The 57,671-nt window shown below is 52.2% G+C and carries 47 protein-coding genes (2 of these 47 only partly in view); 19 read left to right on the top strand and 28 right to left on the bottom strand.

What is annotated here, in order from left to right; translation table 11 throughout:
- Positions 1–1,042, top strand: partial view of an acyl--CoA ligase gene (locus tag HUU10_11530; protein ID NUQ82230.1) — the 3' portion only. Its footprint begins 587 nt before the window's first position; 1,042 of the gene's 1,629 nt are visible here — the last part of the coding sequence; its start codon lies off the left edge, out of view; it ends in the stop codon at positions 1,040–1,042.
- A 29-nt stretch (positions 1,043–1,071) separates the two neighbouring features.
- Here the strand turns inward: HUU10_11530 and HUU10_11525 are convergent, their stop codons facing one another.
- Positions 1,072–1,902: an enoyl-ACP reductase gene (locus HUU10_11525; protein ID NUQ82229.1), complete on the bottom strand. Its 831-nt coding sequence runs from the start codon at positions 1,900–1,902 to the stop codon at positions 1,072–1,074.
- 185 nt (positions 1,903–2,087) lie between these two features.
- Between HUU10_11525 and HUU10_11520 the strand changes: the two genes are divergently transcribed.
- From HUU10_11520 to HUU10_11495, 6 genes are all read left to right on the top strand, one after another.
- Positions 2,088–3,428 carry a TolC family protein gene (locus HUU10_11520; GenBank protein NUQ82228.1) on the top strand — a complete coding sequence of 447 codons (1,341 nt, stop codon included), beginning with the start codon at positions 2,088–2,090 and terminating at the stop codon, positions 3,426–3,428.
- 15 nt (positions 3,429–3,443) lie between these two features.
- Complete coding sequence (locus tag HUU10_11515) at positions 3,444–4,721, top strand: efflux RND transporter periplasmic adaptor subunit (protein NUQ82227.1); 1,278 nt, start codon at positions 3,444–3,446, stop codon at positions 4,719–4,721.
- Between the two features lies 1 nt (position 4,722).
- Positions 4,723–5,451, top strand: coding sequence for an ABC transporter ATP-binding protein (locus HUU10_11510; GenBank protein NUQ82226.1), 729 nt, complete (start codon positions 4,723–4,725; stop codon positions 5,449–5,451).
- Between the two features lie 4 nt (positions 5,452–5,455).
- Positions 5,456–6,685 (top strand): ABC transporter permease, encoded by a 1,230-nt coding sequence (locus tag HUU10_11505; GenBank protein ID NUQ82225.1) that lies wholly within the window; start codon positions 5,456–5,458, stop codon positions 6,683–6,685.
- Complete coding sequence (locus tag HUU10_11500) at positions 6,682–7,908, top strand: ABC transporter permease (GenBank protein NUQ82224.1); 1,227 nt, start codon at positions 6,682–6,684, stop codon at positions 7,906–7,908. Before HUU10_11505 ends, HUU10_11500 begins: the two co-directional genes overlap by 4 nt.
- Before the next feature lie 65 nt (positions 7,909–7,973).
- A complete protein-coding gene (locus HUU10_11495) occupies positions 7,974–8,474 on the top strand; it encodes a hypothetical protein (GenBank protein NUQ82223.1) in 501 nt (166 codons plus the stop codon).
- Positions 8,475–8,519: 45 nt separating this feature from the next.
- On the opposite strand, the gene HUU10_11490 is transcribed toward HUU10_11495, so the two are convergent.
- From HUU10_11490 to HUU10_11470, 5 genes are all read right to left on the bottom strand, one after another.
- Complete coding sequence (locus tag HUU10_11490; GenBank protein ID NUQ82222.1) at positions 8,520–9,722, bottom strand: sodium:proton antiporter; 1,203 nt, start codon at positions 9,720–9,722, stop codon at positions 8,520–8,522.
- Positions 9,723–9,824: 102 nt separating this feature from the next.
- Positions 9,825–10,769, bottom strand: coding sequence for a tetratricopeptide repeat protein (locus HUU10_11485; GenBank protein ID NUQ82221.1), 945 nt, complete (start codon positions 10,767–10,769; stop codon positions 9,825–9,827).
- On the bottom strand, positions 10,766–11,833 hold the full coding sequence (locus HUU10_11480) for an MCE family protein (GenBank protein NUQ82220.1): 1,068 nt from the start codon (positions 11,831–11,833) through the stop codon (positions 10,766–10,768). The genes HUU10_11485 and HUU10_11480 overlap by 4 nt, the downstream gene beginning before the upstream one ends.
- A 19-nt stretch (positions 11,834–11,852) precedes the next feature.
- Positions 11,853–12,620, bottom strand: a complete 768-nt coding sequence (locus tag HUU10_11475; protein ID NUQ82219.1) for an ATP-binding cassette domain-containing protein — start codon at positions 12,618–12,620, stop codon at positions 11,853–11,855.
- Positions 12,610–13,302, bottom strand: a complete 693-nt coding sequence (locus HUU10_11470) for an ABC transporter permease (GenBank protein NUQ82218.1) — start codon at positions 13,300–13,302, stop codon at positions 12,610–12,612. The genes HUU10_11475 and HUU10_11470 overlap by 11 nt, the downstream gene beginning before the upstream one ends.
- Before the next feature lie 315 nt (positions 13,303–13,617).
- Between HUU10_11470 and xth the strand changes: the two genes are divergently transcribed.
- The 3 genes from xth to HUU10_11455 all read left to right on the top strand — a co-directional run bounded on the left by xth (position 13,618) and on the right by HUU10_11455 (position 16,655).
- Positions 13,618–14,379, top strand: a complete 762-nt coding sequence (xth, locus tag HUU10_11465) for an exodeoxyribonuclease III (GenBank protein ID NUQ82217.1) — start codon at positions 13,618–13,620, stop codon at positions 14,377–14,379.
- A gap of 61 nt (positions 14,380–14,440) precedes the next feature.
- Positions 14,441–15,709: a T9SS type A sorting domain-containing protein gene (locus HUU10_11460; protein ID NUQ82216.1), complete on the top strand. Its 1,269-nt coding sequence runs from the start codon at positions 14,441–14,443 to the stop codon at positions 15,707–15,709.
- A 205-nt stretch (positions 15,710–15,914) separates the two neighbouring features.
- Positions 15,915–16,655 carry a class I SAM-dependent methyltransferase gene (locus HUU10_11455; GenBank protein NUQ82215.1) on the top strand — a complete coding sequence of 247 codons (741 nt, stop codon included), beginning with the start codon at positions 15,915–15,917 and terminating at the stop codon, positions 16,653–16,655.
- Between the two features lie 867 nt (positions 16,656–17,522).
- Here the strand turns inward: HUU10_11455 and HUU10_11450 are convergent.
- Positions 17,523–18,230 (bottom strand): arginine-tRNA-protein transferase, encoded by a 708-nt coding sequence (locus HUU10_11450; protein ID NUQ82214.1) that lies wholly within the window; start codon positions 18,228–18,230, stop codon positions 17,523–17,525.
- Positions 18,231–18,333: 103 nt separating this feature from the next.
- Between HUU10_11450 and HUU10_11445 the strand changes: the two genes are divergently transcribed.
- Positions 18,334–18,735 (top strand): SRPBCC domain-containing protein, encoded by a 402-nt coding sequence (locus tag HUU10_11445; protein ID NUQ82213.1) that lies wholly within the window; start codon positions 18,334–18,336, stop codon positions 18,733–18,735.
- A 78-nt stretch (positions 18,736–18,813) separates the two neighbouring features.
- Complete coding sequence (locus HUU10_11440; GenBank protein ID NUQ82212.1) at positions 18,814–19,557, top strand: SAM-dependent methyltransferase; 744 nt, start codon at positions 18,814–18,816, stop codon at positions 19,555–19,557.
- 53 nt (positions 19,558–19,610) lie between these two features.
- Here the strand turns inward: HUU10_11440 and HUU10_11435 are convergent, their stop codons facing one another.
- The 11 genes from HUU10_11435 to HUU10_11385 all read right to left on the bottom strand — a co-directional run bounded on the left by HUU10_11435 (position 19,611) and on the right by HUU10_11385 (position 38,067).
- Positions 19,611–20,879 carry a family 2 glycosyl transferase gene (locus HUU10_11435; GenBank protein ID NUQ82211.1) on the bottom strand — a complete coding sequence of 423 codons (1,269 nt, stop codon included), beginning with the start codon at positions 20,877–20,879 and terminating at the stop codon, positions 19,611–19,613.
- Positions 20,866–24,015, bottom strand: coding sequence for a PD40 domain-containing protein (locus tag HUU10_11430; GenBank protein NUQ82210.1), 3,150 nt, complete (start codon positions 24,013–24,015; stop codon positions 20,866–20,868). The genes HUU10_11435 and HUU10_11430 overlap by 14 nt, the downstream gene beginning before the upstream one ends.
- 26 nt (positions 24,016–24,041) lie before the next feature.
- Positions 24,042–26,153, bottom strand: a complete 2,112-nt coding sequence (gene rnr, locus HUU10_11425) for a ribonuclease R (protein ID NUQ82209.1) — start codon at positions 26,151–26,153, stop codon at positions 24,042–24,044.
- A complete protein-coding gene (locus HUU10_11420) occupies positions 26,104–30,684 on the bottom strand; it encodes a translocation/assembly module TamB domain-containing protein (protein NUQ82208.1) in 4,581 nt (1,526 codons plus the stop codon). The genes rnr and HUU10_11420 overlap by 50 nt, the downstream gene beginning before the upstream one ends.
- 1 nt (position 30,685) lies before the next feature.
- The gene (gene rfaE2, locus HUU10_11415) at positions 30,686–31,177 is read right to left on the bottom strand and encodes a D-glycero-beta-D-manno-heptose 1-phosphate adenylyltransferase (protein ID NUQ82207.1); all 492 of its coding nucleotides are present in this window, start codon (positions 31,175–31,177) and stop codon (positions 30,686–30,688) included.
- Complete coding sequence (rfaE1, locus tag HUU10_11410; GenBank protein NUQ82206.1) at positions 31,170–32,165, bottom strand: D-glycero-beta-D-manno-heptose-7-phosphate kinase; 996 nt, start codon at positions 32,163–32,165, stop codon at positions 31,170–31,172. Before rfaE1 ends, rfaE2 begins: the two co-directional genes overlap by 8 nt.
- A gap of 2 nt (positions 32,166–32,167) precedes the next feature.
- Positions 32,168–33,547: a family 10 glycosylhydrolase gene (locus HUU10_11405; protein ID NUQ82205.1), complete on the bottom strand. Its 1,380-nt coding sequence runs from the start codon at positions 33,545–33,547 to the stop codon at positions 32,168–32,170.
- Positions 33,525–34,631 carry a 3-dehydroquinate synthase gene (gene aroB / locus HUU10_11400; GenBank protein NUQ82204.1) on the bottom strand — a complete coding sequence of 369 codons (1,107 nt, stop codon included), beginning with the start codon at positions 34,629–34,631 and terminating at the stop codon, positions 33,525–33,527. Before aroB ends, HUU10_11405 begins: the two co-directional genes overlap by 23 nt.
- Positions 34,628–35,236 (bottom strand): shikimate kinase, encoded by a 609-nt coding sequence (locus HUU10_11395; GenBank protein ID NUQ82203.1) that lies wholly within the window; start codon positions 35,234–35,236, stop codon positions 34,628–34,630. The genes aroB and HUU10_11395 overlap by 4 nt, the downstream gene beginning before the upstream one ends.
- A gap of 2 nt (positions 35,237–35,238) precedes the next feature.
- On the bottom strand, positions 35,239–35,892 hold the full coding sequence (locus tag HUU10_11390; protein NUQ82202.1) for a methyltransferase domain-containing protein: 654 nt from the start codon (positions 35,890–35,892) through the stop codon (positions 35,239–35,241).
- 72 nt (positions 35,893–35,964) lie between these two features.
- Positions 35,965–38,067 carry a peptidyl-prolyl cis-trans isomerase gene (locus tag HUU10_11385; GenBank protein NUQ82201.1) on the bottom strand — a complete coding sequence of 701 codons (2,103 nt, stop codon included), beginning with the start codon at positions 38,065–38,067 and terminating at the stop codon, positions 35,965–35,967.
- Positions 38,068–38,281: 214 nt separating this feature from the next.
- Between HUU10_11385 and HUU10_11380 the strand changes: the two genes are divergently transcribed.
- Genes HUU10_11380 through HUU10_11370 form a run of 3 tightly spaced genes read left to right on the top strand, consistent with a single transcriptional unit; the run spans position 38,282 to position 40,907 of the window.
- On the top strand, positions 38,282–38,746 hold the full coding sequence (locus tag HUU10_11380; GenBank protein ID NUQ82200.1) for a transcriptional repressor: 465 nt from the start codon (positions 38,282–38,284) through the stop codon (positions 38,744–38,746).
- Complete coding sequence (locus HUU10_11375; protein ID NUQ82199.1) at positions 38,746–38,970, top strand: ferrous iron transport protein A; 225 nt, start codon at positions 38,746–38,748, stop codon at positions 38,968–38,970. Before HUU10_11380 ends, HUU10_11375 begins: the two co-directional genes overlap by 1 nt.
- Positions 38,955–40,907, top strand: coding sequence for a ferrous iron transporter B (locus HUU10_11370; protein NUQ82198.1), 1,953 nt, complete (start codon positions 38,955–38,957; stop codon positions 40,905–40,907). Before HUU10_11375 ends, HUU10_11370 begins: the two co-directional genes overlap by 16 nt.
- 239 nt (positions 40,908–41,146) lie before the next feature.
- Here HUU10_11370 and HUU10_11365 read toward each other — a convergent pair whose 3' ends face one another.
- Genes HUU10_11365 through HUU10_11350 form a run of 4 tightly spaced genes read right to left on the bottom strand, consistent with a single transcriptional unit; the run spans position 41,147 to position 45,849 of the window.
- Positions 41,147–42,763, bottom strand: coding sequence for a hypothetical protein (locus tag HUU10_11365; protein ID NUQ82197.1), 1,617 nt, complete (start codon positions 42,761–42,763; stop codon positions 41,147–41,149).
- Positions 42,747–43,994, bottom strand: coding sequence for an HlyC/CorC family transporter (locus HUU10_11360; GenBank protein ID NUQ82196.1), 1,248 nt, complete (start codon positions 43,992–43,994; stop codon positions 42,747–42,749). Before HUU10_11360 ends, HUU10_11365 begins: the two co-directional genes overlap by 17 nt.
- Complete coding sequence (locus HUU10_11355) at positions 43,991–44,770, bottom strand: enoyl-CoA hydratase/isomerase family protein (protein ID NUQ82195.1); 780 nt, start codon at positions 44,768–44,770, stop codon at positions 43,991–43,993. The genes HUU10_11360 and HUU10_11355 overlap by 4 nt, the downstream gene beginning before the upstream one ends.
- Positions 44,767–45,849, bottom strand: coding sequence for a PD40 domain-containing protein (locus tag HUU10_11350; protein NUQ82194.1), 1,083 nt, complete (start codon positions 45,847–45,849; stop codon positions 44,767–44,769). Before HUU10_11350 ends, HUU10_11355 begins: the two co-directional genes overlap by 4 nt.
- 64 nt (positions 45,850–45,913) lie before the next feature.
- Here HUU10_11350 and HUU10_11345 point away from each other — a divergent pair, with 64 nt between their 5' ends.
- On the top strand, positions 45,914–46,744 hold the full coding sequence (locus HUU10_11345) for a CHAD domain-containing protein (protein ID NUQ82193.1): 831 nt from the start codon (positions 45,914–45,916) through the stop codon (positions 46,742–46,744).
- 1 nt (position 46,745) lies between these two features.
- Here the strand turns inward: HUU10_11345 and dgt are convergent, their stop codons facing one another.
- The 6 genes from dgt to HUU10_11315 are packed head-to-tail and all read right to left on the bottom strand — an operon-like array spanning position 46,746 to position 55,582.
- Complete coding sequence (dgt, locus tag HUU10_11340) at positions 46,746–47,999, bottom strand: dNTP triphosphohydrolase (GenBank protein NUQ82192.1); 1,254 nt, start codon at positions 47,997–47,999, stop codon at positions 46,746–46,748.
- Positions 47,996–48,706 (bottom strand): hypothetical protein, encoded by a 711-nt coding sequence (locus HUU10_11335; protein ID NUQ82191.1) that lies wholly within the window; start codon positions 48,704–48,706, stop codon positions 47,996–47,998. The genes dgt and HUU10_11335 overlap by 4 nt, the downstream gene beginning before the upstream one ends.
- Positions 48,707–48,708: 2 nt before the next feature.
- Positions 48,709–49,629 carry an alpha/beta fold hydrolase gene (locus tag HUU10_11330; protein NUQ82190.1) on the bottom strand — a complete coding sequence of 307 codons (921 nt, stop codon included), beginning with the start codon at positions 49,627–49,629 and terminating at the stop codon, positions 48,709–48,711.
- A complete protein-coding gene (locus HUU10_11325) occupies positions 49,629–51,920 on the bottom strand; it encodes a PBP1A family penicillin-binding protein (protein NUQ82189.1) in 2,292 nt (763 codons plus the stop codon). The genes HUU10_11330 and HUU10_11325 overlap by 1 nt, the downstream gene beginning before the upstream one ends.
- Positions 51,921–51,938: 18 nt before the next feature.
- Positions 51,939–52,739 carry a UDP-2,3-diacylglucosamine diphosphatase gene (locus tag HUU10_11320; protein ID NUQ82188.1) on the bottom strand — a complete coding sequence of 267 codons (801 nt, stop codon included), beginning with the start codon at positions 52,737–52,739 and terminating at the stop codon, positions 51,939–51,941.
- Positions 52,736–55,582, bottom strand: a complete 2,847-nt coding sequence (locus tag HUU10_11315) for a hypothetical protein (GenBank protein NUQ82187.1) — start codon at positions 55,580–55,582, stop codon at positions 52,736–52,738. The genes HUU10_11320 and HUU10_11315 overlap by 4 nt, the downstream gene beginning before the upstream one ends.
- Positions 55,583–55,623: 41 nt before the next feature.
- Between HUU10_11315 and HUU10_11310 the strand changes: the two genes are divergently transcribed.
- The 3 genes from HUU10_11310 to HUU10_11300 form a co-directional block, all read left to right on the top strand.
- Positions 55,624–56,967 carry an MATE family efflux transporter gene (locus tag HUU10_11310; GenBank protein NUQ82186.1) on the top strand — a complete coding sequence of 448 codons (1,344 nt, stop codon included), beginning with the start codon at positions 55,624–55,626 and terminating at the stop codon, positions 56,965–56,967.
- A 74-nt stretch (positions 56,968–57,041) separates the two neighbouring features.
- Positions 57,042–57,644: an NAD(P)H-dependent oxidoreductase gene (locus HUU10_11305; GenBank protein NUQ82185.1), complete on the top strand. Its 603-nt coding sequence runs from the start codon at positions 57,042–57,044 to the stop codon at positions 57,642–57,644.
- On the top strand, positions 57,644–57,671 hold the 5' portion of the coding sequence (locus HUU10_11300) for a cation:proton antiporter (protein NUQ82184.1). Its footprint extends 1,847 nt past the window's final position; the window shows 28 of its 1,875 coding nt (coding positions 1–28); its start codon is at positions 57,644–57,646; the stop codon falls past the right edge of the window. The genes HUU10_11305 and HUU10_11300 overlap by 1 nt, the downstream gene beginning before the upstream one ends.

Raw genomic sequence — 57,671 nt, 5'->3', positions numbered from 1 at the left:
GAGTCAGTATCAGTTGCTGGTGGATTCGTTTGAGATTGCCCGGTGGCACCGGCTCTCCGAAAACGATCATCTGCTCTGTGTATTACCAGTCCACCACGTGAACGGCACGGTTGTAACCCATGTGACCCCGCTGGTGGCCGGTGCACGGATTTCCATGATGCAGAAATTTTCTCCCGATGGAATGGTGTCTGTCATCCGGTCGGCCGGCATCACGGTGACCTCGGTGGTTCCCACGCTTCTTCAATATTTATGCGAGGCCGCACCACCCGATTCCTTTGCGGGAACCGCACTGCGACATGTTATTTGCGGGGCGGGTCCGCTGACGGTGGATCTGGCCATGAAAACGGAAAATCGTTTTGGCATTCCGCTCATTCACGGATACGGCTTATCTGAGACCACCTGCTATTCCTGTTTCATTCCCATTGATACCGATCGGGAAACCCGTCACCACTGGCTGTCTGCACACGGATTCCCCAGTATCGGGGTTCCGCTGCCCTGCAACGATATGGATATACAGACCGATAGCGGAGAGCCGGTGGCCGATGGCATCCGAGGGGAAATTGTGATCAGAGGTCATAACGTGATGAACGGTTATGATCAGAATACCGAGGCCACCGATAAAGCGTTCACCCACGGCTGGTTCCGGTCGGGTGATGAGGGGTTCCGGTTAACCGATGGAGGGGGAAGGACCTGGTTTTTCATCACCGGCCGGTTTAAAGAACTGATCATCCGTGGCGGGGTCAATCTTTCACCGCTGGAAATTGATGAAGTGATCAATCAATGTCCTGGAGTCAAAGCCGGACTGGCCATCGGGTTCGATAACGACTGGTATGGCGAGGAAGTGGGTGCCATGGTCATCCGCTCGGCACCGGACCTGACGGAAGAAGCCGTGATTGCCTTCTGCCGGGCCCACTTACCGGCTTCAAAATGTCCCAAAGTGGTGGTATTTACCGACGAATTACCCGTAACATCGACAGGTAAGTATCAGCGCGGAAAGGTGAAAGACCGGTTTTCAGCGTGGAAAACCACTCAGTTCAGATAAAAAAAAAGGGGACCGGAGTCCCCTTTCATTCAGCTCTTCATGCCTTTTTCCAGCACTTCGAACAATTTGTCCGAAATGCCCATGCTGCTGAATCCACCATCGTGGAACAGATTCTGCATGGTCACCTTTTTTGTGAAGTCGGAAAGCAGAGATACCACGTAATCGGCACATTCCTCTGCGGTGGCGTTGCCAAGCGGAGACACCAACTGAGCAAATTCATACATGGCATCAAAGCCGGCAATACCGGTTCCGGCACTGGTCTTGGTTGGGGATTGAGAAACGGTGTTCACCCGGATGCCCCGACTTCCGAGATGGCTTCCAAAGTTACGGGCAATGGATTCGAGCAGGGCCTTGGCATCATTCATATCATTATACTTGGAGAAGATGCGCTGGGCACCAATGTAGCTGAGTCCCACCACGCTGGCTCCGTCATTGATGGCATCGGCATCGAGGGCATGCCGGATGACTTTGTGGAGAGAGATGGCGGAGACTTCCATGGCCTTGGAGTAAAAAGCATAGTTGGTCGATTCGTACGGAATGTTTTTCCGGATGTTCACACTCATCCCGATGGAATGGACGATAAAGTCGGCTTTTCCGATTTCAGCTTTCAGGTCCTTGTAAAGTTTTGCCAGATCCTCATCACTGGTTGCATCGGCGATGAGCAGGGGAGCATTGCCGCATTTCTCGGCCAAAGCGGCGGTGTTGCCAAGCTTCAGAGCAGTGGCCACGTTTGAAATGGCGAGTTTACCACCTTCGCGGTAGATGGCTTCCGCAATCTTCCAGCCGATGCTTTCTTCATTCAGCGGGCCAAAAACAATTCCCTTTTTACCTTTCAGCAGGCCATGACCGGTTGATGACATAGTGAAATCCTTACAATTGGTTAACGGTTACATTATCTTGTCTTTTCTGCGATGATAATAAAAATTTCACCCGAAAAGTACCCGATTTTCGGTTCGTGAACCCGGAATGGGTCTGAACAGCCGAAACAAAGCCAATGGTTTTTCGTTTAACGGGAACACAACAGAATTTAAAACCTGGAGAAAGTATGCGGTTTTTGCTCACCGTTCTGATTGCCAGCCTTGGACTCCTTTCGAGTGCACATGCCCAATCTGCCCGGAAACTGACCTTACAGCAGGCGGTTCAGCTTGCTATTGATAACAACCCCGATCTTCAGAAGATCCGGCAGAACGTGGGCCTGGCCAAAGCCGATTACCTTCGGGCCACCGGCGCGTTCCTCCCGTCGGTCAATGCCGGAATCGGTTGGACTTACAACAACGGATCACAATATGTCAGTCCGGTTTTTCCGATTCAGGAAATCGAGTCCCGTTCATATAACTGGGGTCTCTCGGCCAACTGGAATCTGTTCAACGGCCTTTCTGACTGGAAAGGGTATGAGCAGTCAGAGTACAATCTGGAAATTGCCACCAATACTTTTGCCCGCTCGGCACAAAGCACCATTCTGGATGTCACCTCGAACTTTCTGGTGGTGCTTCAGCGGATGGAACTGCTGAAGATTGCCCGTGAAAATCTGGTGTATCAGGAAGAACAGCTGAAGAAAATTTCCGAAATGACCCGGTTGGGGTCCCGCCCTCAGATTGACTTGTACAATCAGCAGTACCTGAAATCGAATGCTGAACTGGATGTCATTAATGCCGAGAAAAATGTGGCCATCGGTAAAAGCCAGCTGGTATCGATTCTGGCATTGGATCCGACTCAGGAGTATGACATTGTGGTACCCGATCTGGGCGCCGGGAAAGAAACGAATTACGACCTTCCATCCCTGATTGAAGCTGCATTTCGTCAGCGGCCCGATCTGGCAGCATCGAAACTGGCTATCAAATCGAGACAAAATGCAGTCTGGCAGGCCTGGACCGGATACATGCCGTCGTTGGATCTGTCATGGAGCTGGGGTGCGAACGGAGTATCGCCAAGTGTGAACAAACTTTCTGTGGGCGATCAGCTGACCGACCTGCGCAGTTACCGGGTTTCCCTGAACCTGTCCATCCCGATTTTTGACCGGTTCCAGACCAACTATTTCGTTCATCAGGCCACCACCAATCTGCGGAATGCTGAGTATGACCTCTCCAGCCTGGAACGGTCCATTCAGGTCAGTGTCAAGCAGGCCTATCTCGATTATCTGTCTTATAAAAAATCCTATGAAGTCACCCAGGATCAGTTCAAGGCGGCCTCGCTGCTGCGTGAAACCGCACAGGAACGGTACAATCTGGGTGCAGGAACGTATGTTGAGTTGGCCAATGCGGTCAAAGATTTTACCAATGCGGCCAGTCTGGCCACACAGGCCAAGTATCAGTATGAATTCCAGAAGAAAGTACTGGACTTCTACATTGGCAGCCTGAAACCTGAAGATTACATCACCATCCGATAAAAGAGGCATCATTCCATGGCTCAGACCAAATCCAGAAAAAAAGCAATTATTGTTATTTCGCTTATTGTCATCGTTCTCGGTGTCGTAATCGGCTTTGCCCTGTTCGGCAAAGAAGACAAGGGAATGACCGTGACGGTTGAACCGGTACAAAAACGAACCATTACCCAGGTGGTGACCGCTTCGGGAAAAATTTATCCTGAACTGGAAGTCAAGATGTCTCCCGATGTTTCCGGTGAGGTGGTCCGTTTGGCGGTTAAAGAAGGTCAGGAAGTCAGAAAAGGGGATTTTCTGGCCGAAATCAGACCTGACATTTATCAGTTCCAGGTCGACCAGAGTCAGGCGGCTTTACAAGCGGTGACTTCTCAGTATGAAAAGGCCAAAAAGGAATTTGAACGGATTGACGGCCTTCACAAGAAAAACCTGGTTTCCGATTCTGAAATTGAACAAGTACGTGTTTCTATGCAGGTGGCCGAGTCGGATCTGCAACGAACAAAGTCGAACCTTGAGCAGGCTCAGGAAAGCCTGAGGAAAACCCGGGTAGTGGCCCCCATTACCGGTATTGTATCCTCGCTGTCGGTTGAAGAAGGCGAGCGCGTGGTGGGAACCAGTCAGTTTTCGGGAACGGAAATGATGCGGATCGCCGATTTCAGCCGGATGGAAGTGAAGGTGGATGTCAATGAAAATGATGTGGTGAATGTGTCGCTCGGAGATACCGCCCGTATTTCGGTGGATGCCATCAAAGGCAAAACGTTCAATGGTATCGTGAAGGAAATTGCTCACTCACCGGTCACCACCGGATTGGGAACTCAGGAGCAGGTGACCAACTTCCCGGTCACCATTCTGCTGATTGATGAATCCAACCTGTTCCGCAGCGGCATGTCGGCCACAGCCGATATTGAAACAGACCGTGTGGTCAATGCACTCAGTGTGCCGATCCAGTCGGTAACCATTCGTCGTGATCAGCTGGCCATGAAGCCCGAAGGTGGCAAGGATGAGGAGGCTCCTCAGCCAAAACCTGATGCTCAGAAATCGGCCAAATCTTCCCTTTTGAAAACACCGCCGAAACTGGTCTTTGTGGCCGATAGTGGCAAAGCCCGTTCAGTGGTGGTGGAAACCGGCATCAGCGACGACCGTTACATCGAAATTAAATCGGGGCTGACGGGTGCTGAACAGGTGGTTTCTGGTAGTTACCGTGCCATTTCGAAAGACCTTCAGAACGGGACAAAGGTCCGGATCGAGGATACTGAGAAGAAGAAAGCCGGCGGAGAAGCCAAAGAGGAATCGGAGGACTGATATGTCACCAGAAAACCAACTTATTTACATCGAGAACATGACCAAGGTGTACATCATGGGTACACAGGAAGTGCATGCACTCCGTGGGGTCAGTCTCGCCATCGGAAAAAACGAATATGTGGCTGTCATGGGCCCTTCCGGTTCGGGGAAGTCCACCCTGATGAACATGTTCGGCTGTCTGGACACTCCAACCTCGGGCACTTATCTCTTTAAGGGAGAGGACGTGTCGGCCATGAGTGATAATGAGCTGGCACGGATCCGTAACAAAGAGATCGGATTTGTGTTTCAGACGTTTAATCTGCTTCCCCGCTCGAATGCATTGCACAATGTGGAGCTTCCCTTGATTTATGGGGGATATTCATCTTCAGAGAGGCGGGAACGGGCCATTCATGCACTGGAAAGTGTGGGACTGGCCGACCGGATGCATCATAAGCCCAACGAATTGTCGGGTGGTCAGCGGCAGCGGGTGGCCATTGCCCGGGCACTGGTCACTGAACCTTCCATTATTCTGGCCGATGAACCCACCGGTGCCCTCGATACACGGACCGGTGAAGAAATCATGCAGCTGTTCGAAGAATTGTACCGGAAAGGGAACACCATTATTGTGGTGACCCACGAAGAAGACATTGCGCGTCATGCACGGCGGGTGATCCGTCTGCGCGACGGCCATATCGAGTCTGATCAGACCCAGATACCGGTCAGCAAAGCGTCCGAAGCCATTCCGGCCTGACGGTATGAAACGATTTCTCATTCAGACCTGGGAAAGTGTCCGGATTGCCATGCAAAGCATCCGGGCCAACAAACTGCGGTCGCTTCTGACGACGCTCGGTATCATCATCGGTATTGTATCGGTAACAAGCATGAACATGATGATGAGCGGGATCGACAATGCGTTCCAGTCGACGCTTACCATGATTGGTAATGATGTGCTTTACGTTCAGAAATTCCCCTGGTTTATCAACAACGATGAGTTCTGGGTATACAGAAACCGTCCCGAGCTGAAAGAAGAATACACCGACGCCATCAGGGAACAATCCCGTTTTGCCATGTATGTGGTTCCCCGTGCCTTTACGGGCAGCGAGATCAGACGTAACGAAAACAGTGTCTCTGGTCTGGCCGTGATGGGAGTGGTGGAAGATGAACTCAAAATATCGGGGTCCGATATAGCGGAGGGACGTTTCATCACCACTGCCGAAAATGATGCTGCCCGCGATGTGATTGTTCTCGGAGCCGATGTTGAAAAGTCACTTTTCCCGGGTGAATCGGCCATCGGGCAGAAAGTCATTTTACAGAACCGACCTTATACCGTCATTGGTGTTCTGGCCCGGCAGGGAAAATTCCTGGGTGTTTTCAGCCGCGACAACCAGGTGATGGTGCCGTTTAACACCTTCAAAAAATATTTTGGAATCCGCCGCGGAATTCAGATTGCTGTGAAGGTAACCAGTGCGGCGGTTGTTGAGGATGCCAAGGAGGAACTGACCCTGATCCTGAGCCGGCTCAGACGACTCGGCCCGGGTGAGGAACCCAATTTCGCCATCAACCAGCAGGAAGCTTTCAAACAGCAGTTGGATGGAATCTCGGCGGGCATTTACGGAGTCGGCATCTTTATCACCTCACTTTCCCTGATTGTGGGAATGATCGGGGTCATGAACATCATGTTTGTGTCGGTGAAAGAACGGACCCGAGAAATCGGTATCCGAAAGGCACTCGGGGCCACCCGCCGGATGGTGCTTGCTCAGTTTCTCATTGAGGCCATGACCATCAGTTCTTTGGGCGGACTGATCGGACTGGCTCTGTCGGCGGTGCTTAAGTTTGTGATTGACTCCTTCTTTGTGGCTCAGATGCCACTGGATGTGATTCTTATTTCCATCATTCTCTCCCTGCTGGTGGGTCTGATTGCCGGCTACCTGCCGGCCAACGCGGCAGCCAAACAGGATCCCATTGAAGCGCTGAGGTACGAATGATGAATCTGGGTGAACTTTTCAGACTGGCCATGGATTCCATCCGGGCGAACCGGCTGCGCAGCATCCTGACGCTGATCGGCATGGCGGTGGGGGTAATCAGTATCATTGCCGTGATGACGGCGCTGGGCGTGTTGCAGCAATCGGTGGAAACGGGTCTCACCCAGTTGGGAACCAATACGTTCCAGATTCAGCGGACCGATGCGGGAATCAATACCAACAACCGCGAAACCCGTAAGCGCAGGCCGTTGACGTATGAACATTGCATGGCCGTAAAAGAACGGGCCACCCTTCCCAAGTATGTTGGAATTGAGGCCTGGAGTTTTGGGTATATGATCAAATCTGATTTTGATCAGACCAAGCCAGGTGTTCAGGTTGCCGGTGGTGATTATGCCTTTTTCCCGAATAACGGCTATGAGATCGGTGAAGGACGGTCTATCACCGAAGACGATGTGACCTTTGACCGGCCCGTGGCTGTTCTTGGAAAGGACATTGCCTCCATCCTGTTTCCCAATACCAATCCCATCGGCCAGACCGTCCGTTACCGCGGAATGGTGTTCTCGGTGGTGGGGCTTATGGTTCCGCGTGGTGAGAGTTTTGGGCAGAGCATGGACAACCTCATGGTGATTCCGATTACCAGCCTGCTTAAAATCACCGGCTTTGACCACCAGGACATTCACCTGACCGTGATGGCGGCCTCGACTGAACAGATGGAAGCGACGGTGGACGAAGTTTACTCGATTCTGCGTGCAGTGCGACGGGTGGAACCAGGTCTGGAAAATGATTTTTCCCTGTTCAGCAACGATTCTCTCATCGAACAATTCAACTCCTTCACACTGACTTTCAAAATTGCTGCGGCGGGAATTTCTCTGATTGCACTGCTGGCGGCAGGTGTGGGAATCATGAATATCATGCTGGTTTCCGTCACCGAGCGAACCCGTGAAATCGGGATCAGAAAAGCCATCGGAGCTACTCGTTCTTCCATCTGGATACAATTTATTTCTGAAGCGATCATCCTGTGTCAGCTGGGTGGATTGGTAGGCATTGCGGCCGGAATCGGAATCGGAAACCTGGTGGCTCTGCTTCTTGATGTGGAACCTTATTTCCCCTGGCTCTGGACGTTTATCGGTCTGATGGTGACCAGTGGAATCGGGATTCTGTTCGGAACCTATCCTGCAGTCAAAGCCGCCCGGCTCGATCCGGTTGAAGCGCTGAGATACGAATAAGCGATTTTTCCGCGGGCGACAGACAACCAGTTGTTTCATTTGCTGATCTGTTAAGGGGATTCCTCATGAAAAAACGCATCGGCTTCCTTGTCTGGTTTTCAGTCCTTTTAACCGGGTGTCTGCAGGTTTATTACCCGTTCAACTCCTATGATCAGACCGGCTTCGGTGATATCCGTCTGACTGAATCCACCTTCCGGATTACGTTCAAAGGAAAAGTGGATACCCCGAAAGAAGTGGTGGAAGAATTGGCTCTGCTGCGGGCAGCCGAGGTGGCACTGGAACAGGAAGGTCCCTGGTTTGTGGTTCTGAATACAGAGATTCTGGATGAACCCATTTATAAACGGAATCCGGAAAAAATCTCGACCGAAATGAAACGGAGTGATTCCACCCTGACGCGCATTCAGACAGCCGAACCCGGCTATCTGGAAATCAGACACCAATACCATGCCATCCTGATGATCAGCATTCACAAAACCAAACCTGATCAGGCAGCCTTTGTTGCAGAGTATCTGGTCGATTCCATCCGGAAAAAGTACGGAATTAAAACCAAAAGCGCGGTTGACTGATCATGTGACTTGTCCGGAGAGAGCGACCGGGCTGCACCTTTCTTTTTAATTCTTCCCGGATGGTTCAACTTCCAATCGTTCCTTCTCTTTCCCACCATTCCCAATCATACCAATCATCAGCATCATAGCCGAGATCAGAATAACCTGAATGATCAGGGAATTAGAAACCGGTGGTACGACCTGACTGGCGGGTATGCTCAGAAACAACAGGATGGTAATCAGGCCACGTGGTGCGGTAAAAAAAACGGCTGGACTTTTTACTTTATACAGAAGAAGAAGCCCATAGCGAATTCCGTAAATGCCCAGGCTGATGCCCAAAGCCCACACCAGCGTTTCCAGATTGATCAGATCACTGGTTTGAATCTGGTAGCCGAAAAGTAAGAAGAAGAGCACGCGGACCAGGAAGGCAATTTCAACGGTCAGGTCCCGGAATTTATGCACATCATGTGTCATTCCATCCGGATGCAGTCTGCTTATGAACCCGAACCTCCTGAATTTATTCAGATTTCCGAGAAACAGTCCAAACAATAGTATGATAATCAACGCAGGAAGGTGGTATAATTTTGACAAGGAGTAAATGAGAACAATCAGAACGATGATTGGCAGGTATTTGACGTGGTGTTTCAGTTTGCCAAGTAACAGGGCCAGCAACAGGGTGGTTACCAGGGTGATTAACAGAATGAGGGTCATTTCCAATAAAAACTGACCGACTGAAACCAATCCGATGGTCTCATTTAAAATGAGGAAATTAAACAGGATCACCCCTATGATATCAGAAAAGCTGCTTTCATAGGTAATAAATTCCCTGTCTTTTGACAAGAACTTCTGAGCGGTGGGGATGGCAATGGCACTGCTGATAACGGCGAATGGAATGGCGTTGACAAGCGCAATCTTTAAACTGACGCCGGAAAAATATTGAAATACAAAAGCCAGTCCTAAGCTGAACACCATAACAGAAAGCAGTGAGATGGTAATGGTTTTTGAGATAACACCTAGTTTTGAACGGGAAAGTTCAAGCTCGAGGGATCCTTCGAGCACGATCAGAATGAGTCCGACCGTACCGATCACGGGGAGGACCTGAGCTATATCCGGCATGGGAATCTGAAGTAAGATGGTCAGTTGCCTGACGGACCACCCCACAATCAATAACAGAATGACAGAAGGAATTCGGGTAATAGATACGGTAACATCAAACAGGTAAGCAAGTAAAATCAAACCGCAGATGGCAATGATAATTTCGGTGGTCATTCAATATTCCTGAAAATTAATAAATTTCTGTTCCCGTTTGTCATTCATCACCGGAAAGCGTACATGAAGAGAACTTCCGGAAGGTTGAATTTGGGGAACAGGTTATCGGAAAAATCGCTGTCGTAACCGGTCGGCCAGCGGCTGATGGGTGGTGGACCGCATCAGTTGTTCGAGTTGAACACGTGCTGATGGATCGTGGGCGAGTCTGAGTTCGAGCCAGAACGCCTGTGACAAATCACGGTCGGGTTGGCGGTTCAGCTGCGCATTGATCTCCCAGGAGCGGAGGGCGGCCGATTCGGCCTCGCCGGGCTTTCCCAACTTTTCATAACTCTGTGCGATTCCAGACAGATCATCGGCCAGGCCGGAGGCGTTACCCGACTTCTGATCGGCCAGACGTGCCTGTTCGTAATTTTCCAGCGCAGATTTGTAATCACCCAGCCTGAATCGTGACCGCCCGGCTGTGTACCAGGCAAATGCCAGTGCACCGGGGTCTTCTGATTCGTTGATGGATGGATCGGAGAGATCAAGGGCCATGGATTCCAGCCGGTTGACTTCATCCTTCACGCCGGATTGATCCTGGAAAGCCAGCACCCGGTAGGCCTGTAACTGAACAGCCAGCCAGGGATGCTTACCATCAAAGTCGCCAGTGATCTGACGGATCGAATCGGTCCTCCCCAGCAGCCAGAAACGTTCGGCCTGGTAAAGTGTGTGGTAAATAAGGTAATCAGGTTCCCATAAATCTATGAGCTTGCGGCTTTGAATTTCCCATCGGCGGGCAGCAATCTGATCGCCAGCCTGCCGGGCCACACGGGCCATGGCAAGACCCGACCGGATTTTCAGCGGAATGTCATCATGAAGGGTGGCCTGTCCGTACGATTGTTCAAATAATCCCCGGGCCCGTTCGGTATCACCCGACCGGAGGGACTGATAACCTGACCGCAGCGCGCCGGTCACTGGAGAGGAGGCCGGTGAGACCGGTTGGCTTTCTGGCAGGGAAGAGCAGGCGGCAAAAAGTATCGGAGTCAGAATACAAATCAGTTTTTTCATGGCCTCTCCGTTCCCGGACGGTTCGGAAGTCCTTCGGGATCCTGCTGTGGCTGAGGTGTGATTCCTCCCCGGATGAGTGGATTGTTGTTTACTCCTTCAAGGGTTTTTTTGGCTGTTTGAATGGTGGTTCTTCCCTGCAGGATCAGATCGGCCAGTTCGGGTTGTCTGGTATTCACAAAGTTGAGAAGATCATTCATTTCTTCCATGGTCCGGTTCAGTTTGATCATCAGCTCACTGACGGGAGTGATCAGTTTTTCCCGGGTCGGGTCAATCATTTTCACGGCCAGTTCATCGGGGGACTGGTAGTTCTCAATCAGTACATCGGCTTTGGACAACGTCTGGTTGACCTGATCAGCCGTCCTGTCCAGTTCTTCGGCAAGCAGGGTTAGCCGGTTGATGGCGGTGAACAACTGTCCGTCACCGGGCCGGTATTCGCGGTTCAGTTTTTCGACAGTGGTGGTGACCTCGAGCAGGGTCTGATCAAGCTTTTCTGCGGCATTGGCCAGATTCACCATGGCCCGGAAAACCGCTCCGCCCCGTACGTTGTTATCGCGGTTCAGATTATCAAGAAACTGATCCAGATTGGCAACCATGGAGGCAATCGGGTCACCGGTTTTTTCGACCAGGCCGAGTTCAACCAGACGCCGGCCATCGGGAACATTGATGCTGGGAATCAGGCTGCCTTCAGGAAGAACCCTGGTCAGGTCGGGACCCTGAAGCAATTCAATTTTACTGGTACCGGTCAATGGGTTTTTCGCCTTGTTCAGCGCCGAGTTTTCGACCAATTTCCCACGGTATTCCTCGACCACATAAAACTCGGCATCAATCAGGTTCTGATCATTCAGCCGGAAGTCGGTAATCCGCCCGATTTCATATCCTTTGAAATTAATCGAGGTGGAAGAAGAAAGACCTTCGGCATCGAGGAAGAGGGCCCGGAAGGTGTATTTCTTCACAAACACCTTTTGCTGCATGGCCACCAGGATAAGGCCGCCCACAAGTAAAGCCAGCGCGGAAAACACGAAAATTCCGACGATCCGGTTGGCATGTTTGAATTTGAAAGCCATTGAAAGCATAAAACTCCGGTCAGGTCCGGTTAATCATGTGAGTCTGCCGGTCATCGGCCAGCAAACGGGTGGTAATGGCATGTGTACTGTCATGAATATCATCAAGAGATCCGAAATCAATCAAGGTTCCGTGATCCAGTACGGCAATTTTGTCGGCCAGTTCATCCAGGCCGATCAGACTTTGTGTGGCACAGACGACCGTGGTTCCGCTTGCCTTCAGGGAAGCCAGTTCCATCATGAGTCGTTTGCGGTTAACGGGATCAATACCGGTGAGGGGATCATCCGCCAGCAGAATATCGGGTCCGGTCATGAGGGCACGGGCCCAGCCGGCCAGTCGGCGCTGAGTCAGAGAGAGATCGGCCGGTCGGCGGTCAATGGATTGGATGATTCCAAAGCGGGTCAGCATGTTTTTGATCTGATCGGTTTTTTCCTCAATGGTCAGGTCGGGCAGGTGCTGATTCAGCGGAAGCATCAGATTTTCCCTGATGGAAAGATTCGAAATCAGGGCGGCATCCTGAAACACAAATCCCATTCGTCGTTTTAAGCGGGTCGACTCTGCAGGCGTGAGGTTACCCACCACCATTCCATCCACCAGAACTTCTCCCTCATGCGGATGGTAAATTCCGGCCAGCAGTTTCATGACCAGCGTCTTTCCCGAGCCGGTTCCGCCGAACAGTACGGTAAACCCGGACCGTGCAATGGCCAGGGAAAAATGCTGAATGAGCAGGCGGGATTCCTGTCCGAAGGTAACCGAGTTGAGGGAAAGAAAACTGGCGTCAGATGACATACAACCCCAGCGCAAATAACACGTCTATGATCACCATCCACAGAAGCGAATGCACCACCGATTTGATTGTTCTTTGCGGAACTTCCGTGGAGGCATACCGGACCTGAAGACCATGATAGGAGGCGATCAGGCCGACAGTCAGGCCAAAGACAATGGACTTTCCGAGCACGGCCAGCATATCGGTGACGGTAACTTCAGACAGCAATTTATAAAAGAAGTCATCAATTGAAACCGAGACAAACAGGGAAGAGACGGCCCATCCTCCCAGCAACCCGGCCACATTGAAATAAATGGTGAGAGTGATCATGGAGACCACCACCCCGAACACACGCGGTGCAACCAGATACGAGATCGGGGAGATTCCCATGGCGGTGAGCGATTCAACCTCATGATTCACCGACATGTTTCCCAGTTCGGTGGATATGGCGGTTCCAGATCGGGAGATAATGATAAAAGCGGTCATCAGGCCAGACAATTCCCTGACGATAACCGAGACCAGAATGATATAGAGCAGGTCTGAATTGGCGAATCCGGTTATCACCAGATGCCCCTGAATGATGATAATCCCGCCAATGGCAATGGCAATGACCGAAACCAGAGTCAGTGCCTCGTAACCGGTGAACAGAATCTGCCGGATGAGTACCACCGAGGAGACCTGCCTCTGTATACCCAGCATGAACATGTGCCGGATTCCATCAGTGGCAAAAATCAGGAACCGGATAAAATTCCGGATGCGGTCCAGAAGATCCTGACCCAGATAATCGACAATGGATGTAAAAAAGGCTGACAAAGGGTCCTTTGCAAAAAATTCAGGTTATCTGAAGATATCCGGCCGGAAGATGTGGCCCTGTATGATGATTGTGTCACACAAACCGGGCATGCACTCTTTTGCCGGCAGGATTAAAGTTACAAAAGCTGACGGATAAACCGATCTTTCGGCCGGATTTTGTGACGGGTGACTCCTTAGCGGATATTTGAAAAAAAAAGAGGATGCGGAATGAAACTGATCTCCTGGAACGTGAATGGAATTCGGGCAGTGCAGAAAAAGGGATTTATCGATTGGGTGATGAAGGAACAACCCGATATACTTGGAATTCAGGAGACGAAAGCATCTCCCGATCAGCTCGACCAGCAGTTGCTGGAAATTCCCGGATACCATGTTTTTTTCGATTCCGCGGAAAAAAAGGGTTACAGTGGAACGGCGGTTTACACAAAGAAAAAACCTGTTTCCTTTTCGGCCGGACTTGGGATCGCCGAGTTTGATACCGAAGGCAGAACCTGCCGGCTCGATTTTGAGGACTTTGTTTTCTTCAATATTTACTTTCCCAATGGCGGCCGCGGCGACGACCGGGTTCAGTTTAAACTGCGGTTTTACGATGCGTTTCTTGGAATTTGTGAAGACCTGCGTAAACAGGGCCGGCCGGTGGTAGCCTGCGGGGATTACAACACAGCGCACAAGGATATTGACCTGGCACGTCCGAAGGAAAACCAGAAAACCAGTGGATTTCTGCCTGAAGAAAGAGCCTGGCTTGATAAATATGTGGGAATGGGCTACCTCGATACGTTCCGCCAATTTGATACATCGCCAGAGAAATACACCTGGTGGGATCAGCGGTTCAACAGCCGGGAAAGGAATGTCGGCTGGCGGATCGACTATTTCTTCGTGACGCCCGATCTGAAATCCCGGCTGGAATCGGCATTTATCCTCGATCAGGTGATGGGATCGGATCACTGTCCGGTGGGAATAGTCCTGAAATGAAGGGGTTGCGGTTAAGTCAGGTTCTTTTTACTTTGATCCATCCCGCTTTTCTGGAGTGATCATGACATCACAAAGTCTCGTTCTTTCCTTTCTGGCCACCTGCCTGACTCAAACCATTATTTTTAAACCAGCCGATGCTCAGATTAATCCGTATGACCGGCTGATTTTACAACACACAGGAATCGATTTTCTGCCTGCTTCAGATACTCCCAAGCTTCTGTTACGTGTGATGGAGGGAACACACGAAACCTCTTATCGATATGATTCACGAGACAGTCTGATTTCTGCAACAGTGGCCGAAGCGGGAGAGGTGGTTTATACCGATTCATATCACCGTTTTCAGGATGGAAGACTTCAGTCGGTCACCCGTCTTTCATCCGGGCAAGAGGAAATCCGTTGGTCGGCAGAATATGATTCAGAAAAACGGCCCATTGTTGTACAATTTGTACAGAGGGATAACAATCGCTGGGGCTATTCCCCAATTTGTCTTACTGGCTATGAAAATGAGTGGTCCTTTCGGGATTCAGTTTCCTATGACGAACAGGGACGGGTTGCGGCCATCAGACGGACGCTGATGTCGCGGTCTGGTCAGCCATTAGAATATCGGACGATGGAGTATACTTTTCGCAGGATGGGTGCTGAAAAGACCACCCTCATGACCGTGAAAGATGTGAGCGGAAATGTGTGGGGAACCATTCGGACTGAAGACCGGAATTTGAATCTGTTTTATCCTGCCAGCCAGAAAGTGTTTACCAACAGTGTGTTGAAAGGTTTTGCACACCACAATTCAGAGTCGGTGCCCTGGTTGGAAACAACCCTGACCTATTCTGCATTGAACTGGAGACCAGTCAGCCGGAAATCTTCAGAGATTCTGGAAAACGGACATGAATTCAATCCGGAGATCCAGAGAGAATCCTTTGAATGGGAGGGTGATCGCTTGACCAAATGGATTCATCCGAAAAGAGGGGTTCTTGAGTTGTCATATGATGATCAGGGTCGGCTCACATCGATCGGGCAGATGAAATTTTTCTACGTCGAAAAGGGACCGGCTGCTTCAACAGAAGTCCAGACATCTTTTACCGTATCGGTGTACCCCAATCCGTTCAATCCCGCTACCACGGTTCAATGGAATCAAATTTCAGAGGGTCCTGTGACCATGCAGGTTTTTGATCTCACAGGCCGCCTGATCGAGGAAACTGGTTCTGAGTGGATGCCTGCAGGAAACCACTCCCGGGTGATCAATCTGTCTGGTTATGCATCAGGAATCCTGATGTTAAAAGTGCAGGCAGGTAGTCAGCGCTCGGTTCAGAAACTATTTCTGATGAAATAAGGATACCCTTGAAAAAAATGTAAAAGCGAGCTTAGTCCCCTTCGTGCGGGTTTGGAGAAACCGAACCCGGCCTCAGATGTATCCGTTCGTGTTTCGCAACTGTGCAAAGAGAATCAATTCTTTAATATTTCGGACCAACAAGGGCAGCACTTTCAATCGCCTTCCTGTCTATAGATTTACCATTCAATTTTTTTTACATCATACCATGAGATTTTTAATCCTTTCCGCCAGAAAATTCAAAGGCTATTTTCTTAAACTCCGTTTACACGGTTTGTTGTCATGGATAACCGGTCCGGCTCTGTCCCTGTTTTATCTTTCCCGGCTGTCGGCATGGGTCAGGCAGATTCCCCGGCCGGAGCTGAACGATTTTTATGTGCCCGACCGCAATTACGAGCGCCGGTACCGGTTGTATGAGCATCTGCTGAAAAATCATACTCAGGCCTCGTTCAACTATCTGGAATTCGGGGTCGCCCGGGGTGTTTCCTTCCGCTGGTGGCTGTCGAATGTGCCAGAGCCAACCTGCCGCTTTTTTGGTTTCGATACGTTTACCGGGTTGCCCGAAGACTGGACTCTGTTTAAGGCAGGTGACATGTCGGCGGATGGTTCCTTTCCCGATGTGGGAGGTGACCAGCGGGCTGTCTTTCTGAAAGGAACTTTTCAGGAAACCCTTCCCGGTTTTCTGGATTCGTTTGCAGATGACCGTCAAAAGATTCTGCATCTCGATGCAGATATTTACACATCCACCCTTTTTGTTCTCACTCAGTTTGGTACACGCCTGAGGAAAGGTGATGTTCTCCTTTTTGATGAATTCAATGTGCCGATGCATGAGTTCAGAGCGTTTCTCGATTTCACTTCGTCCTACTACATCAGACTGCGGTTGGTAGCCGCGGTGAATAATTACTATCAGGCGGCTTTTATCGTTGAGGAAACGCCTTACCAGCTGTAAATATGGTTTTCACGAATCCTGTTAACGGCAAGCGCAGATTTAGCAATCAGGGTTTCTTCCGGCGGGGAAATTCAGATTTAAGCGCCTGACCTGAAGGAGGTGGAGCAGCTGCCGGAGTACGGGCGGGGAAAGACACCTTTTTCTGCACCTGACACCCTTTGCGTCCGGGAGAACAGGGGCCCGTCAGTTTCAGGCAGAGATGCCCGTCGAAATTGAGATGCGGACAGGAGAAACTCATAACCCGGGTAAGTAACGCAAACGGGTGATCCAAAGCAAGATCCGGGAGGATTTTGTCAAATCTGGTATCACCCTTTTCCTTCCGGTAAACAGTTGTCGGGGGGAAGGAAAATGGCGAAACCGGTTCCAATTCCGGATCGTAAAACCGGCTAAAAAACCATGTTTGAAACCGACTTTTTCCGAACCCTTCTCAGGCTGGTCTTTATCTGGGGCCTGGCAGTCTTCACCACCTGGCTGATTATTCAGTAACACTTTCCTGTAAATGCATTTAAACGCAATGCATTTAAACGCAAAGGCAGCAAAGAATTCGCAAAGGACGCTGAGTTTTTGTATTAAAAACAGAATTCGCAAAGGACGCTGAGTTTTTGTATTAAAAACAAAAAAAAAAATCTTTGCGACTTCGCGCCTTTGCGTCCATATAAAAACCCTTTGCGTTCTCCTGTATTTACCCCTGGCGCCTCTGCGTTAAAAGGCATTAAAACGCAAGGACGCAAAGAATTCGCAAAGGACGCTGAGGTTCTAGTATCGAAGACCAAAATGAATCTTTGCGACTTCGCGCCTTTGCGTCCAAATTGAAAACAAAAAAATCCATGATGTCCTTCGTGGTAACATGCCTGTTAGTTGCAACCGTTACTTAGCAGAACCAATCGCCAGATCAAACTCTGCTTCTCCGAAAAACCGTGGCAATGGAACCCATTGCTCAGACGGCCAATGATAGCCTTCCAGGCCGAAAAACTGTTTCTTGTAATCGTAAAACGATGGCTCCAGGTAGGCATATCCGGGGTAATACCAGGTTAGACCCCGCTGGATGGAGATTTGTATTTCCGCCAGCATGGTCAGAATTCCCAGGCCCCGCTTTGACCAGTCAGGATCGAACATGCCATAAACACTGCTGCCCGATTCCAGTCCCACATCGAGAAAGCTGGCAGCAATCAGGGTGGAGTCATTGAATACGGCGATGGTCTGGTTGTCGCATGGTGAAGTGGCCGGATCCTCAGTCGGGAAAAAATCATCCAGAGATTCAGGCGCTTCTGTGGTAAAGCGTTGCCTGTGCAGATCGAACAACCGGTCCAGGTCGGCAACGCGACGTGTGGGGCCGGTTCTGATGGAAAGGTCCTGGTTTCGCCGAAGGGTTTTTCGCTGACTGTCGGAGAGTTCAAATTCATCGAGCCGGACTCTCAGGGGCACCACCCGGCAGGTCTGCCCATTGTAGTCATGTGTCTGATAACGAAAAAATACCTGTCCGAAATGCCGCCAGCCGGTGCTCAGCAGGTAGTCCAGTCCACCGGGTGTCACTTGTGGGGCAATAAAGTAATTGGTCCCGGAATCATCACTCATCCGGCAAAAATACGAACCGGATTGGCTGATCCGGGCCGTGTTTCCCTATCTTGACGCTTTTCTGTATCTTCCTGTCAGCAACCAGAAAACGGAACCGGACGCCATGACTCAGACTTTCGTGATCGCTGAAACCTTTCCAGTTAATCCGGAAATTCTTTTTACCGCGTGGATGGATAGCGATGAGCATGGGGCGTTTATTGATTCAAATGCCGAAATCGATCCGGAGATAAACGGGAAGTTCACCATTTGGGATGGCTATATTCATGGGACCAATCTGGAACTGATTCCTTACAGCCGGATTGTTCAAAGCTGGCGGACCACCGATTTTCCCGACGGGGCTCCCGATTCTGTGCTTGAACTGACCTTTGAACCCAAGGGAACCGGGACCCATCTGACGCTTCGTCACTCAAAAATTCCCGAAGGACAGGCGGATGAATATCTGAAAGGCTGGAAGGAATTTTATTTCAAGCCCATGAAGGATTATTTCTCAGAGTTTGATCACTGAGTACCGAATTCTAATGATCGCTTAACGGTTCCTGTCCCGTTTTTTCCGCAATTTGTGAACCAGTGAAAAGGGGTTCACATGTCTGTTTCTGAGACTCACCTTTCCGGTTGCCTGATCTGCGGATCGGCCCTGGTTTACGAAACCGGGCTTTCGCCCATGATATGTGTCTGGTGCGGCACCGAACAACTTTCAGAAGTACGGTGTGAAAACGACCACTTCATCTGTTCAGCCTGTCATGCCAGTTCAGGCCGCGACCTGATCAGCCGTGTTTGTCTGGCCACCAATGAAACAGATCCGCTCGGATTGGCCGACCGTATTATGCATGCGCCCGGTATTCACCTGCATGGACCCGAACACCATTTCCTGGTCCCTGCGGTCCTTCTCACAGCGGTTGCAAACCAAACAAAACAGCCATCGGCTTTACCACGCTGGATCGACAAGGCCAATCAGCGGTCTATGCTGGTCCCCGGTGGATTTTGCGGAATGACTGGTACCTGCGGGGCGGCTGTCGGTACCGGTATTGCACTGAGTATCATGACGGATAACACGCCGCTGAGTGAATCGACCTGGGGACTGTGTCAGGAACTCACGGCTGCCGCCTTGTCATCCATTGCATCCAAAGGCGGTCCGCGTTGTTGTAAACGAGACAGCTTTCTGGCGATTCAAACGGCGGTCCGGTTTCTGAACGACCGGCTGGATTATACCCTCCCTGAATCTGAAATCACCTGCAGTTTTTCCGCAAAAAACAAAGAATGTCTGAAAGGACGCTGTCCGTTCTTTCCATCAGAGTCTGTGTCCATCCCGGATCCAGGTGTATTCTGAACAGGAATATTCTGCGCCTGCCTGAAAACACGTTCTGTTTTAAGGCCGGATACTCACCATTCAGCAGCCTTATCCAGAGCCCGATAAAGGGATAGCAGGGGTCCGGTACCGGAGCACGCGGTTTTGCCGGTAAGATTTAACAGCTCAAAAGCGGCGTGCTCCACAGATGTGGTGCCGTGCTCCTCATCGCGAAGGTGGTGAACCAGTTTGAGCATGGCAAACCCATCCATCCATCTCCAGAACCCTTGCAGAGCCGCCCCGGGTGTGGATGAATTGTTGAAAATGGTGGTTAATCGCAATGAAAAGTTCTGCCGGATCAGAAAGGTGGCAATTGAGGGCGGGGCGTGATGCTCCCACTCATTCCACCAGAGTGGGTTCAGACCGTTTTCGTGGATTCCCGAGATCCATGACCGCAGTTCCTTAAAAATGGCAGGTGAATAAACCTGATAGTCGGTGCTCCCGGTTTCCAGCCGATTGGAAATGGTTCGTCCGGTCCCGAAGGGGACTCGCCACGATGGCCGGGGAGAAGGGAAGACGGTTGCGGATGTCAGATCGGTAAAGCGTCCATTGGGAATGATTTTATGCAGGAAGTAAAAATCCTCACCTGCTTTACGCCGATTCATACCGCCAGATCCGAGATAAGTCTCCATGGTTACGGCCATCGAGGAACCCACGGTGTGGAAGGCAAACGGATAGCCTGCAAAACGCAACCCGCGAATGTAATATCGCAGATACAATTCATACTCAATTATGGACTGCCGGTGAAGTCCGTCTTCTGCCAATGACAGGTCGTGTTCGAAATAGAGGGAGGCCCCGTCGGGAGCACCGGTGGCAAAATGCTGGCTGAGGCTGATGAAATAATTGTCTGAGACCGTGCAATCCGCATCGAGATTCGCGAGAATCACCTGATGGTTGGCAAGGCCATCCGCCATGAGAACGGCCAGGTCCAGGCCGATTTTACGACTCAGACCCGCCCCGGCGTGTCTGGAAGGTAAATCGGGAGCATGGATGGTAATCAATCGGAGATCGTGGTTCTGCCACCTGTGCTCCCACGCTTTGCAGGTAGTCAGGTTGGCCTGAGACTGTTGTATGATCCCGGGAGTGGCGCCTTCCGGATGGTTGACAACCACCAGTATATCGATGGGAAATCCGGGCAGGGTGGCTGAATGAAGAGATTGAAGGGTGCGGTCAAGCTCTGGTTCGGCCAAAGCCGGAATGACCACCATCAGCCGGGTTCCGGGACGGAACTCAGGAACAACAATTCCCGGCGGCTGATAGCCAAACCGGCTGAACCATCGGGAAGTCTGATCAGAAATCGGCACCCAGGCTCAGATAATATTGAGGTTTGGAAGATTGACGGAAATCCCAGCGCCAGGCCACATCGAACCGTACGAGGAAGTACGCCAGATAGGTACGGACTCCCATACCGGATCCTGCGAGCAAATCCTGCAGACCCCAGTTTTTTTCTTCATTCATTCCCATCAGCTGCAGCTTCTGATCTTCGGACCAGGCGGTGCCAAGGTCGGTGAAAAGGGTTCCCATGAAGAAGGTTCCCATGGCATCGTCACCCACTTCGGGCAGAAGCCAGAAAAGCATGGGGTAGCGCAGTTCAAAGTTTGTGATGGCATACCGGGACCCGTTTTGTGCATTCAGATCATGACCCCGAAGCGGAAGCGCTGCTTCGGCAAAGACGAAGTCCTCGAGTGTGGTGAGCGGAAAATTTTCCCGGTTACGGATTTGCAGATTCAGCCAGTTTTCCACCCCTCCGATAAAGAATTTCTGAGGCGTTCCTCCATTGGAAAGGGCTCCTGCTGCCCGGATGGCAAAGGATGTGTAATCCGTTATCCGGAAGTAGGTTCGGTAATCGAAGGAAGTGGTGAAAAAGTTCACTTTATTACTCAGAGCAGAGGGGACGGAGTATAACTGGATACCGTAACGGGAGCCATTTCCGGGTCCGGTTACCCCCCACAGGGAGGTGTCATGGATAAACTGCAGGCGCGGATTAAAAAACCAGGTTTCCTCGATGGGAATGCTGACATCCTCCAGGTTCTCGCGTGAGAGAATGCTATATCCCAGATCGAGGGAGAACCGGTTGAATTTATCGAGCGGGTAGGCAATGGACAGTCCGCCTCCGTAATTGCGGTATCGGTACACATCAAAAAAACCAAACCGGTTGATCACACCCAGATACCGGCTGGAATGATACCCGAAAACACCATAATCGAGGCGTTCGGGCAGGTAGTAATAGGCCAGGTACAAATCACTGTTCTTCAAATCCAGAACCAGATTGGTGGCGAAAAAGATCTGATGATTGCCGAGCATGTCGCTGAAAAGCATATTGGTCTGGCCGTACACTCCATACAGGTTGCTGACGCTGGCATTTCCATAGATCAGATCGGGTGAAAAGTTCAGTTTGTAATCATAAACCCTGAAATCACCGGTTTCGGTTTTGTTGCTTTCAGCTGTACCGAAAACGGTGGAATAACCGCTTTCGGCCGCATTGGCCGGAACCGATAAATCATAGTTGGAAAAATCGAGTGTATCGGCCGATAAAACCTTCAGTTCGTCGGGATTGGCCGGGACAAACACGTAGGATGCAATGCTATCGGCCACCGGTGACTCAGAAATTACCTGAACCAGATCGGACCGGGTGAGGTCTTTCCTGCCAGAGTCTCGGAACCGGGCCCATTGGTTTGGGGTAAGAGAATCGCCGGGAACAGAAAGATCGAGCGGATTGCTGAGGCTGTAAATGTCGTAACCTGCAAAGGAAAGGGCTGAAAAAACCAGACGGGAACCATCGTAAGTAACCGATAACTGCTGAACACCCTGAAGGAAATCGGTAAGGGGTCTGATCTTTCCTGTTACCAGGTTGGAATGCCAGATGTTATAGGCTCCGTTCTGGTCCGAAATGTAAACGAGGTGATCATTGCTTTCGACATAGACCGGATTGGTTTCATCGATCCCGGGTGTGTCGGTCAGGCGTTTGATCTGGCGCGTTTCGGTATCCATTTCAAAAAGATCCTTCGCCCGTATATCGAGTTCGTGCAACCGGGTTCCCGAGGACACCAGCCAATCGGATTGGTAGGACTGACGGTCCGATACAAACACCACTTTGCGGGAATCGGGTGAAAAGGAAGGATCCATGTCGCTGAAGGGATCGTTGGTCAGATTCCGGAGGTTTTTGGTTTCAAGATTGTAGATGAAAATGTCGGATTGCCCGTGTTTCAGCCCCTGGAAAGCAAGCAGTTTTCCATCCCGGCTCCAGTCCACACTGAAAATTCCATCAAGACCAAGCGTTATTTTTTCGCCCTCTCCTGAATCGACATCGATCAGCATGATGGCATCTTCATTTCCGGCTTTGGTGGCAACGGCAATCCGTTTTCCATCGGGAGACCAGGACACGCCCGGAGTAAGCAGGTGCAACTCCTCAAAATCACGGCTTCGCTGACCATCGATCACTTTTTTTCTGCTTTTCCCATCCAGGCCCGACATAACATACAGATCGATATATTGATTAATATCGGTCATGTAAACCACCCGGTCTCCTTTCGGACTGATGGTCGGACTTGTGTTGTAATTGCTGCCATCTTTCCGATGGTTAACCAGACGCCTCGAAATGGTATTCACATCGGTCCGCCCGGCGATTTCGGGCCAGTAGCGCTTCTTCAGATCGGTCATCCACCGTTCTGTCAGCTCTTCGTAATTAAGCCCAATGGCACCGACGAAGGCCTGCTGAACGTCCCGTGTCGACCGGATCCGCTGGAGGATTTCTGCAATCTTCTCGCGGCCGTATTTCTGGGTAACATAATACCAGACACTTTGTCCACCCCGGTAGGCAAAATACCCCGACAGTTGTGGGATCGGATTCAGATAATTGTTAATAACAGCATCCCGCATGAACTGATCGGTGTTCGAATCCCATTCCAGTGCGCTGAATTCGGCCAGACCTTCATTGAACCAGAGAGGAATATTCAGCTGAATTCCCGAGGAGAGCACGTTCTGAAGCGAGCCTCCATAGAACATATCATTAATCACGGCATGGACCAGTTCATGGTGAATCACGTGAGCAAACTGCTGAAAATCACCCTGAAAGGGCAGGACGATCCGGTTTTTAAACAGTTCAGTGACACCACCAATCCCTTCATCCAGATTGCCCTGAATGACATTGGTCTGCTGGAACTGACTGTGTGCCCCGTAAATGATGAAGGAGATGCGGGCATTGATCGAATAATTGAAATCGGTTCTGATTTTCACATAGGCCGATTCGGCCGCATTAATGGCAAATTCGGCCAGCTTGTAATTGTTATCGGTGAAATACAGATCGAAATGTTCGGACTGAATAAAGCTCCAGTTAAAATCGTGATACTGAATTTTATTCTGTCCAAAATAAAACTGGGCAGACAGGGGGGTGGTCCAAAAACCGATCGCCAGTAAAAGCCAACTGCGCCATGCATTCATACGGGTCTCTCCGGTTACACGCCCGTTCAGCGGGCTGGGATAAAGTCAATTTGTCGTTTGGTCGGATCTGCATTCATACAAACCACGCGGATCGGGTCACCGAGCCGGTAAATCTGTTTTTTGCGCTCTCCGTGAAGGGCATGTCCATTTTCAATAAACGTATAATAATCATCATTCAGATCCCGGATGGAGATCATGCCTTCCACCAGGGTGTCCTGTACCTGAACGTACAATCCATATTGGGTGACCCCACTGATGATAGCATCGAAGGAATCCCCGATCCGGCTTTTCATGTACTCAACCTGCATCAGTTTCACCGATTCACGTTCGGCTTCCACTGCTTTTCGCTCGGTCATGCTGCATTGTTCCGCCAATCCGGCCAGTGCCTCGTAGCCATAAAATGGCTTAACCTCCTGACCGATGATGTGCCTGATCAGCAACCGGTGCACCAGCAAATCGGGATAGCGACGGATGGGTGAGGTGAAGTGGGTGTAATCACTGAACCCGAGACCAAAGTGTCCGATGTTATCTGCCGAGTAACGGGCTTTTGCCATACTGCGCAGAGCAAGATCATGTACCACGTTCTCCTCGGGCGTTCCTCTGACCGATTCCATCAGTTTCTGCAGGTGACGGGCTGTTTCCTTTTCATCGCCAATGACCAGCTGGTATCCCAATTGTTTCACAAAGGCCGACAGGTTAAACAACTTCCCGGTATCGGGCAAATCGTGAATCCGGTAAACCGCCTGAATGCCATGCTTTGTTTTCAATGAACCCAGTGACCTGGCCGCCACCTGATTGGCCAGCAGCATAAAATCCTCAATCAGCCGGTGACTGGCCAGTCGCTCCTTGCGTACAATGGCAATGGGTTCCCCCTTGTCATTAAACCGGAACCGTGCTTCTGGAGTGTCAAAATCGATGGATCCGTTTTTAAAACGACGCTTCTGGAGAGCCTGTGCCAGCCGGTTCATCTCCTGTAACAAATCAGCATGTTCCCCGGCTCCCGAGTCCAGAATTTTTTGCACTTCCTCATAAGTGAACCGACGCTTGGAGTGAATAACCGTCCGGGCAAACCTTGCTGAACGGACTGCGCCGGCCGGGGTAAGGGTGATGATGGCCGAGACGGTGAGGCGGTCTTCGTGAGGAACCAGTGAACACAGATGATTGCTGAGGCGTTCAGGAAGCATGGGTATCACGCGATCCACCAGATAGATGGAAGTTCCTCGTTTCTGTGCTTCACGGTCAATGGCACCCCCGGGAACCACATAATGGCTGACATCGGCAATATGAACGCCAAGTTCAAGCAGACCATCGGGTAAAGTGGTGAGTGAAACGGCATCATCGAAATCCTTCGCATCATCAGGATCGATGGTGATGACCAGACGATCACGCCAGTCCTCGCGTCCACTCAGGTCTTCTGGGCGGATTCCGGGCAGGTCCGCAGCTTCTTTTTCAATGGCGGCCGGAAAAGCGTCATCCAGATTCAATCCGCGTGCAACCGAAATGACCTGTACTTTCAGATCCTTGCTGTTCCCCAGAATTTCAGTGACACGGGCTTCCGGGTTGATAAACGGATTGGTCCATTCCTCAAGCGCAACCATCACCTTGTCTCCGGGTCTGGCTTTGTTCAGATTCCGGTTGGTGATATAAAAATCCCGGTGGATCCGTGGGTCATCAGGAACAAAGACATGGAAGTGACGTTGTTTTTCAATGGTTCCGACAAAGGTCTGGCGGCCCCGCTCAATCACCCGGATGACCTGGCCTTCGGTGCGGTCACCTGTCCGTTTCGGATAGACCTGTACCTGAACCAGATCTTCGTGGAAGGCGGTGAGCAGATTCCGTTCCGAGATGGCCACCTCGGTTTCCTCGTTCATTCGAACAAAGCCGGTTCCCGACCGGGTAACCATCAGTTTCCCCTCGATAATGGTATCGGGGACCATGAAACTGTATGTTTTGCCTTTGCGGCGCTCCAGTTTGCGGGCCTGGACCAGTTCGTTTAACAGATCGTTGAACAGGCGTTCAAATTGTTTGGGCTGATGGCCCAATGCACGGGTGACCTGGCTGGCTGTGTAGCTTTTCGGGTATTTTGCTTCAAGGAACCGGAGGATTTCCAGTCTGATTTTCTCTTTCGGATCGCTCACGGATCGGATCTCTTTCTTCTTGCCGGCGGAATAAATCGGCCCAGCGGTAAAAATTGGTGCGGTAAAACAAAGATACTCCCCTGACGATCTGTTCGTTGGTATCGAACGTATATGGATCGTAATTCTGGAAAATATCCCAGCTGAGACTGTTGGTCAGTTTGTTCTCGAGACGCCAGCTGAGGCCCAGCCGGTTTGCCGAGGTCTGACCGGTCAGATTGGTGCGTTCATCCGACAGGTTGTAACTGAGACCGCCGGTGAATGACCAGTTTTCGGATATGTCATATACAAAGGTTCCACCGATGTTTTCGGCCTTTCCTCCCTGATTATCCACCTTGAAGTTCACATACCTGATTTTGTTATCCACACCGCCCAGAAAACGGCCGATGTGGTTGCTCAGAACGCCGAATCCGGCATTCAGGGTGGTGCTGGTGATATCATCCTGAAGGTTAAACTGCAGGTTGCTTCCCTCGGTGAACGGATCATATAACCACTGACCGATCAGCAGCAGACTGATGATGTTGGCAGGCGCCTTGTCCTTCATGGCGGGATCAGTGAGGGTTGAACGGGTCAGTTCACTTTCCTCGGTGGTCCGGGTGGAAACAATGTCATAGGAAAGAACCGGTTCCTGAACAGCGCCTTTGATTCCCAGACTGATCACATTGTTTTCGCTCACGGGTTTTGCCGGATCGGTATTGATGAAACGGCTGATGGTCGTTTTGGCAACCAGATTCAGTTCGGGAGCTACCGGATCGCCGGTCCAGGAGATGGCACCACCCTGTTCGACCTGAAACTGAGTGGTATAAAAGTTGTAAAATCCTGAATTAACATTGAGTGCGCCATTGGCAGTCAGGTCCTCATTCTGGTACTGAATGGTCAGATTTCCATTCAGCTCGGTCTGAAGCTGTTCACCGGTGGCCCGGTTAAGAATGATGGTCAGGTAGGCATTCTGGCTGGCATCCACCTGTAAAAAGGCACTCAGCCCCGAAGCAAATCCCTTTTCCTTCTTTTTTAGCGGGAAACGGATGGTTTCTGTTTTCCCCGTGGTGCCGTTTGCTTCCTCCCCTGTCGGGCGCAGGTCGGATTGATTGACGAACGAAATGAAACTGTCCTCGTTTTCGGTACGCTGGTTGGCTGTGGCGGTTACCACCGTGAGGGCGGCCCGGCGGATACGGACATTCCCGTTGATCGCGGATTTTTCATAACTGCCCTTCAGTGTCACCGTTCCGGTAAGGTCCACCGCTCCGTAATAGATTTCAGATGGGGATGGTGTCTTGTTCAGGACCGGAAGGTTATTCAGGACCAGCGTGAGATTCAAATCATTGGATGGCAGATAATTTTTCAGACGGAAGGAACCGTACAACTTGGCCTGGCCCGACTCTCCGCTCCAGGCATCGATGGACCTGATCCGTATGATGTCATTGGCAATGGCAGCCGACCCGCTGATGTTCCGGTAAGTGACATTGGTGGAAGTCAGCCGGACCTGACCATCCGTGAAGCCTACTTCACCAGAAAGGTTGGGTTTTTCCACTGAACCGGCTACCGTCAGCCGGGCCCGAAGCAGCCCCTTCAGCTGGCTCACGCCGGGAATCAGATTCTGGAAGAGACTCAGATCAAAATCGAGGGCTTCCAGATCGGCGCGCATTTGATTCCGCTTCGATTCATCGGGAATAACCGCAGGAAGAACCGGGTAAAATCCGCGGGACACAAACGCCGTCCGGTCGGATGGATCGGTCAGCCTGGCATCGTAAGTGAGATAGCCACCATCGACCGAGGCCAATGCACTCAGGTCACCATAGATGGTTTTTCCCATGGAAATCTGGTCCCACGCGGCTGTTGCAGATACCATCGGATTCTGCAAAGTCCCGATGGCATCCACAGCAAAGGAAACCGTTCCTCCCGGAAAGACCGTCAGGTCATTGCTAAATGCAGAAACAAGACGGGACGGGCTGATTCCTGATCCTTCGATCCGCAATTGATCACTTCCATCCTCATCAAGTCCGCCTGAAATGCTGACCAGACCATACGGACTGGATAACCTGAAATTGTCGATGGATAGTGCTTTACCGGTGAAAGTGATGGGGCAGATATCTTCGAGAACCCAGTCACCAGGTTTCAGCTTGGCCACAAACTGGATCAGATTCAACTGAATCAGGTCTGGCTGAAATGTCAGGTCAAAATCAAATAAACCAGAAACCAATCCGGTGGGATCGTTCAGTTCAGAAGAAACCGAAATGGTTCCGTTATTCAGCCACAGAAGAATGTCGGCCTGGCCCCAGTTCCGGTTGACCGATTCAATCCGGTCGGCGGTGAAGGTGAGCGAACCAATGGAATGCCTCAGTGCCGACACAATGTTGATGGAGTCGAGCAATCCGATCACTCCGAGATTTTTAATTTTCAGGCTGTTTTCAATCTGAAGCGAATCGAGCCGTATATCGAGACTGGCCAGTGATTCACCTCCGCGTACCGTTGTTTTCCCCGATCCTTTTCCTGCAACCGCAATCATGGGGGCTTTGACCAGACTCAGCACCGGAATCACCGATTTGATGGTCCAGGACCAGTTCAGATCGGCCGGAGTCAGCCATCCGGGTGCGGGTGTTTCAGACTCAGAAACTGAGTCGGATTCCATCCAGCGGGGAATCGATTCGAGAGTGGCAAGACCATGCTGAACCCAGTAATCAATGTCCTGGGAACCCCGCAGTTGAATGTTCAGCCAGGAACCCAGCAATGACAGATCGAAACGTTCCCCACGAATATTATAAAACTGAATGTCATGGCTGGAGGTGCCAAAGTCGTACCCGCCGATCACCCATTCACTGAAAAAGGCGGTGGCACTGATGTCGGTGGTGTCAGAGAACATCATGTCAACAGCGGTTTCTCCCGAAATGGAGGTCACTGCCAGAGAGGGAACCAGCATGTTCAGGTTCAGCTGGTCCAGATACAGTTCACCATGATTTCTCAGAATGCCCTCATCTGAAATGAGGAAACCATCCGCTGCAAGCGTCCCTGCATTGGTAACCAGACGAATCAGATAATCCAGTTCACCCGGCCGGCCGTTCAACGTGGTGGTCAGGCTGTCAATTCGGTAGTTACCCCATCGTGAGTCAGAAATCCGGACCGATCCCTTCGTCTGAATATCATCAATGGTAAATCCTTCTCCTCCGATGGAGGCCACTCCTGTTATGTCCCCATCCAGGGCCGGATTTCCGCCAAGCCATCCGGATGGATTAACCGACCGGACCTGAACCGTTCCCTGATACCGGGTAACCGGTTGAGTCATATCCATCGAAACCGATCCGGTGGCTGAACCGGCCGATTCGCTGTCAACAGAAATCCTTGCCGAGAAATTGAGAGGATTGCCACGGTAGGCTCCTGACAGGTTAACCAATCCCGCTCTGCGGAAATCGGGGAGCGGAAGGGTCTTCAGCAAAGCGGACAGATCGGATGAATACGCGGTGGAGGGCAGCAGATTCAGATCAAATGACATCCGGTCGATGTCGGTGAGATGGTAAATCGTTCCGTCTATGGCCAGCCGTGTGGAATCCCCGAGTCCGACAGTGACCGATTTTACAGTCAGCGTATCAAGCGTTCCGCGGACCAGCGCTCCAAGCCGGACAGGTCCGTGAACCATGTCGACAACCGAAAGAAATGTGGTCAGGTCTTTAAAATGAAACGGATCGAGACGGATGGAGGCTTCGAACGGGGTGGCGGGAATCCGGTCGCTCCATCCGGGTGAAAACCGGAAAAAATCGGGCAGACTGAACCGGGCTGACCCGCTCAGACGGGTATTTCCGGTTTCGACCAGCAGAGAATCAGCTGTGAGCGCCTTCTGATCATACCGGCTGAGCAGCCTGAACTGTTTCAAGGTAAATCCGGAAAGAGAATCACGGACCGACAAATCGTGAATATTAAAGGAGGATACCGCATCAGGACGGAAGGTCAGTGAGGATCGCAAATGAAGGTTCGTAAAGTGAAAATCGGAATAGTTAAACCGGTTCAGCAGGGCCAGGCTGTCCGGTCCGCCATCGGCTGTTCTGAACCGCACGGTTCCGTTCTGAATACGAAGCAAACCCACCCGGATCCGGTATTGCATCAGATCCAGGGGTTCCGAGTCTGTGGAATCGTCTGCGGTCGCATCGGTCAGTCTGGACAGGTTCCATCCGTTCAGACTGTCTTCAAGTACGGTAAACCCGGGATCGATAAAACTGATTTCTGAAAGAGACAGGTTGTTGAAAACCAGAAACAGGGGCATGTATCTGATTTTGAGCTCTTTTGCCTGAAGGACAGGGAGTGAATCGGGACCGGTCAGGGAAATGTCATGGATGGAAAGCCGGGAGAAAAAATTGCCCGAAACGGCCCCGATGGTGAGACGACCGTGAATGGATTCGTTAACGGCCTGTTCGACACGTTGCCTGACCTTTTCGCGGAACCAATCTGTCTGGCTGATCATCAGACCGAGCAACAGCAGGGTCAGGATGAGGTAAATACTCACCAGTCCTGCGTAGGTCAGAAAACGGATCAGCCGACGGGCCACATTACTCTCCGGTATAAACGCGGATCACTTTTTCGATCACATTGGTGGTGGAACGGTCCGGAGTCAGTTCAATGGTGAGCACCCGTCCGCCATGGGCTTCGACCACTTCGCGCCCGACCACTTTGCTGATGTCCCAATCAGCCCCTTTGACAAGGTAATCCGGAATGATGGCATCAATGACGGCGGCCGGGGTGTCTTCTTCAAAAAACACCACATAATCCACACAACGGAGACCGGCAAGCAGGTAAGCCCGGTCTCCCTGCGGGTTGATCGGCCGCTTATCTCCCTTGATCCGCCTGACCGATGAATCGGCATTAACCGCCACGACCATTGCATCCCCGAGGTTACGGGCTTTCATCAGATACTCAACATGTCCCTTGTGGAGAATATCGAAGACGCCGTTGGTGAAAACCAGTTTGCGTCCTTCTGCCTTCAGTTGTTTTCTGATCGGAATAAACTCGGTCAGACTCAGAATACGGCCAGGTTCAACCATGTACTTTCCTTCCAAATTCAAGAATGGCATCGGGAGTGACCGGAACGATCCCCACTTCGCCGACCACATACCCTCCGGCCAGATTGGCAAGCGTGGCTGCTTCTTCCACCGATGCACCGGCAGCCATGGCCATGGTCAGGGTGGCGATCACTGTATCACCGGCACCCGACACATCGGCCACATGTTTGGCCCGTGTGGGAACGTGCTGAACAGATCCATCCGATGAAAACAGAGACATGCCTTTTTCACTCCGGGTAATCAGTACATGTCTGGCATTCAGCCGGGCAAGCAATTCCCGGCCGGCCTCTTCCACATCGGCGTCGGTCCGCAGTTTACGACCCAAACCTTCACTGGTTTCCTTCAGGTTTGGCTTAAAAACCGTTACCTCACGGTAAGCAAAGAAATTGGAAAGTTTCGGATCGACCATAATCAGTTTTCCATGCCGGTTGGCCGAGTCGATGGCACCCCGAATCACGGTTTCCGTCATGACTCCCTTGTTATAATCCTCCAGAATGAGGGCATCGAGTTGCGGCATCAGGTCCTCCAGTGAGGAAAGCAGCCGCCGGGCCACGTCTTCCCCGATGGGGTGACGATGTTCATGATCGATCCGCACCACATGCTGCTGGTGTGCAATGACCCTCGTTTTGACGGTGGTCATCCGGTCCGGATCCCGGACGATACCTGCCGGATTGATTCTCAGATCACGGGTCATGGAAATGAGGGCATCGCCGTTGGAATCTGCACCGGCCACTCCGGCCAGAAAACAGCTGCCTCCCAGCGAGACAATGTTATTGCCAACGTTGGCGGCTCCGCCAAGCCGTGCGCTTTCCTGCGTGACTTCCACAATGGGGACCGGGGCCTCCGGACTGATCCGGGTGACATCTCCCCAGATATACCGGTCAATCATCAGATCGCCCAGAACGGCCACGCGGCAGGTTTTCATCCGCTCGAACAAGTCAAACAATCGTGTTTCCTGAAAAGGTACCATGCTTATTTCCAGACTGATTCGGTTAATAATACTTCTTTTTTTGTGAAAATTCTGATCCGCTGAGTGCCGGCAGGTACAGTGAACAGCCGGCTGGATTCGCCCGTGGTTTTCACTTCCTCCAAAACGGACCCGCCGGGATCGGCGAACCGGATGGTGACCGGTTCTTCACGTCCCTCCCGGAAGACCAGGAAAACGTGAGATTTGCTCAGCCGGTGCAGACTCACCGCTGCCATCGGCTCCTGATTGCTGGTCACCGGTGGTAGGGTTGGCTTTGTCTCTTGCCGGGCAGGCTGTTTCATGTTGATGAATTGAGACCAGGAGTAGAAAGCAACGCCGGCAGCACCAGCCTGAAGGGAATAGGATTCAAGACGATCGGCCTGCGCCAGTACCGGTGGTTTATAAATGCCGATACCGGCAACGACGGGGACCGGCCGGCACCCGGCCACCCAATCATCAATCAGACGGTTAAAATCGGGTGCCGGACCCGGATTCACGCCATCGGAAATGCCTCCTGCAGGCCAGTAAATCTGCGGATAAATTGCATCCAGATAGCCGGCGGCGGTCCATCCGCGGCTATCCTGAAAAACCTCGTGATAACTCTCAAGTCCCCTGGCCCCGTCAATGGATTTCCAGATTCCCAAGGGAGCTGCGCTGACTTCAATGCCGGGGCGGATGGCTTTCACAGCCTGATGGATCTGACGAACCGTTTCTGAAACGGCCCACCGTCTGAAATCGGCGGCGGATTGGGAGGGATCCTTGTACTTTTTCAGGGTCGAGGCATCATCAAACCGGGTGGTCGGATACCGGATAAAATCGAGCTGAATTCCATCAACGGCATACCGCCTGACCAGATCAGCCGCCACACGCGCCAGATAATCCCTCACTGCCGGAATGCCGGGATTCAGAAAACTCTCACCACCAGCTCGTAATATCCAACCCGGATTGGCTTCGGCCGGATGCCGGAGTCCGCTGGCGGAACGGGTTTGTGAGGTGGCATCGGCCACTTTAAATACATTGAACCAGGCAATCACCCGCATGGGATGATTGGTGGTTTCAGCCAGAACCATCTGGAGCGGATCCCAGCCGGGGGACTGACCCAGGGTTCCGGTCAGGCTTTCGGACCAGGGTTCATGCTCGGATTGATAAAAGGCATCACCTCTTCCGCGTGCCTGAAAAATCAAGGTGTTGATGCCCGATTGGTGGGCAGCGGACATGAGGGCTTTTAATTCAGCTTGCTGAGCCGCTGCTCCGTTTGTTTTCGGGAAATCAATCCGGTGGGCGGTGGCAACCCACACAGCCCTGATCTGTGCGCTTGCCGGTTGAAGGACGGCCAGAATCAGGAATCCGGCCAGAATCAGACTATTCAGACCGGTTCCATTCATCCGTGAATGCTTTCATCGTGGTGCCGATCAGGTTGGGGTCGGTTACCGGTACAATTTCACAATGTCCGGGCCGCACAGGTAAAATCCACCGGATGGCCTGATCCTTCTTTTTCTTATCCCGTGAGATATAATCGAGTAAACGGGTGGAATCCCAGTTTCCGTCATCGGGAAGGGAGCCGATCATCCGTCTGGCAATCTGAAGCACCCGGTCGGCGGTTTCCCGGTTTGCATATCCCAGCCGGTGGGAGAGCAGCGTGGCAAAAGCGGTGCCAATGGTGACGGCATCGCCGTGACGAAGGGCCGGGTAGACGTACACTTTTTCGAGGGCGTGCCCCAGGGTATGACCCAGGTTCAGAAGGGCGCGCCGTCCCGATTCAAACTCGTCCTCTTCCACAATTGATGTTTTAAATCCGATACAACGGGAAATCCAGTTCGTGAGCCGGTCAAAGTCGGTGGAAAGAAGAGTCATCGGCGGATGGTTCAGAATCCAGCTGCCGAAATCATTAAATCCCTCCGCATCGAAAAGAACGTTGTACTTCAGCATTTCGCCCAGGGCAGAGAGTACTTCAGCGTCGGGAAGCGACAACAGAAACCGTGTATCCACCAGAATGGAATCGGGTTGCCAGAAAGCGCCGACCAGGTTTTTGCCGGTATCCAGATTGATTCCGGTTTTTCCTCCAATGGAGCTGTCAATCTGAGAAAGCAGGGTGGTTGGGACCTGAATGTACCGGATTCCCCGCAGATAGGTGGCCGCCACAAATCCGGTCAGGTCACCTGTGACCCCACCACCTATGGCAACCAGCACGGTCTGACGGTCCGCTCCCGCTTCGGAAAGCCGGGTGATGATGTCGGTATAGGTCTGGAACGATTTCGATTGCTCTCCGTCGGGGAATTCGATCACAAGATCAAAGGATTCGAGAAGTCCCGGATGGGTGCGGGAAAGAACGGACTGCAACTGGAAATCGACCAGGGCCACCAGTCGGGTTGAAAAATGTTGCCGCAGCCAGCCGGGAATGTTCAGGCCATTGCCGATGACAATCCGGGTGTGGCCGGCCCGGTGCCGGTATTGTAACTGATCAGTCATGAGCGTCTGAACCGGATGAATTTACGTCTTGAAAAGGGAGTCAGGGTCACGGGTGGCATGCCGGGGGACCATTGTTCGATTGCCTCCTTCAGCCAGTCCACCACCTGTCCGACCGGTTGCTGATCGGTTTCGAGTGTCAGGTGTGCCTTTTCATAGAAAGGGCAGCGGTCGGCCAGCATCCGGTCTATTTTTCTTTTGATCTCGTGATCGGGAAGCAGGTTCCCCTGCTCATCCAGAAAAATGGGGCGGTCGCGTTTGGCCCTGATCCGGTAAAGCAATTGTCTGGGGCGGACTTTCAGGTAAACGAGAAAACCGTTCTCCAGAATCCATTCCAGATTGTTGTTGAAGCAAACTGTGCCGCCTCCCAGTGAAACAACCAATCGTTTAGAATCGGAGAGAGAATGAAGGGTGTCAGTTTCGAGCTGCCGGAAGGCCTGTTCGCCGCGGGTTTTGAACAGACTTACCACCGACTCACCGGTCTGGTCAACAATCCGGTGATCCAGATCCACAAAGTCGTAACCGATGGTATTTGCCAGAATGCGCCCGATGGTGCTCTTTCCTGCAGCCATGAATCCGGTCAGATAGATGCGGTCTGGAAGCGGCATGATCAGGTTACCGTCAGTTGATAAATGGAAACAGTTGGGGTGGCATGCCTGAACCGGAAGGGTTCTGACCAGACTTCTCTGAGGTGGTAACCTGCCTCGCGGACCAACACCCTGAAATGATCCATGGGACGTCGTCCCGGATCTGAGAAGTAAAACGCACCACCCGGATTCAGACAACGCCGGACGACATCCAGGATGGGCAGCAGGTTTCTGACCTCATAGATAATGTCCGATCCCACAATCAGATCGGCTTTCAGATCGGCTGGCGGTTGGGTCCAGTCGAGAAAGCGGGTGCCGATGGTGGTTTGGTTCAGCGAGGCGTTTAATTTCATGAACTCGATGGCATCTTCATCATAGTCAGTGGCTGTGCAGGTGAATCCGAAGGAGGAAAGCACCACCGAAGTGACACCCACGCCGGCTCCGATTTCGAGTACAGATTTCGTCCGGTCGGCCATGTGACTGACCAGATAACTGCTTAACACCAGACTGCCCGGCCAGATTTCGGCCCAATAAGGCATTTTTTCCGATTCCCTGAACTCATCCGGATCGATCTTGTCGAGCAGTTCCCACGCGTTACGGACCATGGCAAACCGGAAATCACGTCCGGCCACGGACACATCGTGATATTCTAACGGAAATCCCCGGAAGTCGGTCATAAGATTCTGGATAAAAAAAAGGGCAGTGGAGATGAATGCCACTGCCCCGTCATTTGGTTTACCGGTTAACGATCAGAGTCCGAGGGCGTCGGCGCGGCTGTCTTTAATGTCGGCTTGTTTTTTCAATGCTTCCGACCATCCGTTCGACAATTCATTGCGACGCTGATTCTTCAACTGATCAGCCACACGTTTCTGCTGGCCTTCGAGATTGGCCGGGTCAGCAGGGGTCAGTTTGTTCAGCCGGATAATGTAAGCACCACGCTCACCACGGATGGCCCCGCTGATCTGGCCTTCTTTGAGACCAAAGGCAGCACCGTTGAAAGCACCATCACGGCCAACGCCGGAAGGAATGCCGTTCAGTGTGAACTCATTGGTGGTGGCCACCACCAGCTTCGGATCCCTGGTTGTGGCTGCAGCCAGATCGGTTGTCAACCCTTCACGGACTTCCGTGGCCTGATTGTACACAAACTCGAGCTTCTTCTCGCGAAGCACGCGGGCACGCAGAGATTGACTCAGCTGCTCATCCAGTTCCTGGTAACCGGCAGGGGAAATCTCGGTCAGCTTGGCCACGACCAGATTGTCACCGATGGTAATCACCTCGGAAATATCATCCTTGTCAGCCCGGAACATCCAGCTGCTCAGTTGTGAGGAATAGTCCAGACCGGGAATGACCGACCGGCGTTCAATGAGCGGGGAGTCGGCAAACTCAAGTTTCCGGGTTTCGGCCTCTTTTTCGAATCCTTCTTCACCGGCCATGAAAGCAAAATCTTCTGCAAACGTCTGAATGGCGCGAACCGTCTTGCCTTGCGGTTTGATCGGACGGAAGACATCGGCCACTCTGATTTCGGTCTGATCCTTGGCGGTCACTAAAATGAGGTGAGCACCAAATTGGGTTTCAACCGGACCCACCAGCGTATTCAGGCGGGCTTTCTGAACAGCCTCTTCGAAAGGTTTAACCATGGCACCTTCACTGAACCAGCCAAGATCGCCACCGTTGGGAGCCGATCCATCCTGAGATTCGGTTCTGGCATACTCAGAAAAAACCGTTTCCAGCGGACGCCGGTCGGCTGCAATCTTCTTCTTCAGGTCGGCCGCCTTTTTCATGGCGTCGGCGATTTCTTCCTTCGAGGTCCCTTTATAAAGAATGTGCCGGGCACGGAATTTTGGCTTCTCGGCCAACCGTTTTTCCTGAACTTTCAGGATGTGGTAACCGTCCGGTTCCTGCAGGGTGGTGACCGTACCGGGAGCGGCATCAAAAAGCACATTGCGGGAGTCGGTCATGTCACCCCGGGATACCCATCCGCTGGTGTACGGTGCATCACTGTAACGGGTCACAAAGGCGCTGTCGTTGGTGTTAATCATGAAGTCACGCTGGATCCGATCCACTTCGGCAGCGATGTTGGCGGAATCCTCGCGGGAAGGAAGCATCTTGAAAACCGTGTAACGGATTTTGCGGGTTTCCTCTTTCTTAAACTCTTCCTTGTTCTTTTCATAAAAGTCTTTGATGTCCGATTCGGTCACCGTGACCAGGCTGTCGGCAATCAGCGCACTGTTGAAAAACAAATAGGAGGCTTCAGCCCGGCTGTTATCGCCAATGACCTTCGCATTGACTTCGGCCGGAGAGATCACGGCAAAAGCCGATACCAGGTTCAGGTAGCGGTCATTCAGGCGCTGAGACCTCAGTGGCTCATCCAGCTGCCGCCAGTTCTCACTGTTTTGCGGATTCCCGATTGCTTCCTGAAGAGCCTGACGGTTAAACATCCCGTTTTCATCGGTGAAATACTGACGGAGAAAAGGAGGAGGGTTATCGCCGGTTACCCAGTCATAAATTTCCTGGGTGGTGACGGTTAATCCCAGATCACGGGTGGCCTGTCTGATCAGAATCAGGTTGACCAGATCGTTCCAGGCCTGATCCTCAATGGCCTGTGTGGTCCCTGCATCCGGGTCTTTACCTTCCCGCTGACGATAATTCGTGGTATAATTGTTTATAGTGGTGCTGTAAAGCTCGCGGTCGATTTTTTCGCCGTTCACTGTACCCAGATCCCCCATCTGGTTGAACAGTGAACCACCGTTGTAACTCATTCCCCATTCGAACACAATCAGGGCAACAAATGCCAGAATCAGGATCCAGATGATTGTCGGCATGGAGGAACGCAGTTTGTTCATTGTGGCCATAAGCCAGAGACTCCTGTTTAAGATGAACCTTAAAAATACGTCAGGACCCGTCTGTTATCAATCCTTTTTACGTAAGTAACCCCAATCTCCTGTTTAGAAGGGTCACTCTGAATTAATGGTTTTCTAACCTGCCGGCCGGTTTTTCACCCGCTGGAAACATTGACTCCCGTTCTGGTGTTCTTTACTTTAGAGTAGAATAAGTCTAAACAAGATAATGATGAATCCAGAATACGAACAGGCTTCAGAGATACTGAAAGCGTATCTGAAAGCCAAGGGCTACCGGTCCACCCGCGAACGGTTCAGGGTGCTCGAGGAAATTTATTCCATCCACGAGCATCTGAATGCAGATGAAATTTACACCCGTCTGCGGGACAAGCAGGTCGATGTAAGCCGGGCCACGGTGTATAACACACTGGAAGTTCTGATGGAATGCAACCTGATCGAAGGTCATCAGTTTGGTCACAACCACATGCATTATGAGCGCAGTTTTGGGTTCAGGCATCATGACCACCTGATCTGCACCGGTTGCGGAACCATTATCGAAGTCAGTATGCCCGAGCTTGAAATGCTTCAGGATGAAATGTGCAACCGGAATTCTTTCCGGCCTGAACGGCATTCCCTGCAGATTTTCGGCAAATGTGCCCAATGCCAGAAAAACAATCCTCAGGAGACGGTGTGATGGGAACCCGCAGCGTCGATCAGTTAATCATTGGTGAATCGGCTGTGATTCACTCCCTCGAGGAAAGTCACCCGAGTTATCTTAAGTTGCTCGATCTGGGTTTCACCCCCGGTCAGGAAATTCAGTTACTGAACCGGTCGCCTTTCCGCGATCCGATTGCCCTGTCACTCAGGGGAACCATTTTTGCCCTCCGACGCAAGGATGCTCTGTGTATAAAGATCTGAACCAGGCCGATCACCGGGTTCATTCCGGTGTTCCGCTGGTCATGCTGGTCGGGCAACCCAATACCGGTAAAACCTCGCTTTTCAATGCACTCACGCATTCTTCCTATCTGACCGCGAATTATCCCGGCTCCACGGTGGATTACAGTGTGGGGGCGTTGCACGGGGGATCAGGTCGTGAGATTCAGGTTCTCGATACCCCGGGCATTTCCAGTCTGACACCCCACTCTCTCGATGAAGCAGTGGCCATTGACTCACTATTTGTTCACCCCGATTTCGGTCAGCCCGATCTGCTGCTCGTCCTTGCCGATGCCACTCAGCTGTCTCGTCAGATTTATCTGGCCCTCCAGTTGAAACAGTCCGGATTCCCATTGATTCTGGTGGTGACCATGTCGGATCTGCTTGCCAGAAAAGGGTTAAAAGCCGATACCGGAAAACTTGAATTGCTGACGGGCGTGCCCGTGGTGGCGGTGAACAGTCTTACGAAACAGGGTCTGAGTGATCTTGTGCGGAAAATTGAAGAAAAGGTGGCACATGAACCGGTGACGGTGACACGGCCTCCCGATCCGACTCCCGATTCTATCCGCGACCTGTTCAAACTGGCAGAGGCATACGAGAAATCGGTTCTGATTCCTGAGGGCGGATCCACACTGGCTGAAGATCTGACGGTCCGCCGCCCCGAACCCGACCAGATGACCGTTCAGCTCGACCGCTGGTTTCTTCACCCGGTGGCCGGACCCGCGATTTTTCTGGCGGCCATGACGCTGCTGTTTGCTTCAATTTTCTGGCTGGCTAGTCCGCTGATGGATGCGGTGGATGCTGGTTTTTCCTGGCTGGCAGATACCACGCCTACCTGGGCCGGAACGGGACTTCTCGCCGACTTTATTGGCAGCGGTCTGATTACCGGAGTCGGTGCGGTCATGGTCTTTGTTCCGCAGATTGTGATCTTGTTTCTGCTGATGACCCTTCTCGAGGATTCGGGATATCTGGCGCGGGGAGCCATGCTGATTGATAAGCCCATGGCTGCCATCGGATTAAACGGCCGGTCCTTTGTACCCCTGCTTTCCGGATTTGCCTGTGCGATTCCCGGTATGATGGCCGCCCGGACCATTCCGAATACCCGCGAGCGGATGATCACCATTCTGATTTTACCGCTGATGAGCTGTTCGGCCCGATTACCGGTCTATGCCCTGCTGATTGCCTTTCTGGTTTCTCCCGATTCACCGCTTCTGGCCGGTCTGATCATGGCGCTCATGTATGTGGGCGGATTGCTTTCGGGTGTGGTGGTCAGTGCGGTGGTGAGCCGGTGGATGAAATCGGGTGAGGACTCTTCTTTTATTCTTGAACTGCCTGCTTACCGCATTCCTCAACTCTGGCTGATTTTAAAAACCACCTGGAACAAAGTGGTCCTGTATCTGAAAAAGGCCGGACTTACCATTCTGATTATTTCCATGGCCATCTGGGCACTGACTGTGTTTCCCAACTGGTCAGAACCCGATGAAGCGGAACGGTTGCATTCGTCCTTTGCAGCCAAAGCCGGACATGTGCTGGAACCGGTAATGGATCCGATCGGGATGGATTGGCGCGTGGGTGTTTCGCTGATCACGGCCTTTGCAGCACGGGAAGTCTTTGTTTCCTCGCTGGCACTTACCCTGAACGTAACCGATCCCGGTGACGAGGAAGGTTTGCAGCAATCCATTCTGAGTACCATGAAATCGGCCACTCACCACCTGACCGGTGAGCCCCTCTTTACCACGGCCGGTGCCATTGCCCTGCTGCTGTACTTCATGATTGCCATGCAGTGCATTTCCACTCTGGCCGTTGCCCGGAAGGAAACCGGCGGCTGGAAAATCCCGCTCCTTCAACTTTCCGTTTACACCATCGGTGCCTACGTTCTCGCTGTCGGCACCTACCAGATTCTGAAACTGGTGGGGGTATAGGATTTAAACGCAAGGACGCAAAGAGGTCGCTATAGGCGCTAACATTCTTGTATTGAAAACAAAAAAATCTTAGCGTTCTTGGTTATTTACCCTTTGTGTGCTTTGCGGTGAAATGCATTTAAACGCAAGGACAGCTAAGAATTCGCTAAGTACGCAGAGGTTTTTGAATTTAAACCATAAAAACGTTGCGTTCTCCTGTATTTACCCTTTGCGTCATTGCGTTGAAACGTATTTAAATACTATTCGGTAGGCAAGGCTCCGGGGTCCAGGGCAGCCAGGTCGTCACCGAGGCTGTCGGTGAGGTCACCGAAGAAATCAATTCCCGAGTCATCCTTGAAGTTTTTCACGTCGGGTTCTGCTTTGGGTTTGGCTGCACCGCGGACAATACCGAGCTTCTGAATGAGTCCGTTCCACAGGGTGGTGAAGGATTCGGTTTTTTCGATGGTTTCAAGTGTCATGACCGCATCACCGAGGGCAATTTCCCGAAGAATATCAATGACTTCGAGTGAGCCGAGAATATCCTCCTTGTGGGCACGGATCCATTTGAAATCAGCTTTGGGATCTTCAAGTACATCGGCAACCAGTTCGGCTGCTTCCTTCAGTTGGCGGTGTGAATTGATGTTGATAGAGCTTTCAGTCATGCGGAAAGCGCGCGCCATTTCCACACGGATGGGTTCGTTGTCCTCCTTGATGAGGGTTTGCAGAAATCCGCGGACGGCCTTGACCACTCCGGGAATTTCATCGCGCAGAAACTGATCCATGAACTGATTGCGGATGTCATCGAGCGATTCGGCGCGTTTATCCAACTCGGAAAGCTGGGTGAGGATATTGGTTTCCGAGGCGCTGTGCACCAGCATGTCTGTGTTGAAATCGAGATCCTGATACATGACGTTCCAGACCTCGCGTGCTTTTTCCACTCCCGATTCACGCAGGGTGACCACGGTATTGGTAAAGGCTTCCTTCCAGACCGCATACAGAAAATCCTCGAAGAAAACCTGCTCACCGGTCCGCTTGATGGCCTTTTCATCGAACAGCTGCAGGTATGTCTGGAAAATCGGGAAATCGGGCAACCGTTCGGTGGAATTGTTGGCAATGGTCAGCAGAGAGCGTGAGGTATCGAAGATGGTTCCGGTGACCAGGGTTTGTTCCAGTTCGATCAGTTCGGAAGCCGGAGTTCTGCCAAGCAGCCGCATCCAGGAATCGGGGAATTCGAGTAACCGTTGGATTCTGGACTTGTTGGTATCGCCAGCGGGGATACTGGTCTGGCGTTTTTCCCGGTCAACCAGTTCGGCATAGGTTTTATACGGTGCCAGAAGCAGCGTTTCTGGTTTCAGTCCCCAGCGGTTGGCGATGTCCTGAAGAAACTGAGCCTTTGAGGCTTCGAGCTGAGTGTGTCTGAGCAGGACATATTGGGCAATGACCCGTTTATCCGGAGCCTGTTCCTTTCTTATGGAATCGGAGGGAACCGGGTAAGTCTGGTAATGCACCATGACGGCGGCCAGGTCGCCAATGAATCCGGAATACTCGCAATACGTGGCAAAATCCTGCTTTTCGGCAATGGGCGAACTTCCGGTAGGGGCAGTGGCTCCCAGATCGGACAGAATGGAAAAAAACCGGGTCTTCACCTTATTGATTTCTTCCCAGATCATTTGCTGCATACTGAGCGGATCGAAATAGTCGGCCGGAATGGAATCAGAATCCAGATTCATCAGCTGAAGAAACCGGGTGGCAGGCAGGGAGAAGGCATCCACCGAAATCTGATGGACGGAGCGGCGGAGCCAATCAACCGAGGCCTTTTCGAATTCCTGCTGAATGTCCTGTATTTGTAAACCGCCCGAGTCAGGACTCTTTTTCATCGGTGCCTCTCACATGAAGTTTCATCAGATCAATCCGGTTTCGTGTGGCTTTGATAATATCGAACGTGTAGGGGCCCACCACTACTTTTTCGCGGGCGGCCGGGATTCTGCCAAGATGATGGACCACAAATCCGGCCAGGGTATCGTAATCGCCTTCTTCGATGGCGGGTTCAATTTTTTCGTTCATGTCCTCGACCGTGACCCGGCCTGAGACGAGAAAGCTGCCCTGACCGATCGACCGGAGGATCATGTCTTCCCGGTCGTATTCATCCTGAATATCACCCACCAATTCTTCGAGCAGGTCCTCCATGGTCAGCAAACCGGCAGTTCCGCCATATTCATCGATCACAATGGCCACCGAGGTTCCCTTCTGCTGAAATTCTCTGAGCAGTTCGGAGGATTTTTTAAAAGTGGGAACGTACTGAACCGGACGGATGATGTCACTGAGACTGGCTGGTGACCGGAACAAATCACGGGCATGGACAATCCCCACAATGTTATCAACCGAGCCATCAAAGACGGGAATTCGGCTGTAGCCGGTTTCTCTGAAAAAGTCAATGCATTCGGGCATGGTGGTCTGAATGTCCAGCGCCGAGATGTCGGTACGGGGTATCATGATTTCGCCAACCCGCTGCTGCTTCATTTCAAAGACATTTTCAATCAATTCGGACTCATCCGGATCGATGGTGCCTGTTTTCCGGCCTTCTGCCAGAATGTCTTCGACATCATGCACACTGAAAGCCTGACTGAGCGAGGCCTGTCTGACACCAGCCAGCCGGACCACCAGCAGAGAGCCGAGTCGGGAGAGGGAAATCAGCGGAAAAAGCAAAAAGTAACAGGCCTTCAGAAAAAAGACCAGCCGGATCACCAGCAGGTCGGCCAGCTGCCTGAAAAGGATCTTTGGAATGATTTCACCCAGATAGAGCAAAACCAGGGTGGAAACGATGGTCTGTACTGCCAGATTAGTAATTCCGAAGGTGCTGGTCAGCAGCAGGGTCATCACGGTGGCATAAATGACGTTGACGAAATTGTTTCCGACCAGTGTGGTGGTCAGGAAAATCTCGGGTTTGCTCATCATGGCAGAAGCCAGTGCGGCCCCGGTCTTCCCCTGGCGTCGCTTGACTTCGACCTTCAGGCGGTTGGCCGTGATGAACGCAATTTCGGATCCGGAAAACAGGGCGCTCAGTAACAACAGAGCACCCAGAAGTATGAGATAACCTGGTTCCGTCATTGGTGGCTGAATACGGCTGGGCGTTTATCGAGGAAAGCCCGGGTGCCTTCCTTGGCATCGGCAGTGGAAACCACCAATCCGAAAAGGCTGGCTTCCTTCTGAAGGCCATCCCGGAGCGGGAGATCGTCCGAATTGACGGCATCAATGGCATAGCGAACGGCCACCAGGCTCTTTGAACAGATTTTTCCAAGCAGGAGTCTGGCTTCTTTCATGAGTTCAGAAGCCGGATAAATATGATTGATCAGTCCGATCCGGTGGGCTTCCTGTGCATCGATCAGATCACCGGTGAGGATGAGTTCCATGGCGCGGCCTTTTCCGATCAGGCGGGTCAGCCGCTGCGTTCCCCCATATCCGGGAATGACGCCCAGATTGACTTCGGGCTGCCCGAAACGGGCTGTTTCGGAAGCAATGCGTAAAGTACAGGCCATGGCGAGTTCGCATCCGCCACCCAGCGCGAATCCGTTGACTGCTGCCACGACGGGTTTTCCAAGGTTTTCAATCTGATTAAACACGGCCTGGCCACTGTCTGCAAAAGCTTTGCCTGCAGAGGCTGTCAGCTGATGGATTTCGGTGATATCGGCGCCCGCCACAAAGGCTTTGCTTCCAGCTCCTGTGATGATGACCCCATGAATGTCATCATGACCGCGGATATCATCCAGAACCGCCTTCAGATCGCGGAAGACCTGCTGATTGAGGGCATTCAGTTTGTCGGGACGGTTGATGGTTACCGTGGCAATGCGGGAGTCGACCCCGTATAGAATGGTCTCAAATTTCATGGCTTGGTTCCTTTCGTGAGGGGGGTCCAGGTCCAGTCGGCAACAAACACGTTGGTGCTGTTTCCGCCGCCATTGTTGCGGTTCGAGGAAAAAATCAACTTTTTGCCATCACGGGTAAACATGGGAAAGCCATCGAAACCGGGACTGAAGGTGATTCGTCTGATCTCACCGGATCCATCGGCACGGACCATGAACAGGTCGAAGTTCCGTTTCTTTACCGGGTCGGCCATGTTCGAGGAGAAAATCACCCACTGATCATCCGGGGAAAAGAAGGGTGCAAAACTGGCCATGCCGGTGTTGGTGAGTTTCTTTTTTCCTGTGCCATCGGCATTCATGATCCAGATTTCGAAATTCATCGGTCTGATGATGTTTTCGCTGAGCAGTTGCCGGTAGTCGCTCTTTTCCTGTTCGGTCTGGGGATGGTAGGCCCGGTAGATTATTCGGGTGCCGTCGTGGCTGAAGAACGGTCCGCCATCATACCCCAGTTCACTGGTAAGGCGTTTTACATCCGATCCATCCGATTTCATGGTGTAGATATCAAGATCACCATCACGCATCGAGGTGAAGACGATCGTCTTGCCATCGACACTGACGGTGGCCTCGGCATCATATCCCGGGGTGGTGGTCAGCGGGCGGATGTCGTTTCCGTTTTCATCGGCCAGATAAATATCAAAAGAAGGATAGATTGGCCAGACGTAACCCTTGCGGAAATCGGGAGGAGGAGGACAGTCTGAACCGGCGGACCGGGTTGAACTGTATAAAATGGTGTTGGTTCCCGGTATGAAGTAGGAACAGGTGGTCTTCCCGCCGCCTTTTGAAACCTTCTTCAGTCCGGATCCATCGAGATTCATGATAAAAATCTGATCGCATGGGGTTGAATCATTCGCTGACTGGAAAATCAGGCGCTCGTTTGCTGCATCAAGATAGGCCTCGGCATTTTCTCCCGAGAAAGTCAGTTGCCGGATGGCAGTAAAGTGGTCCTCGCCGGGAACAATCAGGGAATCGGATTGGGCCGATCCGGCAGAAGGCAGGCAGGCGAGCAGAAAACCAGTAAACAAACCAGTAAGACCGTAATTCATAAAACAAAATCTCGATTAAGTGGTTTAAAATTAATAAGTTAATAAAATTAATCGTTTTATAATAATGAATGCAACCACTCAAAGCAGAGCTGTGGAACTCACCACACGCCTGCACACAACCGGGCAGACCGTTCTGAAAATCATCGGGGAGGTGGTGGTGACAGGGTCTCCTGTGCTGATTCACCGGACGCGAACCACCAGCCGCCGGTTACAGAGTCAGCTGCATCTGCTGTCGGTTCTCAGCGGGCACCCCGACTGTAAAAAGGCCATCCGTCAATTGTCTGATCTTTTGAAACAACCCGGAAAGATCAGGGACCTGCAGGTCCAGGAACTGGTCTTCAGAGGGCTCTCTGCATCGGTTCCGTCTGCAGCCCCTCTGGCTGATTACCTGAAAGCCTGCGGAGACCGGGCCTTCAGCCGCTGGCTTAAAGAGGACCCGGTAAAAAAGGCCGGTAAACTGATCACCGGGACCATCCTGCATCTGACCGCCGGAAGCAGAACGGAAGAAAAGCTGACCGATATCCGTCTGGCCGGAATGGTCAATCAAATCTGCCGGTCGGTATCCCACGACCTGAACACGCTGGACAGCAAAAACGTGGAAGCCCTCCACCGTTTCCGTCTGAAGGTGAAGCGATACCGGTATCAGTTTGAAGCCCTGACATTGATTTTTCCCGTTCCTTCCGACCTGACAGATCGTCTGAAGCACTGGCAAAGCGGCTTGGGGCAGTTGCAGGATGCAGAGGTTTCACTTGCGATGCTCCGGGAGCATGGGTTGTCGGCCGGACTGTCAGCCGCAGAGATCCGAGAGTTGCACGGGGTCCTTTATAATCATTTCACCGATCTGAAAAACGTGGTGGCGGCAGAAGTGGAAAACGGGCTGTCCCGGGCAGGTTAACTCAGATCAGGTCGGAAAGGCTTCCGTAATCGGGATCGAAAAGCCGTCGGTAGGTCCGGATGGCAAAACGGTCGGTCATTCCGGCCAGATAGTCGCAGATCAGGCGGGAGCGATCGGTTTCTGATCCGGCACGATCGAGACCTTCCCTTAGAGACACCGGCAGAATGCCGTATTTTCCATTCACCGCCTGCTCAGAAAAGGCATTAAACAATTCCCGGAGCACGCGGTCTCCCTTGAATTCGAATTGCTGCAGCTGCGGTGTGCGGAAAACCAAAGCCACAGCCAGCTTCTTGTACAGCCGCGACTCTGCCTGTGCTTCTTCATCGATATGGAGCATGAATCGGTACCGGTTTGAATCGGGAGCATGTGCATGGGTGACCGGGTCGAGGCGGGTGGCCTGCAGAAACCGACCAATCTTTCGGCTGAACTGCCGGTGAATGTCTTCGGACCCGATCAGCCGGAGCAGGTCCTGGATCCAGTCGTGCTCCCGTGGAGTGAGTGAACGGCTACCCGCCCACTTTTCTACACGATGGTGCGTAATAAATCCGGCATGAGCACCATCAATGATATCGTTGACCGAGTAGGCCGTGTCATCGGCCCAATCCATGATCTGGCATTCAATGCTTTTCAGTTCATTCCAGTCGGCTGGTGATCGTTTGGCAGTGTCCCCGGCAAACACCCATTCTCTCACGGGAAGCTGACTGTCGTACAGGAAATGATTTTCGGGGGGCTGAGGCCATTCGCTGAAGGTGGCCTTGTATTTCATCACGCCATCTGTGAACGCCCGTGTAGGTTGCAGTCCCTTCCGGCCGGTCTCATCCTGATAGATGGTGTCTGTCAGCAGCCGCAGGGTCTGTGCATTTCCTTCGAATCCGCCCTGATTGATCATGAGTGTATGAAGGGTCCGCTCTCCTGCGTGTCCGAAGGGAGGATGTCCGAGATCGTGAGCCAGACAGATGGCCTCGACCAATGCGGCATCCAGATAAAAATGGGCTGACAGGTGAGGAGACGTCTGATTCAGGAAGGCGGTGATGGATCGCCCGATCTGGGCCACTTCGATGGAGTGAGTAAGCCGGGACCGGTAGAAGTCATATTCGCCGGCAAAAAACACCTGGGTCTTGGCCTGCAGTCGACGAAAAGCCGAGGTGTGAATCAGGCGGTCGCGGTCCATTTCAAAAGGAGTGCGGTAATCAGCCTTCCGTTCACCACCGGGGGTATTGGTATCGAAATCGGAATAAAAACCGTTTTGAGTCATCGCGGCCACATTTTTCCGATGGAAAGGCTCAGATGAAAGGCATGAAAGGTTTTGTGAACCCGGTCGACGAGGCGGACCCGGTCGTTGGCATCAGGCGGGTCATCGGGTAACCGGTATCGGGTTGGGACGCGTAGCAGGGTGACCCCATCGGGGAGATAATTGAAGGTATACCGGAAAGCCAGACCCTGAATCAGGCCGAAGTTGCTGCCAAAGTCGGCGCCGAATCCAACCGATCCTGTCACGCCCCAGATGGCTTTTCCATCTCCCAGACCTGAAAAAAAATCATCTGTAGTGGGAAACACATATCCCATCAGAGGTCCTGCCCCGGCCGACAGGAAAGGACGAAAATTATCCTGGATGGAAGCGCGGAATAACCGGTAGTGAAGTACATTCTGAAATGGAATCAGCAGCAGGGAATTGATTTTGTTCCGGGTGTAAACCTGATCCGTCCAATAATCATACTCTTCGACCTCCCGGTCATCTTTTCCGGGTGAAATGTCCGATTCGAACTGGTAAGCCCAGTCCTCGCTGATCTGATGACGATACAAACCCCCGATGCCGAATCCGTATGAAGTGATCAGAATCCGGAAGGCGCCGCCATCGGGATAATTCATCAATGATCGGGTTACCGGTGGTTGATAAACTGGTTGTGCCAGGGTGTTGGAAACCGCCAGCAGGAATGAAAGGAGAATCAGCGGTATTTTCATTATTAAACTCCGTTTCCATCGGTCAGTGGGTCGGCCGGATTTCCATCCGTTGGTTTCAGCCGTCGGTTAATAAACCGGACAATGCGGTCAATTGTGCCCGGGTCGGTGAGAAGACTGGTGTGAGTGGCTTCCGGTTCGATAACCGGACCGTAGGCAATCCCCTCGGGGAAGGCGGCCTTCAGTTCATACTGCATGTCGGGTGGGACCCGGGTATCGAGTCCGGCGCCGATCAGAAGCGTCGGGACTGTTGAGTTCCGGACCCAGAAAGCAGGGGCAAGATCATCATAGGAATGGCCCAGATATCGCCGGATGAGCGCCAGAATCACTTTTCCAACCGGAATCATTGGTACACCGGCCCGCCGGATATCCATCTCGAAAATCCGGTCAGAACGGGAAAAAGCACAGATGGGAACCGCGGCAGATACTCCTGGAACCCGAACAGAGGCAATCAGCAGGGCAGCGCCACCGAGAGAATGCCCGGTCATGGCAATAGGGTTTCCCGGAAACCGTAAACGCAGCCAGTGGATCGTGTTTTCGAGGTCCTCGGTGTATTTGAGAACCGACATGGGGGGATCGAGATCGCATTCGCCATGGTTTCTCGCATTGATGGCAAAAACCTGATAGCCCTCTTTCCACAACCGGTAACTGATCGGCCAGAGAAAGGTGGCATTGCGGGTCCAGCCGTGAGCCACAATCACAATGGGAGCTGATGGGTCGGCGGGTTGAAGCAACATCCAGCCCCGGATGATTTTTGAGTGACCCGTGGGAATATGCCAGGTCTCATAGGGGACCTGGTTAAGGTCTGGCATGGGCTGATTCGGTTCCAGTTCAATCTGGAATGCATCGAGAAACTTTTTCCAGGCCCAGGTCAGCCAGGCAAGAAAAAGAAGGAGGAGACCGCTGACCAGAATCAGAATTGTCATCAGAACCCGATCTTTTTCTTTTTCGGTTTCTCTTCAGGTTTCACCGTTCCGGCCTCGGTATGAACGGTACAGGTTTCGGTGGGTGCATTCAGTTTGGTGAATACTTCCTGATAAGGTTCCGGGCAGAAGGAGCCGGCGATCTTCTTCGATTCACTGCAGACCATCATTTCATAAATACCATTCGGCTTTCTGAAGGTGCTTGAAGGCATGCCGATGTCGCGGTTGTCATATACATCCTTCATGAATTTGGCCCAGATGGGCATGGCCGCACGTGCACCCTGACCGTGTTCCATGGTCTGGAAGTGAATCCGGCGGTCTGAAAATCCGACCCAGACACCTGCCACAAGATCACTGGTATATCCAACAAACCACGCATCGCCATGATCATTGGTGGTTCCGGTTTTCCCGCCGGCCGGCTGAAAAAATCCGAACCGGGCTCTGATTCCTGCCCCGGTTCCCCGGTTGATCACGGTTTGAAGCATGTTGTTCACGATATAAGCGGTTTCCTTTGAAAACACTTCCTGATTCTGAGGTGAATTTTCAAGCAGGATATTTCCATTGATGTCTTCTACCCTCATCACCATGAGTGGTTCGGCGTGCAATCCTTCGTTGGGGAACGTGCTGTATGCCGAGGTCAGTTCCATAACGGTAACTTCACTGGACCCCAGTGCAATGGAGTTAACCGCCCACAATTTACTGGTGATTCCCATCCGTCGGGCCACCTGAACCACTTCGGAAGGTTTGGCGATATCGAGCACCAGCCGGATGGTGATCAGGTTCAGTGATTTCCGCAGTGCTTCCCGGAGTGTGGTCATTCCGCCGAACTCACCTTCTGAGTTTTTAGGTGTCCACCACCCCCCCTTGACGGTTTCATCTTCGATGGTGATCGGCTGATTCAGCACTTCATAAGTAGGCGGATATCCTTTGTCGATCACAACCGAGTAAATAATGGGTTTAAAGGAGGAGCCGGGTTGTCGCCGGGCAAGGGCCACATGGTCAAATTTCACCGTGTTAAAATCCCGACCACCCACGTAAGCTTTTACCATGCCGGTTCGCGGATCCATCACCACAAATCCAGCCTGAAGAACCGACTTGGCTGCCTTCAGACTATCGATAAATGCTTTGTTTTTCTTCAGCCGGTTCATGACCCGCGTGGTGTCTTCGCCCCGTATCTGGGTGGCATTCATGTAGGGGGTGGTTTCCTTGATCAGAACCCTCATGAGATCATCTTCCCAAACCATGGTCTGATTAAAGTGCACCTGAATACTATCGAGATGACCTTTCACCACCTGATCGGCAATGGTTTGCATGCGGGTATCAATGGTGGTGAAGACAGACAGTCCGTCATTATACAGATTGAATCCGCGTCCTTCCCCTTCATTCTGCAGGTACTGTCGCACCTGTTCGGTAAAATAGGGCGCCTGCCCGAGATCGGTGATGGGTCTGAAATCGGTCAACGTGGGTTCTGTTTTCAGCTTCCGGTAGTCGTCTGCTGTCAGGTAACCTGCATCGACCATGTTGAGAAGAATCAGGTTGCGGCGTTCCTGTGATTTTTCCGGGCGGTTCACCGGATTGAAGGTATTCGGTGCCGGCAGGGCTCCGATGAGGGCTGCGGCTTCAAGGACAGTCAGATCGCGGGCGTTTTTGTTAAAATAGGTCTGTGCGGCGGCCTGAATGCCATAAGCCCCCGAACCGAAATACACCTGATTCAGGTACATTTCGAGAATTTCATTTTTTGTGTAAGTGACTTCGATGTGGATGGCTGTGTACAATTCCCTGATTTTCCGGGTGATGGTTTGTTCCTGACTTTTCAGGAAAAGGGTGCGGGAAAGCTGTTGGGTGATGGTGCTGGCCCCTTCGCTGAACGAAAGGGTTGACAGGTTCACGTACATGGCTTTGAAAAACCGGACCACATCGAATCCCCAGTGATCATAGAACCGGCGATCTTCAGAGGCAAGCAGGGCATTAACGACATGCGGCGACATTTCGGCCAGGGTGATCCGCCGCCGGTTGGTGTTGAAAAACCGGTGAATCACCTCGCCATCATACGAGTACACATTCGTAGCCAGTTCCTGTCGGGGATTTTCCAGTTCTTCGAGACTGGGCAGATCGGTCAGAGAAAAACTGAGCAACAGAACAATAGGAACCACAATCAGCAGGGATACAATGATCAGAACCCGCCGGAACCACAGTTCCCATTCCCTGAATTTCTGAACCTTCCGACGGTAATCGGGGTCATTAAAGTACCGGTCTTTATCGAGGCCGTGCTGATCGTGTTCTTGTTCTGCCATGATACTTTTATAAATGGGTTAAAGCTGTGTTGATGCCAGTATGGTTCCGTTGGTCTGGCGCAGGGTGAACTGTCCGTCTGAAAGCACCCCGTAACTCCGGTGCCAGAGCCATTCACCGAGGTTGATGTAATGGCCACGCGGTTCCCCAAGTTTCAGAATTTTGGGGACATGCCGGTGCCCGCAGATAAACAGGTCATACGGATCGGCTTTCAGTCGCTCTCTGGCATGAATAATCAGCCGTTCCTGATCGCCGTAATCGGTCGTATCCTCGGTCAGATGCCGTGACGTTCCGCTGGCCCACCGGGCAAGACCGATTCCCCAGTTCGGGTGGAGTTTCAGATACATCCATTGCGCCCAACCCCGGGTCAGCAGCCATTTCAGGGCTTTGTATCCATGGTCTCCCGGACCTAACCCGTCTCCATGTGCAATTTCAACCAGTTTCCCGCCGATGGTCAGACGTAAAGGATCGTACCGGGTTTCAATTCCCAGTTCATTGGTGAAGTAGGTTCCCAGCCAGAAATCGTGATTTCCTGAAAAATACACCACCGGATAACCGGCATCGGTCATCCGGGCCAGTTGTCCGAAAAAGCGGGTGTATCCGCGGGGAACCACTTCCTTATACTCGAACCAGTAATCGAAAATGTCACCAACCAGAAAAACGGCATCGGTGTGGTGAAAGGCCCACTCCAATGTCTGTATCAGTTCCTGCTGCTTCGATTTTTCCACCCCGGGCGATTGAATGCCCAGATGAACGTCCGAAATAAACGTGGCCGACTTCAGCGGGCGGGTGCTGACCGGAATCACAGGTTGACCCATCATTGAAGCACCGGTGACAGCCGCAGTTGCAGGTACCAGGTCTCGTTATCGGGAACTCCCGGCGAGACCGCATAGGCGTATCCGGTGTTAAACCGAATACCCCCTTCGCCAAAACCAAGTTCGCCACCCACCGAATAAACCAGATCACTGTCAATCCGGGCCAGATCCGTGAAACCGCCAATGGTTAACAGATTTACCGGCAGCACCAGCAGACGCAGAGGAGTCCGCTCGGCCAGCAGCAGATTGAGAGCCGTGCTTCCCCAGATCATCTGCCGTCCGGTGATATCCCTTGACAGACCCCGGATCACCCGTGTCAGACCGTAGTCGCGCGGAACATCCCATTGGTAAAACCGGTCGGTTCCCACCTGGAACCCCGCCAGCGCTTTGCCGGAAAGGGAGACATAACTCCAGTCGGTTTTAAGTCCAAGCCGTTCCCATCCCAGCGGAATTCCGCCACCCAGGTTGAGGGCGGAAGCCGTGAGATCCCCGGACCCAACCGATTGAAATACATTGGCCCCGGTATAGAAAGTCCAGTTTGAAAGCGCACCAGACCAGAGGGTTGGGCGTGACCATGCCACCAACAGACCAGCTTCGGGACCCTGAAGAGTGGTGGAGGAGGGAAGTCCGGTTCCGCGTGGCCAGGTTCGCTGATGGTAGTAATAGGAAAGCGAGGGTGTCACCGACCAGCGGCTGCTTCCGCCGGGATAAAAGGATTTTGAAATGGCGAACTGCCCAATGGTCTGATCCGATTCCAGGTAAGACGATCCCTGATAGGCAAAAACCGAAGGTCCGTTATAAACAGATGTGGTAAACATCAGATCCCATGCCCGGACCATCCAGAAAGCCGCCAAAACCGATTGGGAAGGGTCTTCAACGGCCACATCACCTGCGAACATCAGAACCTGCCGCTGAAGGGGCTCGATCCAGAGTGTGAAACCGGAAATCAGCCATCCGCGCTGATCTTTCAGCGGAAGAGCGAAGGACATCAGGTTTTCAGATCTGAGATGCGGAAACGCCAGTCGTTCCCGGTTGGGAGAAGGAAAGGTGGTGTCGGGAAGGATTTTGACTTCACCGAATTCCGGATTCCGTTCGGTCCAGGTGCGGTAACGGGCTGGTGGAACGGCCGGCGCAAATGATGTGACGGCCGGAGAGAACAGGCTGTCTGGCTTCATCCAGTGAAACAGCGGTTTTCCGCCAGTCTGAAGAGACCGGAGTAAAACGCCATTGTCTGGATGATACCCGATGGTGAAGGTTTCAGCAAGATCCGGTGAGTGAACAAAGGTGCCGGTTTTACGGTTCAGCAAGGTGGCTTGCGGAACTTCACTTCCATACCGGGTGAGCACAAGCAGACTGTCATTCAGGGAGATGGGAAGCCGGTCATCCACCCGATCATTGGTAACCGGGGTCAGACCGGTTCTGGCTGACCAGGAAAACACATCACGGTCGCCGTTGGATTGCTGTACCTCGGCGAGAAGAAACCCAGGTCTGAAATCGGGGAATAACCGTCCGACTGGCATCGGGGTGGTCAGAAGTGTATCGGAAAGTCCGCCGGAAACAGGGAAGGCGATCAATCGGCTCACCTGACCGGTTTGTTCCACCAGAATCAGGGTGGAATCGGTCATCAGGCCATTGGTGGCCCTGATTCCGCTGACCGGTGTGGAAAGCACCGATCCATCACGGTTGCTGATTTTCCAGGTCATGGAAAGACCATCCTGATCCAGATCGGTGAAACGGTAAGGCTCGCCCCAGGCCAGCCATTTCTGGTCGGGTGAAAGCAGAACATCGGTCGAAATGGTGTTGGAATGTGTCCGGATGATTTCAGATTTCTTCTGTTTCCATCCGATTTCGCGAAGGGTGCCGTAGAGGTGATTCCGGTCCAGACGGGCTACCTGCAGATACAGTGAGTCGGCGGGTGACAGCGGCACAACCTGATTCACCTGAAAGCCGGCAATCGGGACCTTCACGCCGGGTTTTCTTACCGGCCATTCTGAAAAACGCCCACCGTAGTACAAAACCAGATGTTTGTGAAAGTCGGGAAACAAGTCTGCCACCGACTTTCCGTACACCGATTTAAAAGCGGCATTAAAATCATACACCCAACCGTCGGCCTCATGATTCATGAGTCTGATCAGGGAAGAATCACCATACTGATCGGCCAGATAGCGGACAAGGGCATGTCCGCCGGCATACAGCAGCCGTCCATCTTCGAGGGAATTGATTGACGCGAGGGAAAAACGTCCTTCCAGAACCGCATTTTTCAGGTAAAGATCTCCCCGGTAGGTATTCCAGTACTCTGAGTAATACTGCGCGGTTCCTTCAAGAAACCATCGGGGAACATCGAGAACCAGTCCGGCCCCGAGCCATGGGGACAATTTGCGCTCAAAAGCCCTGAACGTGACATGATGGACCAATTCATGGGTGAGCACCTGATGGTACCAGTTGACTGTCCCGGTCCAGAAAGGTACATAGGCCGAGGCAGTTGCATAGATAACCACCGTATTCGAGATGGCATACCCATTCGATACATCGGGTGCATCGGTGAGAATGATACGGGTGGGTTTACCGGTAAACCGGTCTGAAGTCACCCCTGTCATAGCGGCAATTTCAGGGATGGAAAGCTCGGCGATTTTGAGCAGGGAATCGGCAATGGTTTCAAATCCGGAAGGGTATTCGACGGTTGCATATTTCCCTGAAATAACCATCCAGGACCGTTGAGCGCCGGAAGTGGCCGGAATCAACATCAGACCACAAAAAATGAGTGAAAAAAGCGGTTTTAGCATGAAGCGGAAAATGGGTAAATTTCCGGCCGATGGCAAATCAGGCGGGTGGGTGTGTTTGGATAGCATGGCGGATCGGGATTATTGAGAATGGGTTTTATCTTCGGGCCATGTCAATCAGAAACCTCTTTGCCGGAGCGAACCGGCTGGAAATCAAAGAAATCATGCATCTGGCCTGGCCGGTGGTGGTCAGTCAGGTCGGACATATTCTTTTTGCCTTTTTCGATACCATTATGATCGGTCCGCTGGGGCAGGAGTATCTCGCTGCTGCCAGCGTGGCCAACGGGGTGTTTTTCCTGATCATGGTCTTCGGTCTTGGACTCACCTTCGTTCTGTCCCCGCTGACGAGTGAAAAATTGGGGGCGAGACAACCCGGACGGGCACCCGTTGTTCTCACGGCTGGTTTTTATGTGGCCATTCCGGCATCGATGCTGTCGTTTGCGGTTATCTGGGGATTGGCTGATCTGTTTGCGTGGATGAACCTTCCGGCTGAAGTGGTGCCGCTGGCCGCCAGCTATCTGAAAATTCTCGCCTGGTCGGTGATTCCGCTTTACCTGTTTCAGATCGTCCGGCAGTATGTCGACGGGCTTGGCTTTACCCGTCCTTCCATGATTGTGACCTGGATCGGCTTGGTGTTAAATATCGTGGCCAATTATGCCCTGATTTACGGTGCGTGGGGATTTCCGGCCCTGAAACTGGATGGGGCCGGCTGGGCCACATTCCTCTCCCGGGTGGTGATGGCGCTTCTCATGGTTGCCACACTCCCGCTGCTGCCCTCGCTTCGCGCCTATCTTCCGCTGATCAGACACTGGGTGCCTTCCCGGGAGGTTATGCGGAAAATTCTGTCCGTCGGTTTGCCAAGTGGTGCTCAGTACTTTTTCGAAGTGGCTGCCTTTACGTTTGCATCCATCATGTGCGGATGGATCGGGACTGCGGCCATGGCCTCACACCAGGTGGCGATTAACCTGGCCTCCATGACCTACATGGTTGCCACCGGATTTTCAGCCGCCGGTTCGATTCGGGTGGGTTATTACCTGGGACGGAATGACCGTGCCATGCAGCGGATTGCCGGATTCCAGGTTCTGGTTTTCACCGGATTGATGATGGCGGGATTTGGACTCCTTTTCATCTTGCTGCATCCCTGGCTTCCCATGATGTACACCCCCGATCAGGCGGTGATTCATACGGCCTCCATGCTGCTGCTGATTGCTGCCGTGTTTCAGATATCCGATGGAGTGCAGGCGGTCGGACTTGGGATTTTGCGTGCCGTTCAGGACTCGGCGGTTCCCACTGCCATTACCATTCTGGCGTATTGGGTAATCGGAATCCCCGTGGGAGCCATTACCGCCTTCTGGCTGGACTGGGGAGTCTATGGTCTCTGGGCCGGATTGTCACTCGGACTTGCCATGTCGGCAATTCTGCTTTCCTGGCGTTTCCACCGGCTGACCCGGTAACTCACTTTTTTGTGAGTGGGGTCATCCGGAGTTGCTGAGATCGGATTATCAGTCCTTCCGATTATTTTTGCCCCATGGAACCAGTCTTATTACTCTTTGGCCATCCGGCCTATGAAAAATCACGAATCAACCAGAAACTGATCCGTGCGGCCAGTCAGATTGATGGAATTCACCTGCATGACCTGTACGAGTGCTATCCCGATTATAACATTGACGTTCAGGCCGAACAAGCACGTCTGACCGGGTACAACCGCATCATTCTTCAGCATCCGTTTTATTGGTACAACTGTCCGCCGCTGGTCAAGCAATGGATCGATCTGGTGCTCGAACATGGCTGGGCATACGGATCGAAGGGAACTGCACTGGCAGGAAAATCGATCCTGCAGATTGTCACCACCGGCGGCCCGGCCATGGCTTACCAAAGAAGCGGATTTAACCGGTTCTCCCTTCGTGATTTTCTGTCTCCCTTCGATCAGACATTTTATCTCTGCGGCATGCATTATCTGCCCCCGCTGGCCATTCAGGGCGCACATCGTATCCAACCGGAGGAGCTGGATTCGGAAATTAAACGTTACATCCGGTTGCTGGAAGCCTTCCGGGATGGAGACTATTCCAACCAGACTGCAGAAGGAATCGAACTGGCCTCAGAGTGGCCGGTTCTGAAGGAGGTGCGCTGATGGATTCGTTTTTCTTTCAGGCGTTTA

Source organism: Bacteroidota bacterium (assembly GCA_013360915.1).
Lineage (GTDB): Bacteria > Bacteroidota > JABWAT01 > JABWAT01 > JABWAT01 > JABWAT01.
Note: the sequence above shows the minus strand (reverse complement) of the source record. Positions and strands in the feature narration are given on the sequence as shown.

Excerpts from the sequence above, each read along its gene's own strand:
- HUU10_11525 (NUQ82229.1), bottom strand. The coding sequence starts at position 1,902 with ATGTCATCAACCGGTCATGGCCTGCTGAAAGGTAAAAAGGGAATTGTT.
- HUU10_11520 (NUQ82228.1), top strand. The coding sequence starts at position 2,088 with ATGCGGTTTTTGCTCACCGTTCTGATTGCCAGCCTTGGACTCCTTTCG.
- HUU10_11515 (NUQ82227.1), top strand. The coding sequence starts at position 3,444 with ATGGCTCAGACCAAATCCAGAAAAAAAGCAATTATTGTTATTTCGCTT.
- HUU10_11510 (NUQ82226.1), top strand. The coding sequence starts at position 4,723 with ATGTCACCAGAAAACCAACTTATTTACATCGAGAACATGACCAAGGTG.
- HUU10_11505 (NUQ82225.1), top strand. The coding sequence starts at position 5,456 with ATGAAACGATTTCTCATTCAGACCTGGGAAAGTGTCCGGATTGCCATG.
- HUU10_11500 (NUQ82224.1), top strand. The coding sequence starts at position 6,682 with ATGATGAATCTGGGTGAACTTTTCAGACTGGCCATGGATTCCATCCGG.
- HUU10_11495 (NUQ82223.1), top strand. The coding sequence starts at position 7,974 with ATGAAAAAACGCATCGGCTTCCTTGTCTGGTTTTCAGTCCTTTTAACC.
- HUU10_11490 (NUQ82222.1), bottom strand. The coding sequence starts at position 9,722 with ATGACCACCGAAATTATCATTGCCATCTGCGGTTTGATTTTACTTGCT.
- HUU10_11485 (NUQ82221.1), bottom strand. The coding sequence starts at position 10,769 with ATGAAAAAACTGATTTGTATTCTGACTCCGATACTTTTTGCCGCCTGC.
- HUU10_11480 (NUQ82220.1), bottom strand. The coding sequence starts at position 11,833 with ATGGCTTTCAAATTCAAACATGCCAACCGGATCGTCGGAATTTTCGTG.
- HUU10_11475 (NUQ82219.1), bottom strand. The coding sequence starts at position 12,620 with ATGTCATCTGACGCCAGTTTTCTTTCCCTCAACTCGGTTACCTTCGGA.
- HUU10_11470 (NUQ82218.1), bottom strand. The coding sequence starts at position 13,302 with ATGTTCATGCTGGGTATACAGAGGCAGGTCTCCTCGGTGGTACTCATC.
- xth (NUQ82217.1), top strand. The coding sequence starts at position 13,618 with ATGAAACTGATCTCCTGGAACGTGAATGGAATTCGGGCAGTGCAGAAA.
- HUU10_11460 (NUQ82216.1), top strand. The coding sequence starts at position 14,441 with ATGACATCACAAAGTCTCGTTCTTTCCTTTCTGGCCACCTGCCTGACT.
- HUU10_11455 (NUQ82215.1), top strand. The coding sequence starts at position 15,915 with ATGAGATTTTTAATCCTTTCCGCCAGAAAATTCAAAGGCTATTTTCTT.
- HUU10_11450 (NUQ82214.1), bottom strand. The coding sequence starts at position 18,230 with ATGAGTGATGATTCCGGGACCAATTACTTTATTGCCCCACAAGTGACA.
- HUU10_11445 (NUQ82213.1), top strand. The coding sequence starts at position 18,334 with ATGACTCAGACTTTCGTGATCGCTGAAACCTTTCCAGTTAATCCGGAA.
- HUU10_11440 (NUQ82212.1), top strand. The coding sequence starts at position 18,814 with ATGTCTGTTTCTGAGACTCACCTTTCCGGTTGCCTGATCTGCGGATCG.
- HUU10_11430 (NUQ82210.1), bottom strand. The coding sequence starts at position 24,015 with ATGAATGCATGGCGCAGTTGGCTTTTACTGGCGATCGGTTTTTGGACC.
- rfaE2 (NUQ82207.1), bottom strand. The coding sequence starts at position 31,177 with ATGGTTGAACCTGGCCGTATTCTGAGTCTGACCGAGTTTATTCCGATC.
- rfaE1 (NUQ82206.1), bottom strand. The coding sequence starts at position 32,165 with ATGGTACCTTTTCAGGAAACACGATTGTTTGACTTGTTCGAGCGGATG.
- HUU10_11405 (NUQ82205.1), bottom strand. The coding sequence starts at position 33,547 with ATGAATGGAACCGGTCTGAATAGTCTGATTCTGGCCGGATTCCTGATT.
- aroB (NUQ82204.1), bottom strand. The coding sequence starts at position 34,631 with ATGACTGATCAGTTACAATACCGGCACCGGGCCGGCCACACCCGGATT.
- HUU10_11395 (NUQ82203.1), bottom strand. The coding sequence starts at position 35,236 with ATGCCGCTTCCAGACCGCATCTATCTGACCGGATTCATGGCTGCAGGA.
- HUU10_11390 (NUQ82202.1), bottom strand. The coding sequence starts at position 35,892 with ATGACCGACTTCCGGGGATTTCCGTTAGAATATCACGATGTGTCCGTG.
- HUU10_11385 (NUQ82201.1), bottom strand. The coding sequence starts at position 38,067 with ATGGCCACAATGAACAAACTGCGTTCCTCCATGCCGACAATCATCTGG.
- HUU10_11380 (NUQ82200.1), top strand. The coding sequence starts at position 38,282 with ATGATGAATCCAGAATACGAACAGGCTTCAGAGATACTGAAAGCGTAT.
- HUU10_11375 (NUQ82199.1), top strand. The coding sequence starts at position 38,746 with ATGGGAACCCGCAGCGTCGATCAGTTAATCATTGGTGAATCGGCTGTG.
- HUU10_11365 (NUQ82197.1), bottom strand. The coding sequence starts at position 42,763 with ATGAAAAAGAGTCCTGACTCGGGCGGTTTACAAATACAGGACATTCAG.
- HUU10_11360 (NUQ82196.1), bottom strand. The coding sequence starts at position 43,994 with ATGACGGAACCAGGTTATCTCATACTTCTGGGTGCTCTGTTGTTACTG.
- HUU10_11355 (NUQ82195.1), bottom strand. The coding sequence starts at position 44,770 with ATGAAATTTGAGACCATTCTATACGGGGTCGACTCCCGCATTGCCACG.
- HUU10_11350 (NUQ82194.1), bottom strand. The coding sequence starts at position 45,849 with ATGAATTACGGTCTTACTGGTTTGTTTACTGGTTTTCTGCTCGCCTGC.
- HUU10_11345 (NUQ82193.1), top strand. The coding sequence starts at position 45,914 with ATGAATGCAACCACTCAAAGCAGAGCTGTGGAACTCACCACACGCCTG.
- dgt (NUQ82192.1), bottom strand. The coding sequence starts at position 47,999 with ATGACTCAAAACGGTTTTTATTCCGATTTCGATACCAATACCCCCGGT.
- HUU10_11335 (NUQ82191.1), bottom strand. The coding sequence starts at position 48,706 with ATGAAAATACCGCTGATTCTCCTTTCATTCCTGCTGGCGGTTTCCAAC.
- HUU10_11330 (NUQ82190.1), bottom strand. The coding sequence starts at position 49,629 with ATGACAATTCTGATTCTGGTCAGCGGTCTCCTCCTTCTTTTTCTTGCC.
- HUU10_11325 (NUQ82189.1), bottom strand. The coding sequence starts at position 51,920 with ATGGCAGAACAAGAACACGATCAGCACGGCCTCGATAAAGACCGGTAC.
- HUU10_11320 (NUQ82188.1), bottom strand. The coding sequence starts at position 52,739 with ATGATGGGTCAACCTGTGATTCCGGTCAGCACCCGCCCGCTGAAGTCG.
- HUU10_11315 (NUQ82187.1), bottom strand. The coding sequence starts at position 55,582 with ATGCTATCCAAACACACCCACCCGCCTGATTTGCCATCGGCCGGAAAT.
- HUU10_11310 (NUQ82186.1), top strand. The coding sequence starts at position 55,624 with ATGTCAATCAGAAACCTCTTTGCCGGAGCGAACCGGCTGGAAATCAAA.
- HUU10_11305 (NUQ82185.1), top strand. The coding sequence starts at position 57,042 with ATGGAACCAGTCTTATTACTCTTTGGCCATCCGGCCTATGAAAAATCA.